Origin of the sequence: Clostridium simiarum, assembly GCF_018919175.1 — a bacterium.
Classification (GTDB): Bacteria; Bacillota; Clostridia; order Clostridiales; family Clostridiaceae; genus Clostridium_L; species Clostridium_L simiarum.
This window is the reverse complement of record NZ_JAHLQL010000004.1, coordinates 230,686-288,356: the sequence shown is the minus strand read 5'-3', so window position 1 is coordinate 288,356 and position 57,671 is coordinate 230,686. Positions and strand designations below refer to the sequence as shown.

The 57,671-nt window shown below is 33.3% G+C and carries 47 protein-coding genes and 4 pseudogenes (2 of these 51 only partly in view); 4 read left to right on the top strand and 47 right to left on the bottom strand.

The features are described 5' to 3' along the window. Nucleotides 1-703, bottom strand: partial view of a DUF7601 domain-containing protein gene (locus tag KQI89_RS12810; protein WP_216457395.1) — the beginning only. 4,958 nt of this gene lie to the left of the window's left edge; 703 of the gene's 5,661 nt are visible here — the first part of the coding sequence; it begins with the start codon at nt 701-703; its stop codon lies beyond the left edge, outside the window. Between the two features lie 342 nt (nt 704-1,045). Between KQI89_RS12810 and KQI89_RS12805 the strand changes: the two genes are divergently transcribed. Then, the gene (locus tag KQI89_RS12805; RefSeq protein ID WP_216457394.1) at nt 1,046-2,461 is read left to right on the top strand and encodes a hypothetical protein; all 1,416 of its coding nucleotides are present in this window, start codon (nt 1,046-1,048) and stop codon (nt 2,459-2,461) included. Between the two features lie 242 nt (nt 2,462-2,703). After that, the gene (gene catA / locus KQI89_RS12800; RefSeq protein ID WP_216457393.1) at nt 2,704-3,357 is read left to right on the top strand and encodes a type A chloramphenicol O-acetyltransferase; all 654 of its coding nucleotides are present in this window, start codon (nt 2,704-2,706) and stop codon (nt 3,355-3,357) included. Between the two features lie 513 nt (nt 3,358-3,870). Here catA and KQI89_RS12795 read toward each other — a convergent pair. The 7 genes from KQI89_RS12795 to KQI89_RS12765 all read right to left on the bottom strand — a co-directional run bounded on the left by KQI89_RS12795 (nt 3,871) and on the right by KQI89_RS12765 (nt 12,630). Beyond that, nucleotides 3,871-4,404, bottom strand: a complete 534-nt coding sequence (locus KQI89_RS12795) for an AAA family ATPase (protein WP_216457392.1) — start codon at nt 4,402-4,404, stop codon at nt 3,871-3,873. Nucleotides 4,405-5,241: 837 nt separating this feature from the next. Beyond that, a complete protein-coding gene (locus KQI89_RS12790; protein ID WP_216457391.1) occupies nt 5,242-6,987 on the bottom strand; it encodes an ABC transporter ATP-binding protein in 1,746 nt (581 codons plus the stop codon). Then, nucleotides 6,984-8,735 (bottom strand): ABC transporter ATP-binding protein, encoded by a 1,752-nt coding sequence (locus KQI89_RS12785; protein WP_216457390.1) that lies wholly within the window; start codon nt 8,733-8,735, stop codon nt 6,984-6,986. Before KQI89_RS12785 ends, KQI89_RS12790 begins: the two co-directional genes overlap by 4 nt. Before the next feature lie 14 nt (nt 8,736-8,749). After that, nucleotides 8,750-9,565 carry an ABC transporter ATP-binding protein gene (locus KQI89_RS12780; RefSeq protein ID WP_216457389.1) on the bottom strand — a complete coding sequence of 272 codons (816 nt, stop codon included), beginning with the start codon at nt 9,563-9,565 and terminating at the stop codon, nt 8,750-8,752. Nucleotides 9,566-9,579: 14 nt separating this feature from the next. After that, nucleotides 9,580-10,578, bottom strand: a complete 999-nt coding sequence (locus KQI89_RS12775) for a FecCD family ABC transporter permease (protein WP_216457388.1) — start codon at nt 10,576-10,578, stop codon at nt 9,580-9,582. Further along, the gene (locus KQI89_RS12770; RefSeq protein WP_425514087.1) at nt 10,575-11,624 is read right to left on the bottom strand and encodes a FecCD family ABC transporter permease; all 1,050 of its coding nucleotides are present in this window, start codon (nt 11,622-11,624) and stop codon (nt 10,575-10,577) included. Before KQI89_RS12770 ends, KQI89_RS12775 begins: the two co-directional genes overlap by 4 nt. 7 nt (nt 11,625-11,631) lie before the next feature. Continuing rightward, a complete protein-coding gene (locus KQI89_RS12765) occupies nt 11,632-12,630 on the bottom strand; it encodes an ABC transporter substrate-binding protein (protein WP_343216367.1) in 999 nt (332 codons plus the stop codon). A 315-nt stretch (nt 12,631-12,945) separates the two neighbouring features. Between KQI89_RS12765 and KQI89_RS12760 the strand changes: the two genes are divergently transcribed. Next, entirely contained in the window at nt 12,946-13,860 is a 915-nt protein-coding gene (locus KQI89_RS12760; protein WP_216457386.1) for a helix-turn-helix domain-containing protein, read from the top strand. A 980-nt stretch (nt 13,861-14,840) separates the two neighbouring features. Here the strand turns inward: KQI89_RS12760 and KQI89_RS12755 are convergent. The 11 genes and pseudogenes from KQI89_RS12755 to KQI89_RS12710 all read right to left on the bottom strand — a co-directional run bounded on the left by KQI89_RS12755 (nt 14,841) and on the right by KQI89_RS12710 (nt 24,910). Further along, a complete protein-coding gene (locus KQI89_RS12755; protein ID WP_216457385.1) occupies nt 14,841-16,097 on the bottom strand; it encodes a DUF5780 domain-containing protein in 1,257 nt (418 codons plus the stop codon). 280 nt (nt 16,098-16,377) lie between these two features. Continuing rightward, on the bottom strand, nt 16,378-16,569 hold the full coding sequence (locus tag KQI89_RS12750; RefSeq protein ID WP_216457384.1) for a YwbE family protein: 192 nt from the start codon (nt 16,567-16,569) through the stop codon (nt 16,378-16,380). A 47-nt stretch (nt 16,570-16,616) separates the two neighbouring features. Beyond that, a pseudogene (locus tag KQI89_RS12745) lies at nt 16,617-17,294 on the bottom strand (transposase); the annotation flags it as partial. A 127-nt stretch (nt 17,295-17,421) separates the two neighbouring features. Continuing rightward, nucleotides 17,422-18,057 carry a CatA-like O-acetyltransferase gene (locus KQI89_RS12740; RefSeq protein WP_216457383.1) on the bottom strand — a complete coding sequence of 212 codons (636 nt, stop codon included), beginning with the start codon at nt 18,055-18,057 and terminating at the stop codon, nt 17,422-17,424. A gap of 1,237 nt (nt 18,058-19,294) precedes the next feature. After that, entirely contained in the window at nt 19,295-19,606 is a 312-nt protein-coding gene (locus KQI89_RS12735) for a hypothetical protein (RefSeq protein WP_216457382.1), read from the bottom strand. A 1,064-nt stretch (nt 19,607-20,670) separates the two neighbouring features. Further along, complete coding sequence (locus KQI89_RS12730) at nt 20,671-20,895, bottom strand: hypothetical protein (protein ID WP_216457381.1); 225 nt, start codon at nt 20,893-20,895, stop codon at nt 20,671-20,673. Nucleotides 20,896-21,059: 164 nt separating this feature from the next. Beyond that, complete coding sequence (locus tag KQI89_RS18165) at nt 21,060-21,236, bottom strand: thioredoxin family protein (RefSeq protein ID WP_425514088.1); 177 nt, start codon at nt 21,234-21,236, stop codon at nt 21,060-21,062. Between the two features lie 335 nt (nt 21,237-21,571). After that, the gene (locus KQI89_RS12725) at nt 21,572-21,742 is read right to left on the bottom strand and encodes a DUF2000 family protein (RefSeq protein WP_216457380.1); all 171 of its coding nucleotides are present in this window, start codon (nt 21,740-21,742) and stop codon (nt 21,572-21,574) included. Nucleotides 21,743-21,813: 71 nt separating this feature from the next. Further along, nucleotides 21,814-22,773 (bottom strand): nucleoside hydrolase, encoded by a 960-nt coding sequence (locus tag KQI89_RS12720; protein WP_216457379.1) that lies wholly within the window; start codon nt 22,771-22,773, stop codon nt 21,814-21,816. A gap of 1 nt (nt 22,774) precedes the next feature. Further along, nucleotides 22,775-23,698, bottom strand: coding sequence for a ribokinase (gene rbsK, locus KQI89_RS12715; RefSeq protein WP_216457378.1), 924 nt, complete (start codon nt 23,696-23,698; stop codon nt 22,775-22,777). Nucleotides 23,699-23,716: 18 nt separating this feature from the next. Beyond that, nucleotides 23,717-24,910, bottom strand: a complete 1,194-nt coding sequence (locus KQI89_RS12710; RefSeq protein WP_216457377.1) for a NupC/NupG family nucleoside CNT transporter — start codon at nt 24,908-24,910, stop codon at nt 23,717-23,719. 205 nt (nt 24,911-25,115) lie between these two features. Here KQI89_RS12710 and KQI89_RS12705 point away from each other — a divergent pair, with 205 nt between their 5' ends. Continuing rightward, a complete protein-coding gene (locus KQI89_RS12705; protein ID WP_216457376.1) occupies nt 25,116-25,925 on the top strand; it encodes a MerR family transcriptional regulator in 810 nt (269 codons plus the stop codon). A gap of 469 nt (nt 25,926-26,394) precedes the next feature. On the opposite strand, the pseudogene KQI89_RS17715 reads toward KQI89_RS12705, so the two are convergent. The 28 genes and pseudogenes from KQI89_RS17715 to whiA form a co-directional block, all read right to left on the bottom strand. Next, nucleotides 26,395-26,991 (bottom strand): annotated as a pseudogene (locus KQI89_RS17715) (IS3 family transposase). Between the two features lie 126 nt (nt 26,992-27,117). Further along, nucleotides 27,118-27,246 (bottom strand): annotated as a pseudogene (locus tag KQI89_RS12690) (YwbE family protein); the annotation flags it as partial. 370 nt (nt 27,247-27,616) lie between these two features. Next, nucleotides 27,617-30,025 carry an ATP-binding protein gene (locus KQI89_RS12685; protein ID WP_216457373.1) on the bottom strand — a complete coding sequence of 803 codons (2,409 nt, stop codon included), beginning with the start codon at nt 30,023-30,025 and terminating at the stop codon, nt 27,617-27,619. Continuing rightward, nucleotides 30,025-30,828 (bottom strand): ABC-three component system middle component 1, encoded by an 804-nt coding sequence (locus tag KQI89_RS12680; protein ID WP_216457372.1) that lies wholly within the window; start codon nt 30,826-30,828, stop codon nt 30,025-30,027. The genes KQI89_RS12685 and KQI89_RS12680 overlap by 1 nt, the downstream gene beginning before the upstream one ends. Next, entirely contained in the window at nt 30,825-32,327 is a 1,503-nt protein-coding gene (locus KQI89_RS12675; RefSeq protein ID WP_216457371.1) for an ABC-three component system protein, read from the bottom strand. The genes KQI89_RS12680 and KQI89_RS12675 overlap by 4 nt, the downstream gene beginning before the upstream one ends. 1 nt (nt 32,328) lies before the next feature. After that, nucleotides 32,329-32,568, bottom strand: a complete 240-nt coding sequence (locus KQI89_RS12670; protein ID WP_216457370.1) for a single-stranded DNA-binding protein — start codon at nt 32,566-32,568, stop codon at nt 32,329-32,331. A 294-nt stretch (nt 32,569-32,862) separates the two neighbouring features. Next, nucleotides 32,863-33,231 (bottom strand): recombinase zinc ribbon domain-containing protein, encoded by a 369-nt coding sequence (locus KQI89_RS18050; protein ID WP_343216366.1) that lies wholly within the window; start codon nt 33,229-33,231, stop codon nt 32,863-32,865. Between the two features lie 6 nt (nt 33,232-33,237). Continuing rightward, nucleotides 33,238-33,585 carry a recombinase family protein gene (locus KQI89_RS18045; protein WP_343216365.1) on the bottom strand — a complete coding sequence of 116 codons (348 nt, stop codon included), beginning with the start codon at nt 33,583-33,585 and terminating at the stop codon, nt 33,238-33,240. Between the two features lie 54 nt (nt 33,586-33,639). Then, nucleotides 33,640-34,107: a recombinase family protein gene (locus KQI89_RS18040; RefSeq protein ID WP_343216364.1), complete on the bottom strand. Its 468-nt coding sequence runs from the start codon at nt 34,105-34,107 to the stop codon at nt 33,640-33,642. Nucleotides 34,108-34,405: 298 nt separating this feature from the next. Then, complete coding sequence (locus tag KQI89_RS12660) at nt 34,406-34,972, bottom strand: chloramphenicol phosphotransferase CPT family protein (RefSeq protein ID WP_216457369.1); 567 nt, start codon at nt 34,970-34,972, stop codon at nt 34,406-34,408. 282 nt (nt 34,973-35,254) lie between these two features. Further along, nucleotides 35,255-35,455 carry a hypothetical protein gene (locus KQI89_RS12655; protein WP_216457368.1) on the bottom strand — a complete coding sequence of 67 codons (201 nt, stop codon included), beginning with the start codon at nt 35,453-35,455 and terminating at the stop codon, nt 35,255-35,257. Nucleotides 35,456-35,464: 9 nt separating this feature from the next. Beyond that, the gene (gene rlmD, locus KQI89_RS12650) at nt 35,465-36,862 is read right to left on the bottom strand and encodes a 23S rRNA (uracil(1939)-C(5))-methyltransferase RlmD (protein ID WP_216457367.1); all 1,398 of its coding nucleotides are present in this window, start codon (nt 36,860-36,862) and stop codon (nt 35,465-35,467) included. Nucleotides 36,863-37,301: 439 nt separating this feature from the next. Continuing rightward, nucleotides 37,302-37,661, bottom strand: a complete 360-nt coding sequence (locus KQI89_RS12645; RefSeq protein ID WP_216457366.1) for a DUF1540 domain-containing protein — start codon at nt 37,659-37,661, stop codon at nt 37,302-37,304. A gap of 629 nt (nt 37,662-38,290) precedes the next feature. Then, a pseudogene (gene pyk, locus KQI89_RS12640) lies at nt 38,291-39,706 on the bottom strand (pyruvate kinase); the annotation flags it as partial. A gap of 104 nt (nt 39,707-39,810) precedes the next feature. Beyond that, complete coding sequence (gene pfkA / locus KQI89_RS12635; RefSeq protein ID WP_032122548.1) at nt 39,811-40,767, bottom strand: 6-phosphofructokinase; 957 nt, start codon at nt 40,765-40,767, stop codon at nt 39,811-39,813. Nucleotides 40,768-41,262: 495 nt separating this feature from the next. After that, nucleotides 41,263-44,904, bottom strand: a complete 3,642-nt coding sequence (locus tag KQI89_RS12630) for a DNA polymerase III subunit alpha (protein ID WP_216457455.1) — start codon at nt 44,902-44,904, stop codon at nt 41,263-41,265. 183 nt (nt 44,905-45,087) lie between these two features. Then, the gene (locus KQI89_RS12625) at nt 45,088-46,296 is read right to left on the bottom strand and encodes a phosphopentomutase (RefSeq protein WP_216457364.1); all 1,209 of its coding nucleotides are present in this window, start codon (nt 46,294-46,296) and stop codon (nt 45,088-45,090) included. A 54-nt stretch (nt 46,297-46,350) separates the two neighbouring features. Then, nucleotides 46,351-47,508, bottom strand: coding sequence for a YhfX family PLP-dependent enzyme (locus tag KQI89_RS12620; RefSeq protein WP_216457363.1), 1,158 nt, complete (start codon nt 47,506-47,508; stop codon nt 46,351-46,353). A 17-nt stretch (nt 47,509-47,525) separates the two neighbouring features. After that, nucleotides 47,526-48,629, bottom strand: coding sequence for an aminotransferase class V-fold PLP-dependent enzyme (locus tag KQI89_RS12615; RefSeq protein ID WP_216457362.1), 1,104 nt, complete (start codon nt 48,627-48,629; stop codon nt 47,526-47,528). A 32-nt stretch (nt 48,630-48,661) separates the two neighbouring features. Further along, nucleotides 48,662-49,537 carry a phosphotriesterase family protein gene (locus tag KQI89_RS12610; RefSeq protein WP_216457361.1) on the bottom strand — a complete coding sequence of 292 codons (876 nt, stop codon included), beginning with the start codon at nt 49,535-49,537 and terminating at the stop codon, nt 48,662-48,664. A gap of 125 nt (nt 49,538-49,662) precedes the next feature. Further along, nucleotides 49,663-50,949, bottom strand: coding sequence for a YhfT family protein (locus KQI89_RS12605; RefSeq protein ID WP_032122554.1), 1,287 nt, complete (start codon nt 50,947-50,949; stop codon nt 49,663-49,665). Nucleotides 50,950-50,980: 31 nt separating this feature from the next. After that, a complete protein-coding gene (locus tag KQI89_RS12600) occupies nt 50,981-51,340 on the bottom strand; it encodes a DUF2620 domain-containing protein (protein ID WP_216457360.1) in 360 nt (119 codons plus the stop codon). A gap of 17 nt (nt 51,341-51,357) precedes the next feature. Further along, nucleotides 51,358-51,714, bottom strand: coding sequence for a PRD domain-containing protein (locus KQI89_RS12595; RefSeq protein WP_032122556.1), 357 nt, complete (start codon nt 51,712-51,714; stop codon nt 51,358-51,360). Between the two features lie 62 nt (nt 51,715-51,776). After that, nucleotides 51,777-52,700, bottom strand: a complete 924-nt coding sequence (gene yhfZ, locus KQI89_RS12590) for a GntR family transcriptional regulator YhfZ (protein WP_216457359.1) — start codon at nt 52,698-52,700, stop codon at nt 51,777-51,779. 235 nt (nt 52,701-52,935) lie between these two features. After that, nucleotides 52,936-54,945, bottom strand: coding sequence for a methyl-accepting chemotaxis protein (locus tag KQI89_RS12585; protein ID WP_216457358.1), 2,010 nt, complete (start codon nt 54,943-54,945; stop codon nt 52,936-52,938). 379 nt (nt 54,946-55,324) lie between these two features. Then, the gene (locus KQI89_RS12580; RefSeq protein ID WP_216457357.1) at nt 55,325-55,609 is read right to left on the bottom strand and encodes a Dabb family protein; all 285 of its coding nucleotides are present in this window, start codon (nt 55,607-55,609) and stop codon (nt 55,325-55,327) included. A 13-nt stretch (nt 55,610-55,622) separates the two neighbouring features. After that, nucleotides 55,623-56,924, bottom strand: coding sequence for a DRTGG domain-containing protein (locus KQI89_RS12575; protein WP_216457356.1), 1,302 nt, complete (start codon nt 56,922-56,924; stop codon nt 55,623-55,625). 2 nt (nt 56,925-56,926) lie between these two features. Further along, nucleotides 56,927-57,671 carry the 3' portion of a DNA-binding protein WhiA gene (whiA, locus tag KQI89_RS12570; protein ID WP_032122560.1) on the bottom strand. It continues 209 nt past the right edge of the window, so only the last 745 of its 954 coding nucleotides appear in the window; its start codon lies beyond the right edge, outside the window; it ends in the stop codon at nt 56,927-56,929.

The following is a 57,671-nucleotide window of genomic DNA, read 5'->3' as shown; positions in this document are numbered from 1 at the left end:
GATTTATCCAGCCGTTTTCGGAAGCATTGCTGTTGGACTTGTTTGTGATACTGTATGCAGACTTAGTATTTGGGTTTTCCAGATAGTAGCTCCCCCCGAAAATACTGATCAGCTTTTTGTCGCCATAGCTTATGCCCGACACATCCCCCTTAGCGGTGGATTCAAAGCCAAAGGTGACTTTCTGTCCTTGGCCATTGAAAAAGCGGTCTTCGCCGTCAAACACAATCCTAATGCTCTCCGAGGAGAAATAGGCGGTTCCAATTTTGAGACCCGATTTTTCCGTCAGAATTTTGGTAGCCGTAGGCAGGATCACTTCCGGAAAGTAGGTGGCTTTGTCCAGCATTATCCAGTCACCCTTCAAAATGACGGTACTTTCATCCACTACGTTTGGATCAGCAGCGTCGCCTTTCACCGGCACCTTGATGCCAGTTGACTTAATTGAAAAAGGTTTTCTACCATGAATGGTACCGTTGGGTGCTAAAACATTCCCATCCTGCGTAACTTCCAGCGGAAATGACAGATTGTCACCCACGAGTACCGACGTTTTGTTGGAAGCCATGAAGGTGGCTGGTACAGCCAGCTGAGAATCCACTGATATACCCTGTGCGTATGCCACAGCATTGAACGGTGCGGCCTGTAAGGTAAGCAAAACCACTAGACAGAAAGACAGCACAGTCCTATAAACGTTTTTCTTTAGTTTCATTATTATATCTTCCTCCTTTTCATGAAATTTAGCAACAAACCAAGAGACTTCCTCCAATTTATCTTTTTCTTTACACTCATAACTTTACAGTTTTAAGTCTTTTGTGGAGTTGCAAATGTCATGCAAAAAACTATATAATGCGCCATTATATAGCCTTAAGCAAAACATTACTATTAACATTATAAAAGGTTAGCTTGAGCGGTGCTTGAAAAATCTGAACTGATATACTCTTGTAATGGTCAAAAAAAGAAAATATTATAGCACTAATTTCCTTTTTAGGACAGCAAGTACAAAAAAATCATGTATAATAAAAGAGAATTTAATTGAATTTGGAGGAGTAAAATGGGAATCGGCATACTATTAGAAGAACTTATTAATATAGCACAAATATCTAAAACTGATTTTGCCATCAGTATGAATATGACCCCAAGTGGATTAAGCAAAATCCTGACAGGGAAAAGGCTACCTCTTTTCAGAGAAAAAAGAGCATTCTGCAGGCAAGCTGCTAGTTATTTCGCTGAAGCTATATATTGCCTGGGTTGTTATTCAAAATTCAAAAATATTTTTCCGATCATATATGATTTTAATTCCAAATACGAACTGGAAATATTTTTGTCCAATGCAATAGAATATGCATTGGACAAAGGCTTCTCCAGAGAAAATAACATAAATCTGGACTATCCTGAAAGAGAAATAAGCTTTCTTGGGAAAAAAACTATTTTGAATATGCTTTGTGTGATTGTTTCGGACTCTATCATAAATGATAACAATATTCCCTTAGAGCTTTACAGCACCTTGCCTCTGTTCAGCTGCCTTTATTCCGATATTTTCCGTCGAATTAAAATAGTAACCCCCAAAAATCAAAAAAACGTATCCTTTAATCACTTTTTTGATTTATCTTCATTTGAGGCGTCCTATGACGAGTACAATATTGACGTTCTTTTATCTATTGTCAAAGCGCAGCAGTATGTTGATTTGAATTTATGGAAAATCACAAAAGAAATAGATTCTTCCTTTTTGTTAGTAAAAGGACAATTTCTCTTGCTTTTCAGCATTCAGATAGATGGGACACCTCTTATGGTACTAATCACTCATAAAGGTTATTTAACAGTATTTTTTAATTCCCTTATGAAAAGAAAGGATGCTAAAAAAATTAGCTATAACAGAAGTGAAGCTATTGCTGCCTTAGAAGCTGATCCATCACTCATTGACAAACTTACCAATAGACATATTGATGCGGTATATAATTTTATATCCATTGGATATTTAATTGGAAAGAAGGATTTAGAAAATATAGAAAGCAAAGAAACCATAAAAAAGAGTATTTTGAAACTTTTTAATGATGTTCTTACAAAAGAGACTACTTTTTTCGTAACGATAGATGCCATGATGAGTATTTACGCTACAGGCAAGGCTATTGTGCCTCTCATTGGCGCAATTGATATTGCACCCGATAAACGCATCCCATATCTTAAGCGGTTTGATTCTTATATAAATGACAAAAGCCATGATAAAATCAGAATTGTTAATAGCGAGCCGCCTAAAGTCGCGGTGCTCTGTTCACGCGGGTTAAGCCTGGTTTATCTGATTGATCATGAATATGAGTCCGAGAAAATTCATTGTTTTGAAACGGATATGATAAATAATATATTGGGCAGCGAGGTGGCAGAGAGCACCATGACAATACTGGATTTTAGTTCTGATTTATGGAAAACTTATATTGACGAGTTATCAAAGACCACAATTCATAAGGAGTAGCAAATCCCGATTTTAATTGCCTCGAATCCATGAAAATTAAAATCAGGGTTGTACAAGTATCCACTTTGCTCAGATTCAATTCCATGGTTTAAGTCTGTGTGGCTTCATGAATTAGAATACACTTTTATATTATTTCATGGTATAATGTTATATAAATTTTTCAAAAGTGGGTGAAAATATGAAACTGACAGTCAAGGTAGCTCCTAAATGTTAGATTTAATTTTACTTTTAGGAGGATAATCATGAAATTTAATAAAATAAACATGGAACAGTGGGATCGCAGAGAGCATTTTGAACATTATTTTAAACATGTAAAATGCGGATTTAGTATTACAAAAAATATTGATATCACAAAGCTTCTGACTATGAGCAAGGCAAAGGAATTGGATTTTTATCCCCTTGTTCTGTATATGTCCTCAGTTGGGGTAAATGCTCAAATGGAATTGAGAACTTATGTCAATGAAGCTGGAGAAGTTGGATACTGGGAACAAGTCCACCCATCCTATACGATTTTTCATAAGGATACACATACCTTTTCAGAGCTTTGGACGGAATATTCCAAAGAATTTAAGGTGTTCTATCAAAATTATAAGGCAGATATGCACTTGTACGGAAATGATCACAGCTTCTTTCCTAAAAAGGATTGTCCGCTCAATAGCTTTCCTGTATCTTGCATTCCGTGGAGTAGTTTTTCTGGATTCAATTTGAACTTATTCGGAGACAATCAATTTCTCTCGCCAATCATAACCTTTGGTAAATACTTTGAGGTGGGAGATACTGTACAACTACCAGTTTCCATACAAATCCATCATGCAGCTGCAGATGGTTACCATGTTTCTCAGTTTCTTGCTGAGCTGCAAAAACTCGCATTAACAGCAGAAGAATGGTTGTTATAAGCCATTTCTATTGTATTATATATTTTAAATAGTATTTCATAAAAAAGGAAGCATACTGCTTCCTTTTTTATTTTCTCTGCTTTACTGGTGTTTTCATCGTCTATAAGTGAAAGGTAGGGTTTTCCTGCAAGTTCCAAACGCAACAAAAGGTATTACCTTAGATGAAATATTCGGTATTGAATTTAATCTCCGATAATATAATCATATGGAGAAATTCTTGTATATGAACATCTTCTTGTTGTGATTATTGAGGCTTTGTTATTCTTATAAAAGATTCGTTTTTTCTAAAAATCAATACACAGAAGAATTTAGGAAGACGATTTTAGAGCTCTATAACTCTGGCAAGAGTTTTGTAGAGCTAAGTAGCGAGTATACATAGCAAAATCACCAATCACAGGATGATGAAGAAAGTTAAGCCAGTAACTGTGGATAAAGACGCAACTATTACAGCCGCAGACTATCTGCATAAAAAGTTCCATTGTGTTATACCTGAAATGTGGACTGCTTCCTGCCTCACAACATGCTTATAATTCTATATGCCCGCTCAATTACTTCCCCAGGTGAAATTTTTATACATGTGTATCCAAAGTATTTATACGTTTCTTCATGAATATATTCAAAACGTAAGGATTCCTCAAAGCTAATCTTTCTTGCCTCTGAAGGCTGACAAAAACCTAGATTTTCAATAAAGAATACCTTCTTCTGATAAATTTGCTCCTTCTCAACTCTGTTTATTTCTTCCATGATTTTTTTAGATGGTTGATATCCAAGATATTTGCTAAGTGCATATGTGCAAAAAACTGAGCGATCATAGATTTGAACTTCAGATGAAAGATCTGAAAGCTGTACTTGTCTTTGTTTTTGCAATGCCACAATTTTATTAATAAAGGACGCATCCTTCCATGGTTCAGCATTGCCCTGTACTTGCTCTAAAGCAATTATATCAGTTGCGGCTTCTTCCACTACCAAATAACCCATTATTTCTAGTAATCTAATAATTGAAGTTTTCCCGGATCCTGGTGTACCTGTTAAAATATATCGTTTCATTAAACACCTCTTAAAAATAGTAACTAGTCCCACTTTTGAGTAAAAATTGTACGACCTTTGATATTAATAGAAAAAACAGAATACATTTTGAGATTGTTTGTTAATTTATAGAGTGGTTTCGTCTGATTTGATGATAGAAGGGTTTTTAACACAAAAAGATTATAGCAAATATCATTTAGCAAGTCAAAGCATATTGTAAATTTCTACTTACGCTTTTCTATCTATCTATGAAAAATTGTAATTTTATGTTTCCATCCATCTAAATTCACTATGTTATCTATAAAATTGCTCAAAAAAAAGAGGCTAAAAATTGCATTTTTCCACCTCTTTTTCTGCTAATTTTCCACGCCGAAACCACTCCGTATTGTTTGGGCTTTATTGGGGTCAAGAATGAAAATTTTCTTAAGGTTAAAAAGATTTCAAAACCTTTAATAAAGTAATAGGAGAATCACTGATTATAACCGTTTAATTTGTATACATTTACCTTCATAATCAATTCTCCTTATAAATTTACAATCCTTCAGATATTCTTTTCCTCTGCTATTTTTAATATATAATCCGCAACAGCAAGATCTTAGAACTCAATCCCTGTGCTGTCAAATACCGTGATATTTTGACTAGATATCGACCTGTATATTGTTTTTGACCTCTAGTCATCATAACACTTCCTTCTCTTTTCTCTATTTTAAAGTGTTCGGCTTTCTGTGTCTACAATATTATACTAACACCAACCTTTATCAAAGCATTGTGAAATCTAATATCCCCAATGGATTTAATCATCCCGCAAAAACCGTAACATAGGACAAGGACTGGGTCTTTTGAGATCGGGATTGCCACTTACTCCTTTATGCTCCATCCCCGGCTGTTCTCTCGGATGGTCACGAAGTCCCGATAGATTCCTCCATCGTTCATCAACTCTTCATGCGTTCCTTGCTGAGCAATACATCCGTTCGCAATCACCAATATATTATCGGCATTGCGAATGGTATTGAGTCGGTGTGCAATCACAAGCAGGGTCTTTCCCTCACACAGCTCGCTGATGGCCTGCTGGATGAAGCTCTCGTTGTCTGCATCCACACTGGCAGTGGCTTCGTCTAGAATCACTATGGGAGCGTCCTTCAAAATGCAGCGCGCAATAGAAATTCGCTGTTTTTCGCCGCCGGAAAGCGTTGCTCCCCCCTCACCTACCATGGTGTTGAAGCCGTCAGGTAAAGCCATTATGAAGTCATAGCAACGAGCTTTTCTAGCAGCCTCATACACTTCTTCTTTGGTGGCCTCAGGCCTGCCCATACTGATATTGTTGTAAATGGTATCCTGGAATAGATACACCCGCTGGAACACTATGCTGATATGATCCATCAAATCCCTGAGCTTTACCTCACGTACATCCTTGCCGCGAATCAGCACCTGTCCAGACTTCACATCCCAGAAACGGGTAAGAAGGCTTGCAATCGTGGATTTTCCACCGCCGGATGGACCGACCAGTGCCAACATATTGTTCTTTTTCAGGTCAAAGGAAACGTTGTGCAACACCTCTTTATCCCCATAGGCAAAACTGACATTTTTAAACTGTATCTCGGGTGTGTGGCTACTGTTCGAAATGGAGTTCTCTCCGTCGTCCGGCAATTCAGACTCCGCAAACACCGCCTCAATGCGGTCCATGCAGCTGTTCATGACCGTTAACTGCGTGATCTGGCCATAAAGTGCCTTGATTGGACCGAACAGGTCAAGCACAAAGAGCATAATACCTACAAGTAAGGTCACATCCAGCATCCCGTAGAAATTCAGGAATACGGAAAGAGCAATCACTATAACCGAGCCGAAGCCATAGAGGATATTCAGCCAACGTTGCCACGGTGAGTGGTTTTCTTCAAATTCAATGCTAGTCCGGCAGCTCTCCCTGAAGTTGTCAGAAAGCGCCTTCGACTTCTCTCCCATCAGGTTATAAGTTTTGATGATTCCAATCCCTTCGGTGAAATCAAGGACGGAATCCGTTAGGCTTTCGCTCTGCTCCTGGCGGATAGCGGAATCCGTCAGACTCTCTTTTCTCATTCCATTTGATACCAGTAGAAGAAGAACCATAACAGCAATTGCCACAAGCCCCAGCCACACGTTGAATAGTAACATGAAGACAATCATGATGGCTTGCGAAAAGATATGGCTCATCATGTCTGCTAATGCCGTCATGCAGTTTTCCTCAATAAACACCATGTCGGTGGACAAAACGGAACTAATTTTGCCGATATTGCCCTCTGTAAAATACCCCATGGGCATTTTGCGTAGATGTGCACCTAGCTCCATACGTTTGTCGGCAAACAGCATAAATCCCGCCGCCGACTGAAGCCAGTCTGCAATGTACTGGAACAGCATTTGCAGCATCAGACTGCCTGCCATAGCAATTCCAATACGCAGACACATATTCACAGTGGCCGTGCCGTTATAAAAGGCAGTAAGAATAAAAAGGGCAAGACTGATTGGCACTTTTGACAGAAATGATTTCAAAAAGGAGAATACGAATGCCAGCTGTATTCTTACCTTATAGGTTCCGGAAACCGCAAGTATACGTTTCATTAATGAGATCATAAGGCATCTTCTCCTTTCATTGTGCTGACTTTCCACTGTTCACTGTCCTCTGCAGCCCGCCAAAGCTTTTGGTACTCAGGGCAGCTTTTCATCAGCTCTTTATGGGTACCGGCCGCAACCAGATTGCCGGAATTTAGAACACAGATCTGATCCGCATTCACAATAGAGTGCAGCCGATGCGCGATTACAATGACAGTTTTTCCACGGATTACCTCGGCAATAGCTTCATTCATTTTTTCCTCGTTCTCCGGATCCATAAATGCCGTGGCCTCATCGAGAACAATGATAGGCGCATTTTTCAAAATAGCACGAGCCAGTGAGATGCGCTGCCGTTCACCGCCAGAAAGCTGCTTTCCACCGTCACCAGCCATGGTATGAATGCCATTTTCAAGTCGTGCCAGAAATTCGCCACATTGCGCCTTTTCCGCTGCTGCCATAACCTCCTCATCAGTGGCGTCCAGTTTGCCAAGACGAATATTTTCAAGGAGGCTAATGTTGAATAGAAACTGCTCCTGCGCAACGTAAGAGATTTCGTGATTCAACGCCTCAAGGCTCATATTTCGGATATCCTGTCCACCTATTGCAACTGCACCCCCGGTAACGTCATAAAAGTGAACGAGCAGCTTAGCTAGTGTGGATTTGCCGCTGCCTGATTCTCCTATAAGCGCCGTCAGACTGCCTTCTGGAACCTCAAGTGATATTCCGTGGAGTACCTCGGTATCCTTGTAGGTAAAACGGACGTCCTTAAACCGCACCGAATGGTTCTTTCCGGCAAACGGTTTATTGGATTGCTGCAACGGAGGCGTACTCATCATCTGCTCAAGATTTTCGATTCTGTAGTTGATCTGTGCTATCATGGGCATAAAACCAACCGCTTTGAGAAGCGGTGCACCGATTCCGAAGGACATACATAAAACCAGAGCCAAATCCGGTAGTGTGGAATAACCCTGAATGACCAGATAAGCGCCTATGGGCAGGACAAACAGCGCCACAGAGGGCACGATACTCTTATAAATCGCCATCCAGAGCCAGCACGCTCGATACCATGCCAGTGTGAAGTCTCGGTATCTTTTTACGTCCCCTTCAAACCTATGGTAAGATTCGCCGTCACGGTTGAACACTTTGACGACCTCCATGCCGTTTATGTACTCTACAATGGTATTGTTCATATTCTGCGCCGCCCCGTAATAGTTGTGCATCTTCTTCATACCGATCCGATACATTACCGTCATGGCCATCAGCCCAAGCGGCAAAGAGCATAAGGCCAAAAGCCCCAGCTTCCAATCCACAAGGAACATTCCAGCAAATACCATAACCGGGATTGCGAGATTCGCGATCCCCTCCGGGAGCGCGTGGGCCAACATTAGTTCAATTGTCTCAATGTCGTCAATGAACATTTTTTTTATAGAGCCGATGCCCTTTTCCTGAATAATACCCAGTGGCTGTTTCTCCAGCTTGTCCTGAAGGGAGATGCGCAAATTTTTCAGAGTATTGTACGCCGAACGGTGGGACAGGGAAAGCCCCCATACATAAAACACAGCATACATCAGTACGCAAACTACAATGGCGATAATGCGCCAGATAATATATTCCGCCGTTATGCTCTCCCGCATCAATAGAGGACGGATAAGTTGATAGATGAACCAAAAAGGCAGTACGTTCATCACGATACCGATGAGCATTGCGGCGATGGCTGCATAAGTTGTTTTGCGATACTCGCCGGCATATTCCAATACCTTTTTAAACAAGATATTTACCTCCTTTATAAATTTTTTTCTTTTTTGAATATTTGTCCTCCCACACCGTAGGGAAGACACACTGGCACATCCAACACAGGATGCCGGATCACTTCCGCCTCCACGTCAAAAACCTTCCGAAGTGTTTCCGGTGTTATGACCTCTTCTGGTGTGCCAGCACAGTATTTGTTTCCATCCTTGATGGCTACAAGATAATCAGAGAACATAACAGCATGGTTTAGGTCATGCAGAACCATGACAACCGTTACGCTCTGCTCAACATTCAACTTCCTTAGAAGCTGGAGTATCTCTAGTTGATGGGAAATATCCAGATAGGTGGTTGGCTCATCCAGAAACAGAATGCCAGTCTTTTGCGCCAACGCCATGGCAATCCAAGCGCGTTGCCGTTGGCCTCCAGAAAGCTGATCCATCTCCCGGTTTGCCAGTTCTGTCATATTAGTACACGACAAGGCCCACTGAATCACTTCCATGTCTTTTTGTGTCATACCAGACATCTTAGAGCGATAGGGGAAGCGCCCGTATTCCACCAAATCCTCCACGGTTATTCCTGTGGGAGTCTGTGCACTTTGAGGCAGTAGCGCCAGCTTTTGTGCTACAAGCTTTGTTGGTATGCTATGAATGGATTCTCCCTCCAGATACACAGCACCGTCTGATGGAGCGATTAGCCTTGACATGGTTTTGAGAATCGTAGATTTACCTGAGCCATTTGAGCCAATCAGTGTTGTGATTTGTCCTGACGGGATTTCAAGATCGAAATTATGAAAAACAGGGTTGCCGTCATAACCCGCGGACAGTTTGTTTGCTGTTATACAAGCTTGCATAGTATTTCACCTCCTTAGGTCTGCTTGCGTAGCAGGTATAGAAAATAAGGCGCTGCCAGAACAGAAATCATGATACCCACAGGTATTTCAATGGACTGGAATAAGGAGCGTCCTATAGTATCAGCCAATAGCAGGAAAAGCCCTCCCATCAGCATAGAAGTCGGAAGAAGATAACGATGGCGAGCACCCACAAACCTTCTCGCCATGTGGGGCGCTACAAGGCCAACAAATCCAATACCTCCACTGACTGAAATACAGCTGGCCGCCAGTGCAACTGCGATAATCAGAAGGATTCTGCGTTCCCTTTCCACCCGGACACCCAGCGCCAAAGAGGCTTCTTCACCAAGGAGAAGCAGATCCAGAACATTCATCATGCCGAACAGCATGGGGATCAGTATCAATAGGTAGGGAATTAGCGCCTTGACCTGATGCCAACTGCTCCCCCAAATGTTTCCCGCCAGCCATCTTGCTACCAACTGATAGCTGCTATTATCCATATCAGCGCCCATAATTAGCATCAAAGCGAAAAAACCGGCGGAAAGACAAATCCCCCCTAATAACATGTAATCAGGTCTTACCTTACCATGTCTTTTGGAAAAACCGTATAACATCACTGCAACAAAAAGACCTCCTACCATGGCAAACAACGGTTGATAGATCATCGTTCTAACATGCAGGGATGGAAAGAGTGACAGAAACAGCATCACTGAAAATCCGGCACCGGCGTTGATGCCTAAAATGCCCGGATCCGCCAGCGGGTTTTCTGTTACTGCCTGCAGCGTACATCCAGACAGAGCCAAGCCCATCCCGCACAGGACGGCCAGAACGATGCGCGGCAGCCGAATTTGCAGCAGCACAACTGATGATTCGGGACTGTATGGGTTAACAAGACTTGCCAGTACTTCTGCATATGGTATTTTCAGATACCCGCAGTTTATAGAGAACAGAACTGCTACGCAAACTACTATCAGAAGTAGCCATGGCATCAGCCGTTGCTTGTTTCGCTTGTTCATATGACGGCTCCTTTCTTTCGGTAGGTCAGCGCTAGAAATATGGGAACGCCGATTGCCGATACCAGTGCGCCCACAGGAGTGTCAAAAGGAGCATGGATGGTACGGGCCGCCACATCGGCAATCACCAGCAATATGGCCCCTAAAAGTGCCGATACCGGCAAAATCCTGCGGTAATCCGTTCCCACCAGCAGACGAGCCGAGTGGGGCACAATCAGCCCCAAAAACGAAATCCCGCCCACCAGCGATACGCTTGCGCCTGCCAAAATTAGGACAACCGCCATTCCGGTGATACGAACCGCCCATAAATTCACTCCAAGTCCCGCAGCACTTTCTTCGCCCAGCGCCAATACGGACAATTTTTCTGAAAGAAGTAGTCCAACAATCCCCGCTGCCATAATCCAGGGAGTGGTTACAATCAGATATGGCCAAGCAATACCGGACAAGCTGCCTGCTGTCCAAAAGGAAAGGTCTTTGGAAATACCGAAAGTAAGTGAAATTCCCTGACTGAGAGCGGTTAATAGTGCCGAAACGGCAGAACCGGCTAAAATCAGCCGTATGGGTTTAGCCTTATGCTTGCCTATGCCTAAGCCATATACCATCAGAACAGCCAAGGCCGCACCGAGAAATGCCGAAAACATCGTACCAAAAACCGATATATATGGTAAAAAGACAGCGGTAAGCGCAACAAATAATCCAGCCCCTGCATTAATTCCCAAAAGCCCAGCGTCGGCCAAAGGATTTCCCGTAACACCCTGCATAATAGCCCCAGCAAGGGCAAAGGCCGCTCCGGTAAAGCAGGCTGCCAAAGCTCTTGGCATACGCATTTCCAGCATAATCCTTCCTATCTCAGAAGGGTTATTCGGATGGGCAAGCGTTTGAAGCAATGTTTTAAGGTTCCCTCCAGCAACGCCTATGCTTACGGAAATCAGAATGGACAATAGCAGGACAATGCTCATCAAAAGAATTGAAAACGCATACCCCGCTTTTGTGCGAAGCCGTTGCTGGAATCTAGATGGAATTTTAAAGGGAGCTCCCCCTTTAAACAATTTACTCTTAATCAACATTTGTGTGATTAATAATGGCCTCCGCCATTTTCTCCATATAAATCAATTTTCCTCTGGGCGTGTAGGCCATGTTGTATTGTGCGCTATTCAGTCCGTAGTAGACATTGCCGTTTTGTACAGCTTTCAGATTCTTCCAAGTGGGACTATTCGCTGTATCTCCAAGCTTTCCGTCGTCACTGAAGTAGAAAATATGATCTGCGTCGATCTTTGAGAAATACTCAGCATCCACAACCTGGCCCCAAACATCTTTAGGTACGCCGGCTGACGGGTTCAGCTTAAATTCGTTGAAGGCAAGATCGCCAGTGCCTGCTGTCCGATAAACATAATAGGAACCAAAGTGCACCGAGTTTGCCTCAATGACCGCAAAAGATTCATTACCAACAGCTTCCTTTATCTGTGCGGCAAGTGCGGCAGCCTTTGCATCGTAGTCCTCAAGCCACTTTGACACGATATCTTCCTTACCAAACCATTCACCTAGCTGTTGGAAACGTCCGCGCCAATTTACAAAGCTGATATCGTCGCTTAACATGACCGTAGGTGCAATGGTCTGAAGTTGCTCGTACACCTTTTCATGTCGGATGTTCATAATGATAAGATCAGGTTTTAATTCGGCAATCTTTTCAAGGCTTAAATCCATGATTCCGGCATAGTTCCCGACTACCTCAACCTTATTTTCAATAAAGTAGTCCTGTAGGTAATCAGGCACTGTCACACCATCAAACATGCTAGTGTTGGCCGATCCAATAAACGGAATCCCCATAATGATCAGCTCATCCACTGATCCGGAGACATCCACAACACGCTGAGGGTTGGCTGGAATTTCAACTATCCCCTTCATATCCTTAACCGTTATTGTATCACCATCCGATCTGACAACTCCGGTGGTCTGTCTTGTTTGCTGATCGTTTTTTTTCGAGCTACCGATTGAGCATGCAGACATGAGCACTGCCATTATAAAACAAATTGGAATAATAAGTTTTTTCTTCACGTTAATCCTCCTGTTCGTTACAAAATTTATGTTCAGTTAGTTAGGTTTGACTAACCGTAATAAGTATAATGAATAAAATACTTTTTTTCTCCCCCTAAACGGATTTTTTTTGCCCTAAGACGGAGGATGGCGGTGTTATCACAGTTTTTAGAAATGTAAAAAATTATTTCCATCAGGATGAAAGAAGCTTTATGTTGACAAGTTAGATTTAGCTAACTATGATAGATATATTACCTAACTATAAATGATATAAAAGATTATTAGGGTTTTCCTGCCCTTATGCCGGACAGAAACCATTAAGGAGTGATTGATAAAATGTCTTACTTACCATTAAAGTTTGAAGATTCAAATATTTTCTCCAAAAAAAGTATAGCTATTCGCCCTGATGTATATATCATGGTATCTGACGGTATACTGCAAAATAAAATTCAAAGAAAATCAGAGACGACCGCTCCTATATTTGAATTATCTTATAGCCGAAATAATGCCATGTACGGAGAAGTGGATCGGACACTGATTGAACTTCGACCAGGATATGCATCACTTGGCTTTTCGGAACAGGCCATCTGCCATTCAGAGTACAACAGAGGAGATGATATTAAGTTATATTCAATTTGGGTCAGCCCCTGCGCGTTTGATGGTTTTTGTAAAGCAGTTTATGGAAAAAGCAACGTAGGATTTCGTTCTTTCCAAAAGGGAGCTTATTATTCTTGTGACTTCAAAAACGACGCACAGGAAGAGAGCCTTATCAATAAATTAGATTCATGCTTTGAAAAGGGATCAGATAAACTAAATAGGCTTTTACTGGAAAGCTATATTTTAGAGCTGTTGTCCATGAATATCGAAAGACTGCTCTGTAAGGATTCTTTTGATAATCGCTTTAGTGAAATATCTAAATCCGATATAGAGCGACTGACTTATACCCGCGAGGTGCTGTTAAATCGATTAGAAACCCCTCCAACTCTACTTGAATTGTCACGCATAATCCAGATGAATGATTACAAATTAAAACGTTTATTTAAACTGTACTTCGGAAAAACTGTCTATGAATTTATTCGGGAGCAGCGGCTGGAAAAAGCTTTTTCTTTGCTTCAGGGAGGAAATTATAATGTGAGCCAAACTGCCTTTGCAGTGGGATACACGAATATAAGTCACTTTTCAAGCGCTTTTCAAAAAAGGTTTGGAATAACTCCGCGGGCTCTTATGAAAACGGGACGTTTCATTACATAAAAAAGCATAAATAAACTTGATACTTAACCGTCATGGACTTATCGACATTTGTATACATTATTTTGAATATGTTTCGTTACTTACTTTTCTCCTTTTGGAAAACTTAGAAGGTCAACACTAAAAGAAAAGTGCTGACCTTTCATATTCATGTTCATAAAATGATTTTAATTTTTCTACTGAACAGATTTGTAGCCTTTGAAGCGTAAATTTAGAGCTGTACTAATGGGTAAGGAAGTTGACTGAATACCTTTATTTTAATTTTTATATTTAATTTATATAAAATAAAAGCACCAAGATTTTACTTCTCAGTGCTATTGATATTTTAAATTTGTTTGCTGTAATATTTATCATCAATTTACTTTCTAATCTTTAACTACACCAATTCACTTAAGTCTTGCTCTAGCTGAGTTATTTAATTTGAAGTTTTTCAGCTATCTGTTCCAATGGTATCCTTATTAATAGTTTTTTCAACATTCTCCAAAAATACTTTTAAAAAGAGCCTTTATCAACAACCATATAATTCTATAGTTGGATAAAGGCTCTCTTTAATAATAAATCATCAACTACTTTTGCAGAGCAGTTCTTCTTTCCTTCAATATAACTATTGCACTGTCATACTATCTTTTAATAAATCTTATATTTTTTCTTTTCTATAAAAAAATTGCTTTGCATAGTTATAGCATTATCTCTATTACAAAATACTCTTTTAGTAATTTCTATGTTATAACCATCTTCAAAATCAATAGTTTTATAATAAGGCTAAAAATCTCCATACACAGTTTTTATAATAGAATTTATACCTGTACCACTTAAAATATCAATTTTTGTGTCATAAAACGTATATTTTTTTTGATAAAGAATTTTTATTAAGTTCATTTAGACATTGTAATATTAGATTTTCTGTTATTTGCAAAATACCACTTCCTTTTAAAAATATTCAAAGCCTGTATTTCTTAATAAATACAGGCTTTCAATTGTGATTATTTATATGGTTTTCCTAAATATTCATCTTTCCAGTAGTTATAATAGTCATTTGTCCATTTATCTCCATCATAATATTCAACATACATAACACAAGCATTTAATTTTGCAACAGTTCCATAATTCGTATATAAATTCCATGCACTGCTATCTCCAAATGTTTTCCCCGCTTGTATATTTACAGACTCAGCCTTGCCTTTAAATAATTCATTTTCTCCAGCTAGTGTTCCTGATTTTAGAGGGTATCCATTGCCATCATACATAAGAATCCCAATAGTAAACTTCTTTACAACTTTATTTGTATTATTTTTAACTATAACTTTAGCTTGATCGTTAATATTAAAATAATCTGAAACTACACTACTACTAACCACAACTAATTCCTGTTTATTTTTTGCTTCTTCAATTTTTTGTATTTTTTCGGTTTCTAGCTTTTCCTGTTGCAATTTTTCATAAATTTCATTTTTAGAAGTTAAATCAGCATCATTAGAAAAAACTACTATTGCCTCTGACAAGATTTCTACTGCTTCATCGTAATCTTTCTTATTTGCAAATTCTTCTGCACTTTTTAATACTTGTTCTTTATATTTTTTTTCATTATTATTAATCTGCTCTTTAGCTTTTTCATAGTTCTTATCATCAGAAATTACATTTTTATATTCCTTTATAGCATTTATTAAATTGTTGTTTTTCAAAAACTCATCTGCTTTTTTAAATGCAATTCTTGAATTGTTAAGGTTGTTAACGTTATCAATTGCATTATTAACATCGATAGATATTAATCCTGTACTCTTAATTGTATCAATCCTATCTTTTGCCTTATTAAAATCAATTTCTTCATTTTTAAATGAATTAACGATGTCCAATAATTCACTCTTTAAGAATGAGTTTATTTTATTTTCATTATCTGAATTACCTTTAATTTTATCATTATAAAGTCTAGCTGCTTCTGTTTGCTTATTATTTCTAATATCACTCTTGTATTTAGATATAGGATTATTAAAATAAATAATTCCAGAAACTACAAAAATTATTATTACTAAAACTGAACATGATAAAATAACATTTTTTTTATTTATATGAAACTTTATCTTGTCTTTAAATACTTTCTTATGATTCTTTTCATTATCAGCAATATCATTTTTCATTTCATTACTATCAATATTATCAACATTTGTAGTTTCTAATTTTGCACCACATTTATTACAAAATAGACTTTCATCAGAGTTTTCACTCCCACATTTTGGACATATCACTTCCAATCTCCCCCTTATCATCCCATATAATTCAATTATAATCTATATGTGTATAAATTCAATTGTTTTAATAAATTACTTAAAACAACAAACTCCTATCATAAAACCTTAAACTCTTAACCCCTTGAATGGATTTATATCAACATAATAGACACAGATAATCAAACTATATATTTTACAAGTATGTTATTTATACTTCATTTTGTATATTACTACTTTATTTAAGTATAATTAAAAGCACTCAACCTACAAGATTGAATGCCTTTATTATACCTAAATATTATTTTATTTCTTTTACTCTTCCTACAATTCCACACTCAAGCATAACTTTGATACCACGAGGATGAACCTCTGAGTTTGTAAGAAGTTTTTGCACTACGCCCTCAGTTAACTTTCCAGAACGCTGGTCTTGTTTTTGTACCACTAAGACCTTTGTTCCTACTTTTATATCTTTTCTTATTGTTCCATCCATAGTGTTACTCTTCTTTCTTATTTTTTATATAGCTTTACACAGGTCTCCACATGTGTGGCATAGGCAAATACTTGTTTATACTCTCCCTTATGAAACCAACCACTTTCATTATCTGTACTGCTTACTTTTTTCTTTTTTACCTTTAGATCACTTCTTATTCTTCTTTTTAAGGGCTTTTTTAACCTTTTTTCTCTATCTTTTTCAATCTCTTCTTGCAAGGTCTTTATGTAAAACAAGCTTTCTTATGTTACATCTTTACTCTCATATTTTTTATTATTCGCATGAACCTTGATGTGTGTTCCATCAATAAAAACTTCTGAAGTATCTACTAATAGGACTTCAATGCATTGTTCTAAAACTCCGTAAAAAATTTGTTCAAATATATCAGTGCCTCTAAATCTTCTTGAATAATTTTTACCAAAGGTAAAAAAACGGGGAATTAAATCTTTCATGTCCAATCCTAAAAACCAACGATAAGCCACATTAACTTCAATGTCTTTGATTGTTTGTCTCATACTTTTAATTCCATATAAATATTAAATTAATGGCAGTTTAATCAATAGAACAGGATCTAAGCTAGGTCGCCCATTATTTTCATCATATTTATCTTCAACTAATTCGTAAATAAAATTAAAATGAACATACTTATCAATATCTCTTAGTAAATGTTCCTGTGGAACTAAGTCATTTAAAGAATAAAAACCAATTTGATCTCGTTTACTCATGTCTTGTTTAAATCAGCTCCTTTTCTTTATTTTACCAAGAAAAAAAGACAAAGTATCGAATAATTCAATACTTTATCTACAGTCTGACCAAAGAAAATTTCTTTTGTTTTTAGTTTATTTCTTATCTTTAAAAATGATCAAAATTTTGTTGTAACTTTTCAATAAACATTCCCACATGATAACCATCACAAATTGCATGATGAACTTGAAAAGCTAGTGGTAACAACAGCTTATCATTTTCTTTAATTATTTTTCCACCTGTAACAATTGGGGCTAAAAAATAATCATTTTTATTAATATTTAGATTAAAGCCATCGAAAGAAACCAAAGGTAACATTGAAACTACTAGAATATTCGTTGGTAAATCCTTTTGTGGTGTCATTTGTTTTGATTGTTCATAAGTTTTAACTGTTTCTAAATACCTTTGCTGAAACTTATGAACATCAGCTTGCCAAGGTGTCCATACACTAACAAAATTTTCACTCACTTGGCTATTAATTGTATAGTTTGGTTCTAACCTATCCCATACAACAAGTTCTTGTTTTTCATTATGACCTACTCTAAAACATTCAAATTCGTTAATAGTTTTAGTCACTTGATGAATAACAGCTGCGTAAAACTTAATTTCTTGTTGTTTTATTCTTTGATAAAACTGAGTCACATCTAATTTAGTTGTTAAACTAAAACTAGTTCCCGTTGCCATAAATCCTTCAAAATGATCTTTTCTTTCCCATGTATTTAAATCTATTTTTTTATAATTCATTTTCTTTCTCCTCTCAATAATTAAATTTTAATTTATTAAGAGGATAATTTAACTGTCTTAATCATTGGTTGTCACCCCTTTACTTTAATAAAGAGTTTAACATAAAAAAAAAGACTTGTCTAAAAAAATTGAATCGTGAATATGGTATCTCTAGCATTACAATTTATTCTCGGATTAAAAAATTTAAACCTATCAATGATGAAAGAATGACCTCAGAACATATCGCTGAACTGTTCAAACAATACCAACAGCTATAAGAAAAAATGATATTCTAAAAAAGGCTATAACCTTTTTCGTGAAAAAGTAACACAAAATAAAGTGATTCTTTTTATTTTGACAACAAAGAATGGGTTCTCTGTTAGTTTAAAAAGAATCTAGCGTTTAATGAAAGATGCTGATATAAGTTCAATTATTGTTAAAAAATTTCAGATAACCTCTTCTAATCATAAGGTGATGAAAGAAAAAACATCTAAAAAAATTAAATTGCATAGAAAGTAATCATCTGACATCACTTATATCTAAACACGAAAAAATGGTTGGTATTACCTAGCTCTGTAATGGATTTGCATTCTAAGAAAATAATTGGGTTTCAATATTCAAGTCAATGATTTCTCAATTAGTTATCAGTACCTTAACAAATACCACTTTAAACAACAATCCTAATGGTGTTATTTTGCGTATAGACTTAGAAAAACAGTATCCAAGTGATAATGTAATGTACTGGTTTGAAATAATACATTCTTTTAATCATATGGGATCCCCTTATGACAATGCATGAATGAAGTCATTTCATGCCAGTTTGAAAAAGGTGAGGTTCACCATCAACTATTTTATATTTCTAAATAACACATCGTGCTGTTTATTCAATATATTGAATCTTAATACAATCGACAATATATTCCCAGTAGCATCAACTATTTAACCTCTAAGGCTTTTCAACTACAAGAACTTCAACATTAAAGTAAAAAGTTAAGGTAAAGGTGTCCAAGATATTGACTTAGGTTAAACAACCAATATCATGATTGAATGTAAATTTGTGATACAGTTTTAAATATTTTTAATATAAATATTTACTAATTTTATAATGTCAGAAATTATATATGAATTCTTAATAAAATTTAAAAATCACCTCTATTTTCTTCTAAAAACTCTTTAATATTCTTTAAGGCTCTTGTCTTGTGGTAGTGAACTGTACTCTTTGATAATCTTAAACATTCAGAAATTTCATTAATTTACATTACTTGAAAAAATTATAATATAATAATTTTTTTTCAGTTTCTGAGAATATATCTATTGCATTTCCTATTATTTCATTATCAACCTTATAATTAAGGCTTCCCAAGGATATGTGAATATTATCTACATCATAGTTTTCTGTAAATGTAAACTTATTCATATCATTATAGTTAAGTAAATCTATAGAAATTAAACCTCGATATTTTCTGGATTTTTCTAAATATATATCCCTAGCATAATTTCTCAAAACTTTTTTACAAAAACTATCAAATTGTTTTTCAATCTTCTCCTCATGTTTCCTACTTGCTTTCAAAAAATTCACCTCCTGCTTTTTAGTACTTAAATTTAATTATTGTTAGTCATAACTAACACGATACAAAAGGTAAATTCGTTTGATTATATCAAAATTAATAATGAAAAAAATATTTTCTGGCTAAACTTGGTTTGATTTACTAGTGTATTTTTGAAACTTTGTTAATTTTTTATCGTTCTTTCCCTTTTACATGACTTAAAAATAATTAACTATAATTGAATATAAATAATACAAACAAAAAAACTTTATTTCAAAGGCTCTTTATTCATTAATAGAAAAATGTTAGAGACTGTTTTTTTAAATCTTGCTGCTTTACCATGTAAATAGTACTATTTATATAAAATGAAATTAATTATTAGAAAATAATTTTGTCAACTTTGACATGAATTCTGAAATAAATTTATCAACATAGACCCCAATTACCATTGAAACATTTGGATTAGGGTCGTTTATTTTTTCGTTGTTTCCGATTGTCGTACTCTACCTGAACTTTCTGTTTCAACCTTTATATGAAATTTAGTAGTTTTAAATAATCTAGGATCAATAGAGACAGAAACATCCAAAGGTTCATGCAATCAACATCCTCCTAAATATGGTCATAGGCTTTAAAATTGTAATTAACTATATGATAAATTTTTCTAGTACCAGTACTTTCCTCCATGAAGGCTGCTACGTTATAATTTATAACTTTTTTATCTTTGATGATTTGTTCTAAATATTCTTTTTTAATACTATTTAATATATTTAGTTACACTATTTCTTTTTGTCATATTACACAAGATTTTATCTCTATTTTTTTAAACTGAAAATCTATATCTCAGCAAAAAATGACATACTTAATTACTCTATATAACTTATATCACCAATTTTATCTAAATTATATTTTCCAACTTTGTATTTGAATATAGTATTTTTATTTCTTCACCATTATATTCACCTGGTGTTACGATATCCAAAAGAATCGGTATTGTCCCTCCAGACGAAATTATTAAGACATTGACATTTCCACTGTACGTATTATTAAACCACCTTTACCTAGTAATTCTGTAGAAAAAACTTTATCACTACCTTCTGTTAATTGTTTTACAGAACCTTTCATTGATAAAACGACAGATAATTTTTTTACTTATAGATATTACCTCTTCACTTTCTAATTCTGATTCAAGTTCAGAATCATCTTCCCAGAAAAAATAAGTTAATAAAAAACCTGTTCCAATCGACGCTACAATTGATAAACTAGCTTCTAAAAGACCCCTAATATCTCCTGTTTCATGATTAATAAAATGCAAAATACCAAAAATCTCCAAACTCCCAAATAGGGAACTAACCTAAATTTTCTTAAATCGAATTTGACTCAGAAAAGTAAAACAAAAAATTCCAAGGACATCTCGTGACCTTGGAATTACAATTTACTATGTATCAAAATTAATTTTTGTCATTAAAATAATTAATCTTACATATGCTTATTTAGAATAACCTGTACTTGTTCTTTTTGATGATAGCCGATAAAGTGACTTATTATTTTACCATCTCTTAAAATTAACATATTTGAAGTACTCATAATCTGAGACTCTTCACCTAAGATTAGGTTTTCATCTAAATTAATTTTAACAAATTTTATTTTACCAATATATTTTTTTTAAAGGATTTATAAAACAGGACTTTGCATTTTACATGATCCACACCAAAGTGTCTAAAATTGAACCAGTGGTACATTTAAGGTAGTTAGGACGGGCAGCCAAACTACCTATCCAAGCTGTTTTATTCCATAAAACACTTTATCTTCGTATAAAATAACCCCTTTAGTCACACCGTTTTCAAAGGTAACAAAATAATGTTAATGAATTGAATCGAGTTCTACATGTTCAACATTCATATCTTTTGAAAGAAAATTAACTAAAATAGTCTTACCACTTCCAGTTGCTCCAATTATTCTAATTTTCATTTTTATACTTCCTTGCGATGCTATCTAAGTAAACCAAAGCTACCATTTAGTTTCTTTACTAATTTTTTATCACCTTTTATTCCTATGCCAAAATACGTTAAATCTTCTTCATTGAGAACCTTCATTTTTTCAGTATATAAATCATAAGTTTTTGAAGTTTGAGCTTCTTCTATAAAATCAACTATTGTCAAACTTTATTTATGTAATTATTTTTCTATGTAATGTTACAATACTTATAAGTAGTAGATATATCTAAAAAATTCTAGTTTTTAGAGAACAATGTTGTTAATCGATTCATAAATTCAGAAATAAATTTGTCTACATCAACTCCAATTGCTACAGAAATATTTGGGTTTGGTTCGTTAATTTTTTCGTTATTTCCAATGGTTCTACCTCTACTCGGACCTTCTGTTTCAACTTTCATATGAAGTTTAGTTGTTGTAACAAGACTTGGATCAACTGCAACGGCAACAGCTAAAGGATCATGTAAACCGCATCCCCCTAGATATGGAGATAGTGTATCATAGGCTTTAATATAGTAATTAACCATATGAGAAAATACTTTTCCTGATGTTGTGTTTAAATCACTCCAAATTTGAGATTGTTTTTTTGTTAGTAAAGTTTGAAGTGTCACATCTAAACCAATCATTGTAATTGGTAAACCGCTTTTGAATAATTTGTCTGCACTAACTGGATCTTGACTAATATTAGCTTCAGTGAATTGGTTAGCATTTCCACAAACTGTTAAAGCACCACCCATAATGACAATATTTCCAGCTAATTTTAATGTTTCTAAATCTCTATCAACAGCAGTTGCCAAGTTAGTACAAGGACCTGTGGCAACGATTGTTAGCTCTTCTCCGTATTTTTTACATGATTCTAGAATAAAATCAATACCATCTTGTTGTTGCTTAGCAATAGGACTCTTTGCTATATGAGTATTACCAACCCCATCTTCTCCATGAATAAACATACTTCCGTCAGTCGTTTTGAAGTGCTCTTTATCAACTGCGTGGTGTTGTCCAGAAAAAACAGGTATATTAGAGTTACCAAGCATATTTAAAATATTTAAACTATTTTGAACGCCTTGCTCTGTTAAAACATTTCCGTAAGTACCAGTAATACCAATTAGTTCTACTTCAGGAGAGCCTAAAGCATAAGCAATAGCTAGTGCATCATCAATTCCAGTATCTATATCTAAAATCATCTTAATCTTTTTCATTTTATTCCACCTCATAATTTTTTATTAGTTTATTAACTTCTTCATAAGTAGGCATTCCAGTCTGAGCACCAAATTTTTGAACAGAAAGGGATGCACCAGCATTCGCCCAAGTAATAGCTTCATCTAATGTTGTATTTTGAGAAATTTTAGCAGCAAGAATTCCATTGAATGTATCACCTGCGCCGGTAGTATCAACAACTGTAGCTTTAAAAGCTTTTACTGTGACAATCGTATTATTTCTTACAAAGGAAACACCTTGACTTCCTCTAGTCACAATTAATTGAGTGTTAGGATGTTTACTTTGCCAATCTAACATCTGTGTCTCAATTTCAGAGTAATCAAAATGACTACCACATAAATCAGAAAATTCTGAGTCGTTAGGTGTGATAAAATCAACGTTGTTTATGATTTCATCAGATAAGTCATGATAAGGAGCAGGATTAAGAATCACAGTTGTTTTATATTTTTTAGCAATTTTAATAATGTGAAGAACACTACTTATTGGTATTTCAAGTTGCAAAAGTAAGACTTTAGCATTTTTTATTTGTTCTTCATATTTATCGATAAAAGTCTCGCTAACCCAATCATTGGCACCAGGAATTACAACGATGGCATTATCAAATTCTGTTTTAAAAATTGAAGCCATACCTGTAAAAGTATATGAGACAGTTTCGATATTATTGATGTTAAGGTTTTCATTTTTTAAATGTTTTTTTATTTTTTCCCCAAAAGTATCATTCCCAAGACAACCAATTAATGAAACATCATTAATAATTCTAGAAGCAGCAACAGCTTGATTTGCTCCTTTTCCACCGATAAAATAGTCAATACTTCTTCCGTGAATAGTTTCTCCTATTTTTGGGAGACGATTTACTTGCATTGATAAATCAAAATTTAAACTTCCAATAACTAATACATTACTCATTTAATCTCTCCATCTTCTTTAAATAAACAAACCGATAATTGTGGCGTTCATCATACTAATTAATGTAGATGCTAACATTATTCTTAAACTAAATTTAGCAACAACGGCACCCTTAGCTTTGTCAAAACTACCTACTAGTCCAACAGTAATTCCCATCCCTGCAAAATTAGCAAAAGATAAGCAGAAAATAGAGACAATAGCAACACTTCTTTCAGAAAATGTTTTTGCTATTTGAGTGAAAGATTGAATCGCAACAAACTCGTTAGATAATAATTTAGTTGCCATAATCTCCCCTGCTTGCACAATATGGTCTCCAGGAATACCCATTAAGAATGCAAATGGAGCAAATAGATATCCAAGCATTTGTTGGAAAGTAATGCCAATTATCCCTTGAAAAATAGTGTTAATAAGTGTGATTAAACCAATGAATCCCATAGCCATAATTGCAATACTGATTGCTATATTAAAACCTAATGTCATATAGTCTCCAAGGACTGTGAAGAATGGTTTTTTATTTTCTTCATCGTCAGCTACTTCAAAAACATCTTCCTTAGGATCAACATCAAAAGGGGAAACTATATGGGACATGATAAAGATTCCAATCATATTCATGATTAAAGCAATAACAACGTATTTGGGACTAAGCATCTGCATATAGGCTGCGACAACGGTTACACCAAAGTTTGAAATGGTTCCTAGACAAATTGAAAACAGACGCGCATTTGACATCGTCGCAAATTTATCCTTAAAAGAGATAAATGCTCCTGAAGAGATGAAAGGATAAGCAACAACGTTATACGACTCAAGGCGTCCAAGTCCATTTACTTTACTAAGTAGAGAACCAATCAAATTAATAAAAAATGGTAAAACTTTAATATGATTTAAAATTCCAACTAAACCAGAAATAAAAATCATAGGCATTATCACGTTTAAAAAGAACTGATTAGGGACACCCTCATTTTTTAAACCACCAAATACAAAATCAACTCCGACACTAGCTGAGTCGAATAAAACTTGAACACCAGCAGCAACTTTTAGAATAATAACTTCTCCAAAAGTTGTATTAAGAAAAACGAATGCGAGTAGAAATTGTACGACTAGTAAAAATAAAATCGGTTTCATTTTTGATTTTATTTTTTTGCGATCTAAACTAATAGACCACCCAATTAAAAACCAAACCCCCATAGCAATGGCTGCTATTATAAATTTCATAGTTACACCTCTACTTTCTTTGACAGATTATTTAGTATAGATTAAAATGTTGTTGTTGATTAAAAAATAAATTTTTATTAGTGAGTCACCCTCTTTTTAATATTTTTGAGTAATCCAAGCTTGAAATCTCATTTGTAAAATCAATTATAATGTCTCACGTGGGTGGAGAGTCAACACCTGTTGAGAAGAGAAGGGTGAGTTATTTATGAAGTTAATCAGTATTGGAGAATTATCAAAGATTTCAGGAAGCACAATTAGAGCATTGAGGTATTATGATGACAAAGGTTTTTTAAAACCTGAGTATATTGATCATGAAACTAATTATCGTTACTATTCTGCTGACCAGTTAGGGAAATTAACGGTGCTTCAAATGTGTTCTGAATTTGGAATTCCCCTTAAAAAACTTGAGCTTTTTCAAGATACTGGTAGTAATTTTGATTTGTCTAGTATGATTTCTGAAGGGGAAGAGCTGCTACGAAATAAATTAGAAGAGTTAAAAGTATTAGAAGCAAGAATGGATTCTTTAAAGAGAAGTATTAGCAATCTTCAAGAAAAGAAATCCATTAATAGTGTATATAAAAATGAGTATCCTGAAAGAATCGTGATAACGATTACTTATGATTATGTGGATCCTTATAGTCATAGTTTTTCTAAAATGATAACGGACTTGTATAAAAAAGTCCGAAAATATAATCTTACAGCTTTGTATAATCAGGGAGTTATTAAAGTAAAGGATGATAGAAAAGATAAAATGGTTGGATTTATCGAAGTAAAAAAAATGACTTTTACCAAAGAGCAAAATAAACATTTAGTAAAGTTACCTGCTGGAAATTATCAATGTGAGTTATTTGAATTTGAAGATTTTAGAAGTAATTTTAATTTGATATGGAATCAAAAAGTTGAAGAAGATGAATTAGTGATATGTTCAGACATCTTTGATTCTAATTTTTCGAAGGCGGTTCCTTACATTGAAATCCAAAAATTGCCATTGATAGAGCCTCTAATCATAAAATAAGTTGGTTAACTAAGAAGCATTAGGGTTTGTCAAGAAAACTGTGTAAGTTTTCTTGACAAACCCTAAATTATATAAACAATTAACATATTTTTCTATACAAATAAAAAGCAGCTAAACTCTATATATCTGTTTAGTTGCTTTTTAAATCTAATCATGTATATCTACCTATCGGCTATAATAGAAATAGAAGTATTTATACTCTATTCTTCATAAAAAATTCCAATTCATCATCAATTTTAACCACAAGCAAAATTAAAATTACAAGAGCAATTTCATAATCAGCTTCGTATTGTTTAGCATTATCATAAAGAGGGGCTCCATGTTGATACTTGTTTCGTATTCCCCAGCTATTATCAAAACACTTATTGTTTAGTAAAAAATTTAAGTAATTTGCCCTTTCCCCAATAAACTATACACCTTAAACTCGTTATTTCTAGCTTTTTCGTAGATTATCATATTATTTCATTTTTTATGCTACCTTCACTTTTTTATTTGTGTTATTGTAATATTCTTCTGGTGTTAAATAACCGTTAGAAGCATGTATCCTTTTCCTGTTATAAAATATCTCAATATATTCAAACACTACTGCACGAGCTTCTTGGCGTGTTTTAAAGTGTTTATCATAAAGCCATTCACATTTCATCTTCCCCTAAAAGGATTCCATAGGAGCATTGTCCCAACAGTTTCCTTTAGGAGACATACTACATACAAACTGATACTTTTTTATTAAATCTTGGTAGTCATTAGAGCAATACTGCGACCCTCTATCTGAGTGTAAAATGACTCCTGTTGGTTTTCCTGCTTGCTGATACGCGTCCTTTAATGCGTTGATAACTAACTCCTTTGCCATTCTTTCACTCATGGATAAACCAACAATTTTTTGTCCACATAAATCCATAACACAAGCATTTAATTTTGCAATAGTTCCATAATTCGTATATAAATTCCATGCCCTGCTATCTCCAAATGTTTGCCCCGCTTGTGTATTTGCAGACTCAGCCTTGCCTTTGAATAATTCATATTCTCCAGCTAGTGTTCCTGATTTTAGAGGGTATCCATTGTGGATTTATATCAATATAATAGACACAGATAATCAAACTATATATTCTACAAGTATGTTATTTATACTTTATTTAAGTATAATAAAAAGCACTCAACCTACAAGATTGAATGCCTTTATTATACCTAATTATTATTTTATTTTTTTTACTCTTCCTACAATTCCATCCTCAAGCATAACTTTGATACCACGAGGATGAACCTCTGAGTTTGTAAGAAGTTTTTGCACTATGCCCTCAGTTAACTTTCCAGAACGCAGGTCTCCACATGCCTTGAGGTGACAAAAATAATGCCACTTGGACCTGGTGGTGCCTTGGCGGAGGATATTTTTTCAAGTTTTAACCTCTACAATTAAGAGCAGAGGAGAAATTTTTTCTGCTCTTGTGGTGTTATTACAACTTTATCAGTTAGTAAAAACTGTACGCAATAAAACTTTTAAACAATTGCGCCTACTTGAAAACTTTATTTAGCACTAATTGCACTCCATATTATTCCAAATCCGTAATTAACCTTGCTTCTTGGCTTAATGCTACATTATAGTCTTTATCGTTCAGAATACACTCTTTAAGTTTTAATAAAAACTATCATAACAGTATAACCTTTATTTTATTTTCCAAGGTATTTAAGATAAATCAATACATATTGTCCTTAACATTAAACGATTGGCCTTTTAGATTGTATTTTAAAAATTTGTATAATATATAATTTTCCTTGTCAGTCTCATGTGTAGATAAAATAATCTGCTTGTTTGGAAAATCGTTCCTTAGCACTTCTATAAATGATGCTATATTAATATCATCCATAGTTTGTACTGGGTCATCAATTAGAATAAATCCTATATCATCTGTTTGTTCTGAAATGTATCGCTTATTCATTGCAAACAAAAAAGATAGAACAAACCCAGCTAATTGCCCTGAGCTGAATGTATTGAGTATGTCATGTTTTGCATCACCATTTGAAACAAATCTCATTTCGTCTTTATTAATAAATACACCTAGACCATTTTGATAGTCCTGCAATATTTTCCCTGTGTATATTAGTAGAGGCACTCGCAATTTCTTTAGAACTAAATTTTTATATTCGTCTATTGCAGTATTATACAAGTTTTTTAGATTATCAAAGTTATTTCTGATTTTTTCAAGTTTCTTCAATTTGATGATTAATGTCTTAACATCATTTTTGATTTGATCGATCTCATTATTTTTCAGAAGACTATTTTGGTATCTTACAAACATAATTTTATTATCTGTAGCAGTTTTGTCTTTTAAATTTGATTGCTCAATCGATAATAGACCAGCATTTTCCTTGAATATATTGTCATAATTATAAAGTTTTAAATTCTCTAAAAAATTCTTATTTTCATAGTCAGAAATATTCGACTCAATAATTCTTTTCAGTTCAACAATTTTGCTTGTCTCATTTAGTTCTCTCCACGAATTAACTTCTCCAACCAATCCATGAATTTTTGAAATATCACCGATTTTCTTTTCCGACTTAAGAAGCATGGAATATTCACTAGCAACTGTACGAATTTGTTCAATTTCGTTGTCATCTTTTCGCGCGAACAAAGCTTCTATTGAATCAGCTATTGATTTAGCATAATTAGATAGTTTCGCCTTCTTACCTTTTATTTCTACAGAATTATTATCTTGTGAGCTTTTCAGCTGAGTACTTAAAGAGCTATATGCTGCTTCCAATAACTCAGGATTGTCATAAGGGCTATTGCAATAAGGACAACAATTTAAATTTGCATTATTTTCTCTAACTGAATGTAGCTTTTCTCTCGCTTGTATCAGTTCATTTGTCTTCTTTTGGTTCTCTCCAAGTTTGGAATTTAGTACTTTTATTTCGTCAACAAGATTATCTATGTCACCAATTACTAACGTATCAGGAATTATTCCTATTTCTTGTAAAGAAATCATATCTTCTTTCTTATATTTTGAAATATCCAATTCACTGCGGAAGAAAGCACTGTATTTAAAAACATCCAGCAATCTGTTTAATTTTGTAATTTCATCTTCAACCTGTTTAAGATTAAACTTATTACCGTTCATAAATTCACTGAATTTTATGTAGCTTAAGATTGCTTCATTGTTATTTGAAAACATCAATGTTTCATTATTTTTCAGGAACTTCCTATAGTCAGGTAAATCTTGATATAAATTATAGATGCCATTTATTTCATCAATATATGCTGATAGTTGTTTCTCTGAAATATCCTTTAACTCTAAATTCTCAAGATCCCATTTTTTCATTTCACAATCTTGCGGATACATTAACAATGGTGTATAACTGATTTCTTTATATTCTCCACCAGTAGCATCCAATTTCATCTTCAAATTTGATATTTTAATATCTAACTCACTTTTTGTTGTTTTTATTTCATCATTAATCAAAACTCCTGTTTTTGCCCTTGTAGCTCCAATTAAATTATTCTCTATCTTATCGATTTTCTCTTGTATACTTTCTGTTTGAAGAAGTTTAGTCATGCTGTCTTTTCTACTGGAAATACTATTTTTTAGAAAGTGAACAGATTCCGCTTGAGAAACGTAATAGTAGATATTAAAATGCTCTTTTATGTAATTTAAATTCTCAAATTCTGAAATATCGTCCTTCCAATTTATATTGCCACTCAAAAATTCATCAAAATTATTTGTATCAATTGTTCCTTCAATACAAGTAAATTTAATAGCTGTATCGATAATTAGCTTTGTAAGACGATTATCTATCTCTGCAACAATAGTTATCTTTTCATGTCTTATATTTATCAATGTTAATATCAAATATCCGCATTCAACTGATGTATTTAACAGAATATTTTTTCCAAGATTGGTTCTTCCATCTTCAATCTCTGAATTTAACCGTGTTATTCTTTTTGTAAAGATCAGCTCAATGGCATCAAAAAATGTTGTTTTACCAAATCCATTAGGTCCTGATAAAATAGTAGGATTTGCATCCTGTATAAAATAGAATTCATAGAATTTTTTAGAATCAAAACACTTAAAATTGCGAACTTTTAGACTTTCAATTTTATAACTCACTATTTGACCCCTTTCATCCTTTTTTTGATTTCTTTATTTATCTCATATTCATCAATGGCAAGACTGTCTTCTAATAGAAGTATCTCCTCGATATTAATTTCATCATTATTCAAAATTCGATGATAATTGATTTGCTCTTCTTTTAAATTACGTTCAACCTGTTTTTCTATAGGTTCAGGTGCTAATTCAGTCTTAAATTTATACTGCAAAAATGGAAGCTTAGAAAACATCCGAATTACAAGTCCATAAGTACTTTCCAAATCTTTTCCTTCAACTAATCTAAAATAATTCTCTTCATTATCTACAATTTGGCATAATGCCTCATCTAATGATCTGTCTGGAAATTGAGATAATGCATCATTCAATTGATTCAACTGATTCAGTGTATAGGGCAAAACGTATCTTTTGAAATAATTAGGTGATTCTTCTATAGAATAGACTTCATTTCTATAGTTGTTCAACTGTTCAATATTGTTAAATAGTAGAAGATATATCGCAGAAGTATTTTTATCTATCTGACTAGCCTCTTGTGTGCTTTTAAATTGTTCCAGTATTTTGTTTCTTAAAGTAGAGTTATCTTTTGACTTTGTGGCATATAATTTTTCAAGTTCATCTAAAGCAAGTTTTACTTTCCGTTCATCATCTTCGAACTCTCTACAATCTATTTCATATACCAAAAAATAATTTGCAACTAAATTATCTTGATGCTTGTAAAATAAAATGTTATTTTGATTTTGTATATCATAAATATTTATTTTTAGATATTTATAATAGTCAAATATATTATCTAAAATATTTATCATTTATTATTCAACTCCTTTTCAGCCTCTGTACGATTAATTAGTCTCATGATTTTAGGTTTGCTAATGTTCATTTTTTTCTTTTCAATAGTATCAGAACTAATTAGAGCAATATCTTTTAACTCTTTTTCACCTATAATGTTAAACTTGTTTCCATCATGTGAAAAGGTTTCTTCATTCAATTGATCGGTTATAAGTACATCTGTTTCGTACATTAGTAATTTATCGCCATCTGGTTTATGTATTTCTTGGTTTAATTGTTCGCATAGTTCGTAGCTTTCTCCACTTGAATCTAATGTTAACCTGAAAAATTTACCTTCACTTTGCATTAAAATCGCTTTTGACGCTTCAAGTTTTAAGCCATCAATTTTACGCAATAGAGTGATGATTAATCTATTTATAAGTGGCTCATTTGGCAAATCATGATTAGGTGTTTTTAGTAGTAATTTATATAAAAAATCTTTTTGTTCTTCAGATGTAAGTTGAAATATTTTTTCTATTTGTTCATACAGATTACATTTTTCGCATTCCTCACATTTATCAAAATCACAATTATTGTTAGTTCTAGTCGGATATTTATTGAACACCTCCTCTATACGCTCCAACAACTTATAGTACTGGAAGTCTACTGTATAACTGTCTGTCTTATAGTCAAATACAACTTTATCGTATATATCTTTAAAGTTAATTTTACAGTTATTTTTTCTTTCTTTTGTATTAGAGTCCTGAACGTTTTCTTTTATAAATAAAAATACTTGATCACAAATCAGCTTTACTTCGCAATTGTCTAAGTACATTTTTCTGTCTTGATACTGAATTTCTAATATGTTCTCAATTAATTTATGTGATGCACTTTTGACATCCCTTGTTGTTTCAAAAATCTCCTCATTCACAGTCCATAAATCTTTATCCCCTTTAGTAGAAAGGTCTTTTTTATAACAAAGTAATTCTTTTACTATAGCAGTTTTCGCTTCTAGTAAATGGGTTTTATCAATTGGCTGCTTACTCACAAATTTAAGTATGCTGTAGACAGAACCTTTTGTCGTATCTGCAGTAATATCTTCTATCAGCAAATATTTGTCATAATCATTTTTAGGTATCTCATTTTTAGCCTTAATTTCTTTTTTCAGTTCTTCTAATAGTTCATCAATTAAATTTTGAGTAGTTGCAATGAAATCTAATGATAATGTCTTTGGCTTACTAATGTGGAAATAGCCATACTTAGCCTTATATTGTAAAATTGATAATATAAAACAAAGCTTATCTTTATTTTTTAAAGAGAAGCTGCCATACTTTACTTGGTGCAAACTAAGATACTCATCATTTTGTATAATAGAAAAATCATCTTCACCCTCTAAACCTAGTTTAAAGTTATTGATATTTTCTGCTTTGTTTTTTTGAATTAAATCATAAATTTGCTTTAAAGCAAAATATAGAGCACAATAGCCTTGATATTCGAATCCTTCCCAAGATGGAATAGCACTAAAAGGCGGTATTAACATTTTATATATCCTCCTTTTTATATATCTGCTGCCCAGATGAAGTCTTTTCAATCGGGATAACCTCTAAATCATCACTTTTGATATAATTGAGAAATAAGGTACCAAGGAGGAGTCTGTCACTTCGTGATATTCTATTCCACTCGTATCCTTTAAAAAGATCACGAACTAAGAAAATTTCACCTGATTTAAGGTTAGTCAATTCTCTTTTTGCCATATCTAATAATTCATTTACTGTTGACAAAATGATACCTCCTAATCGAGATAATGATATAAACAACATTGTTATTACAATTGTATACCTTTTCCTAATATTTTACAACAACAAAACGTCATATTAGACACAATTTTACAGAATATTTAGAATTAAAATAGCAAAACCACCAACAATAAAGTCCTTGGACTTTATTGTTAGCAGTTTAAATTCAACAGGCGGAGGGAAGACACCCTACTCCTATTTTAATGTTTATTCATAGTAATCCACATCTTGTTTAATCACTATTCCTGAGTGGAACTGTATCTCCAGTTTCTTGTTTCACTATAAACAAACTTTTATATTTGACCCGTCGTATCTTTTAATTAAAATATGTCCATCATACACTTCAATTCTATCCACCTTACTCTTCACTACACTTTCATCGTACATACCATGACAAATCAGTTCTGAGAACCCTTCCTTTAACCACTCTTCGTTTAGCGTAGGGGATAGTTCACATTCCTGTTTTCCCTTTCCAATTCTAGTGGCACATCTCCATAAAACTTTGCCACGTTCCGTTCTTCTACGATAGGATGCACCACAGTCCCCACATACTAATAAATTGCCAAGAATGTACTTGCTATTGAATTTGTTCTTTGACGCTTCTATACTTCCATCATCATTACGCACAATTCTTTCACGTCGCTTCATTTCTTCTTACACTCTATCAAATATATCTTTTGATACAACAGCAGGGTGAGTATCTTCTACATAATACTTTGTGCGTTCCCCATGATTCACTTTTCTTTTTCCAGTAATGTAATCCTCGGTAAAAGTTTTCTGAAACATGGTACAGCCTTTGTACTTTTCATTTTTAAGCATCTTTTGTATAACATACGTTGCCCAAACATCTTTACCTGTAGCAGTTTTAATTTCCATGCCCTCTAAATAGTCTTTTATCTGCTGTAATGTCATGCCATCTAAATATAGATTAAATATCATTTTCACTATTTCTGCTTGCTCAGGTATAATAGCTAAGCTGTCGTTTTCACATTTATAACCCATAAAGTTTTTATACTTGGTAAATATATCTCCGTTTTCAAACTTCCTTTGATAGCCTCATTGGATATTCTCACTTAGATTTCTGCTTTCTTCCTGAGCTAAAATACCACTAAGAGTGATTGCAAATTCTGCTTCATCTTCAATCGAGTTTAGGTTTTCATTTTCAAAATACATATTAATGCCCCTTTCTTTTAATTTTCTTATGATTATTAATGTATCTAAAACATTCCTAGATAATCTACTGAGAGATTTAGTAAGAATGTAATCAATCTCACCAGCACAAGCCTTATTTATCATTTTCTCTAAGTTGGAACGACCTTTTTGCCTAAGTCCACTACCATAATCAAAATAAACTCCAGCGTATTCCCACTGAAGATTGCTTTGTATGACGGTTTCATAATTAGAAATTTGCAAATCAATGCTACTTTGTTGGCTTTCGAATTTTGTACTAACCCTGCAATACGCAGCAACCTTCAACTTTTTCTTTTTTTCTATAACTGGATCTATTCTTCTAAGCTTTTTCATCACAATCTCTTTTCTCAATTTAGGGTACAAGAAAGCCGTGAGGATCTTTACTCACGGCTTTCGCTAATTTTTTTCTATTCTATTTCTAAGCTCGTTGCAACAGGCATACAACTTCACAATGCCTTGAGGATACAAAAAAGATTTCGTGTCAATCTAATATCCCCTTGGTGGCGGAATATGTCTTATGAACATCCATCTGTGCAGTTACCTTGATAACATAGGTACTGTTCAAGATCTACCCTAATGTAGTAAATACATGGGGTCGGACAGGGTAGGTTTTTGTGATGAGGGTAGCCTTTTATGTATTAGCTATATTTTGTTTCCTAAGTTTTTTGAACGCTTGGAAATTATCCGGATTATCTAGTAGAGCGATAATTTTTTCTGCACATTCTTCGGTAGTATTAGCGTGAGTATCAACAATAATATCATACGTCTTGTCTATAGGGTATAAATCGGGTAATTGACTTTCTGCTAGTCCAATATCACGGTCGCCACGTTCTTTTTCTCGTCGCTGTAGTTCTTCTAGTGGACATGTCACTTGAACAAAAAGTGCTGGATAATCATGAAGTATTTCAAGCATTTTTGATGGCAAATAATCGTCATCAAAAACATCATCAACAATAGTATTATAGCCCATGTCAGAGTACATTTTGATGGTGTGGTACATATTAATGATGGATTGTAGCCAAATTCCTTCATTTTCATCACTATCGTTGTTGATAAATTTTTTAGGTGTCATGTACATAAAAGTATCCATAGACATCCAGTAATAGGGTTCTGTCAAGCGTTCTTGCAAGGTTTTTGATAAAGTTGTTTTTCCTGCACTGGATACGCCATTTAGGTAAATAATTTTCCCTTTCTTCATTTAGAAATCCTCCTTCTATAATTCAAATCTTGCAAGCATTTCGCCGTCTTCTATATCCCCTGTTTCCATGAATCCAACGGAAGTATACAAACCTTTAGCCTCTTCGTTTGTGGTCACATAAGATAAATAAATAGACGACGCTTCTCCTTATTGGAACGTCCGCAATAATCCCCATTGCTTGCTTACCACCCCCCTTACCGTGGCGCTTCTCGTCAATCATAAAGCGAAAAAGTTGGTAAGTTTGCTTATCGCCATACTCTTTATACAAAAACTCATCTTCTCCTAGCTCATGTCATACTCCATCCTTGTAAACCCTACAACTTCTTCATTGTTGTATATAGCAAAGGGTATACATGGTTTTTCTAGGCTAACTAAATCTCCATAGGCTTGGGCTAGACTATACATATGAGATGCCACATAGGCATCTTGTCCCTCTGCTAATTTCAAATTTAATATTGCTTCTAAATTATCATTTTTATTCAATTTTCCTGTTTATAAAGACGGTGGAGATGTTTGTGGGGTTTTGTGGGACAAAAGTACGCAGGTCTCAACATGTCCTGTCTCTGGAAACATGTCTACTGGCTGTACTTCTTTGGTTTTATATCCTAACTCTTCTAATATAGCTAAGTCTCTTGCAAGGGTAGAAGGATCACAGGATACATATACTATTTTTTCAGGTGACATGTGAGCTATGGCTTCTAAGAGTTCTTTTGCACAGCCTTTTCTCGGTGGATCAACTACTACCACATCAGCTTTTATTCCCTTTTCTATAAGTTCTGGAATTACCTTTTCTGATTGTCCCACAATGAACTCTACATTATTAATTCCATTAATCGTTGCATTTTCCTTTGCATTTTCTATGGCCTCTTTTACTATTTCTACCCCATAAACTTTTTTCGCCTTTTGTGATAGGAATAAGGATATGGTTCCTGTTCCACAATAGGCATCAAACACTATTTCTTCTCCCTTTAAATCTGCATAGTCTAAAGCTTTTCTATAAAGCACTTCTGTCTGCATTGGATTCACTTGAAAGAATGATAGGGGTGATATATTAAACTTAAATTCTCCAATGTAATCACTTATATGGTCTTCTCCCCATAAAACTATGTTTTCTTCTCCTAGTACCACATTAGTTACTTTTGAGTTTATGTTTTGAATGATGGATTTTACTCCTTTGATGTTATCTCTTATTAATTGAATAAACTCTTCTTTATATGGAAGCTGTTTTTTGGTGGTTACTAAAACTACCATAACTTCATCAGTTTTAAAACCTCTTCTCACCATTATATGTCTAATGAGCCCTTTTAAATTTGGAGATTTACTTTCTATTTCATTATAGGGTTCTATGTTATATTTATTCATCCATTGTCTTGTAATTTCTACTGCTTTATCTCCGCTTTCATCTTGAATATGGCATTTATTCATATCGATTATATTATGGCTTCTTGGAGCATAAAATCCTATGGTTACATCGCCTTTGACTCCACCTACTGGTAATTGAACTTTGTTTCTATACCTATAAGGGCTAGCTGCTCCTATGGCTCTATGAATTATTGTATCTTTAATTTTTCCTATTCTTTCAATACAGTCTTTAACCCTATTAGTTTTAAAATCTAGCTGACATTCATAGTCCATATGTTGAAGATTGCAACCTCCACATCTATTATATATAGAACATATAGGATCTACTCTTCCATTAGAGGGGTTTATTATTTCTATAAGCTTTCCGAAAGCATAATTTTTATTTACTTTTATTACTTTTATTTTAACTTTTTCTCCTATTAAAGCTCCTTGTACAAATATAGGAAATCCTTCTATTTTAGCTATTCCTTCTCCTTCATATCCTAAAGATAATATATCTACAACGTAATCTTTATTCTTTTCTACCAATTAAACCCACCCTTTTATATTTAATCTATATTATGTAAAAATCATAATATTTCCCCTCTACATATGGAGGGGTATTTCTTATATTATTACTACTATTTATAATATTTTTATAAAACTTATCTTTTAAACTTCTGTTAAAGAATTGCTTTTTTATCCCATGACTACCCGCTCTAATACTCCCATCTTCCTCAAAGTGGCAATAAAGAGCGGCTACGTCCCTGAATAACAATTTCTAAGCTTTATAGGGAGTAAAGACTCTCTCTAAAGGTAAGAACTCTTTTTATGAAACTCCATCTGAACCTTAAAGATTCCTGCTTTACTATTACTTATAGATTTTCCCTTATAACTTTTATATTGTCAAATTATATTTTTATAAAATAAAAAGTTAAGAGGAAAAAATTTTATCTAAATAAAAACTTTCCATATTATTAGTTTTATTTTATCTATCTTTGAAACTTTCACATCTTGTATAGGAATTACTCAATGAAGCTGGACCATATATTTGAACATACTCAGCTGTGCATCTTCTATCAGCATTATAGATGCATTTTTTAGCTTCGCAAGTTATATCTGGACTTACTACCACCTTTTCATTTTCAAAGGCCTGCCTTAATTGACCACCTATATTAATATTAGTCATCCCTCTAATAGCAGCTGTTATATCTGTATCTTCAAAGGTATCACATTCTGTTCCCCTACTAGTGTCTGCCTCTTTACCTATTATGTGTATAACTCGCGCACCACATAAACCTCCACCATTGTGAATGCAATTAGTAACGTTACAACTTAGCTTTGCCATGTTTATTCCTCCTTAAAAGATAGATTTAATATAAAATCAATTTTACATCTACATATAGTATTATCTTTTAAGTATAAAGATAAACAAATTTCTTAGTTTTAGAGGGAGTTTCTAATTACTGTGAAGCTTAGAAATTTTTATCTAAAAACATAGTCTCTTAGCCAAGTAACCAATCTATGATTTGAAAGTATTCTATTAAGTAGATACCAAAACCTATGACTTTAATAATCCATTACTCTTTGAGTACCATCTGAATATACTAATCTGAATATACGAAAATGAGTTTCCTACTTAGTACCATCTGTAGCTATAAAGATAATCTCTAGGTAAATCCTATTAAAGCAGATAGTCTTTAGATAAATGGGCAAAAAAAGAGCACCTATAAAGGTGCTGAGCATAGAATCAGTTGCCATAATTCCATGTTAATGAGTAATCATTATATCATCATATTATTACCTTACATATATAAAATATACCATTTATTAACTATTAATTTGTTAACTTTTTGTAAATTCTTATATTTTTATGTTTTTTTCGTGATTTTCGGCCTATTTTTATTAGTTTTTACAAAAAGTTTTCAATTTGTTAACAAATATTTCACTAACAGTAATGGGTTTTATATTTTATTCAACTATATGAACTTTCATCATATTAGTTGATCCTATATCATTTATAGGTATTCCAGCTGCTATTACAACTAAATCTCCCTTTTTAACAAATCCTGATTCTTTTACCATACTTACTGATTTTTCTATAAGTTCATCTGTGCTATTTACCATCTCAGCCACTATTGGGAATACTCCCCAACTTAAACATAGCTTTCTTGCAATTTTTTCAAAAGGTGTAACTGCTATTATTGGGCATTGTGGTCTGTATTTAGATACTATCCTTGCAGTGCTTCCACTTTGTGTAGCTGTAATAACTACTTTGGCGTTTAATTCCATAGCTGTTGTTGTGGTTGCAAGACTTATAGCTGTTGGAACTCCTGGTCTATGTTCTATTTTCTTTTTCATAAGTAATGTTTGGAAATCTAATTGTTTTTCTGCCTCTCCAGCTATTCTAGCCATAGTTGATACTGCTTCTACTGGATACTTTCCATTTGCGGTTTCACCACTAAGCATTATAGCATCAGTACCATCAAAAATAGCGTTAGCAACATCTGATGCTTCGGCTCTTGTTGGTCTTGGATTTCTTATCATGGAATCCAACATTTGAGTAGCTGTAATAACTGGCTTTCCAGCTTTATTACATTTTTCAATGATCATCTTTTGTACTACTGGAACTTTTTCTATTGGTATCTCTACCCCTAGATCTCCTCTTGCCACCATTATTCCATCAGAGGCTTCAATGATTTCATCTATATTGTCTACACCCTCTTGGTTCTCAATCTTTGAGAATATAAATATATCTTCTCCACCTATTTCCTTTAACACATCTCTTATTTCTAAAACATCTGCAGCTTTTCTTATGAACGAAGCAGCTATAAGATCCACTTCCATCTCTACTCCAAACTTTAAGTCTTCAATGTCCTTTTTAGTAACTGCTGGAAGCTTTGTTGATACTCCTGGAACATTTACTCCCTTATGATTAGAAACAGCTCCACTGTTTACAACTAAGCAGTTAATTTTGTTTCCTTCTACAGATTTAACTTTAAGCCCTACTAAACCATCATCAATAAGTATTGAGTCTCCTTCTTTTACATCGTCACAAAGTCCATCATAGGTTACAGAACACTTTGTGTTATCTCCAAGAATTTCTTCTCTACAGTATATTGAAAATTCATCGCCTTCCTTAAGTTGAACTGAACTTTCACTAAAGTTTCCTGTTCTTATTTCTGGTCCTTTTGTATCAAGCATTATAGCTATAGGCTTGTTGTATTTCTTACTAAGTGACTTTACTAGATCTATTCTAATCTTATGTTCTTCATGATTACCATGAGAAAAGTTATGTCTAGAAACACTCATTCCTGACTCTATTAATTTAGAAAGCACCTTTTCATTTTCACTTCCTGGGCCTATAGTACAAATAATCTTCGTCTTCCTCATAAAATACACTCCCTTAAAATAATTAAGACCTTTATATATTTTTAATATATCCAAAAAGTTTAAAATAAACTTTTCTTATTAATCATTTATTAAAATTCACACCACTATGATAATATTTGAGCTATTTCAAAAAGATCTTCATTAAAAGTTCTAGGCATAGATAAAGCTTCGTCAATATCTAGATCAACTACTTTTCCATCTCTTATACCTACTACTCTTGAAGATTTTCCTTCCATTAGCACGTCTACAGCCTTGTATCCTAATTTAGAAGCTAAAACTCTATCAAAAGCTGTTGGACTTCCACCTCTTTGTATATGTCCAAGTATTGTAGCTCTAGTTTCAATTCCTGTTATCTCTTCTACACGTTTAGCTAGCTTATCTGCACCACCTACACCCTCTGCTAACAATATTAGGTTGTGCATCTTTCCTTTTAATCTTCCTGATAATATATTCTTGCATAGTTCATCTGCATCAAACTCTTTTTCTGGAACTATTATGCTTTCTGCTCCTCCTGCAATCCCTGCATGTAGAGCTATGTCTCCACAATTTCTTCCCATTACTTCAACAATTGAAACTCTTTCATGAGAGGTTGATGTATCTCTTAGCTTATTTATAGCATCTAACACTGTATTTAAAGCTGTGTCAAATCCTATAGTATACTCTGTGTATGTTAAATCATTGTCTATGGTTCCTGGTATTCCTACAGTGGAAACCCCAAGCTTTGAAAGAAGTCTTGCTCCAGTAAAGGAACCATCTCCACCTATAACAACAAGCCCGTCAATGCCAAAAACACTTAGTACATTTGCAGCCTTTTTTCTTCCCTCTTCAGTTTTAAACTCTTCACATCTGGCAGTTCTAAGTATAGTTCCACCTCTTTGAATTATGTCAGATACGGAGTGCCTATCCATTGGAAATATTTCTCCATTGATAAGTCCACTATAGCCTCTTCTAACTCCCATTACCTCTATACCTTTTTCTATAGCTGTTCTAACTATTGCCCTTATGGCAGCGTTCATTCCTGGTGCATCCCCACCACTTGTAAGTATAGCAATTTTTTTCATACTTATTCCTCCTGTACCACTGGGACAAGCTTAGTCCCACCTAAGACAAACTTGTTCCACATATAATTATTTTCTATCTTTTCTTAGTAAACTTTCCCCACAGGCAATGCTATGGAGTTTTATGTAGCAATAACCTGTTAAGGATTATTAATCCTACTATTCACTATTACAAAAGCCAATAGCAAAGACTTAAAACTTTTTCATAGAATTAATTTATAGTTTTCACCTTATTGATCTACATAGTTATGTCCCTAATCTTATCCCAAAGTTAATAATAATTTTGTCAAAAAACATATTATTTAAGAATATTTTAATATTCCCCCACTTTAATTTTACTTAATTACTTTATATTTTTCAACTATTTCAAATAAAATATTCAAATATAAATAAAACCTTGTAGATTGGGTTAATGTTACAGCTTCTCAAAACATAGTTTTGAGAAGCTATAATCATCCTCCATGTTTAATTATTAAAATCTTTTTTCTAGCTTTTACATTAAGTAACCTTTACCCTATCTTCTCCAAATTTACTTTTCAAAAGTTCTACTATGCCACTATCTAAGTCTACCCACCCATCTCTTGAAAGCCTAAATGGAATTCTTTCCTTAGCAGCAAACAAATATACTGGAGTATTTCCTTTATACTTTGAAAATATTATCTTTAATTCTTTTATTATATTTCTTGCTGTTTTTTCGTCTTCTACCATTATATACAGTTTTGAACTATCTACTTTTTCTAAAGGAATTATATCTTCACAAATCACTTTAGGATCTTCATCTTCATTCATAGATAGCCTTCCCTTTATTACTATTAAACTATCTTCTTCTATTAGAGGGGCAAGTCTTTCATAAGATTTCGGAAAAACTATAGACTCTATACTTCCCGTTAAGTCTTCTAGTCTTATAAAAGCCATCATAGAATTATTTCTTGTTATTTTTCTATTAAAATCTGAAATAATTCCTCCAATAGCTACCTTTTCTCCATCCTTTAAAGTACCTATTACCCTACCTACTTGAACCTTATCCATAGACTCTATGTCTGTATTTTTTAATAAAGCCTCTTCGCCATAAAGTTCATCATAATCACTGAATATCTTAGATATAGTAGTGGAAGTCTGAAGACTTAAGGTCTTTTCATATTCATCTAAAGGGTGTCCTGTAAGATACAATCCTGTCATCTCTTTTTCCATAGCTAGCATATACTTTTTATCAAATTCCTTTATATTAGGATACTTGATTTGGAATTGCTCCTCTGTATTACTAATAGCTGAAAAAAGACTTACCTGACCTTCTATATTTTTCTTTTTCTGATTAGATACTCCCTCTAACATTTTTTCATGTACCGCTAACATTTGAGATCTAAAAATATTAAGATTATCAAAGGCTCCTGCCTTTATTAAACTTTCTACTGCTCTTTTATTAATGGCTGAAGGATCTATCTTATTGCTAAAATCAAAGAGTGAAATAAACTTCCCTTTTTTCTCTCTAGCATAAACTATATTTTCTACCACGTTTAACCCTACATTTTTTACAGAACCTAATCCAAATCTTATAGTATCATCTTTTACTGTAAATTTACCATAACTCTCATTTATATCTGGTGGAAGTACTTGTATCCCAAGACTTTCAGCAAATCTAATGTAGGAAGCTACCTTTTCATTTATTCCCATAACGCTATTTAACATAGCTGCAATATATTCTACAGGATAATATTTCATCAAATAAGCAGTTTGATATCCGATAACGGCATAAGCCGCCGCATGGGATTTATTGAAAGCATAGGAAGCAAAATCCATCATTTGATCAAATATCTTATTTGCTATTTCTTCTGAAATACCACCTCTTACACATCCCGGTACTTCTACATTGCCATTTTCATCTACTACACCATATATAAAGTTACGTCTCTCTTCTTCCATAACTTTGTGCTTTTTCTTTGACATAGCTCTTCTAACTAAGTCACTTCTACCCATGGAGTATCCTGCAAGTTTTCTAACAATTTCCATAACTTGTTCCTGATAAACCATTACTCCATAAGTCACATCTAATATACTTTCTAGTTCTGGTGTTTCGTATGATAACTTTTCTGGTGTTTTCTTACTTTCTATATATCTAGGTATTTCTGCCATTGGGCCTGGTCTGTATAAACTTATCCCAGCTATTATGTCTTCTAAGGAGTCTGGCTTTAACTCCTTCATAAAGTTTGTCATTCCTGCTGACTCTAGCTGGAATACCCCTACAGTCTTACCTTCCCCTATCATCTTGTATACGTGTCTATCTTCAAAGTCTAATTTATCTAAATCTATCTGGATACCCCTGTTCACCTTAATCATGTCTACAGCATCTCTCATAACTGTAAGCGTACGAAGGCCTAAGAAATCCATTTTTAGAAGACCTAGTTCTTCTAGGGTTCCCATGGTAAATTGTGTTACTACCATACCTTCATTTCTTTGAAGTGGAACGTAGTTTACTAAAGGCTTTGATGCTATAACTACACCTGCCGCATGGGTAGAGGAGTGCCTTGGAAGCCCCTCAAGGCTTCTACTTACGTCTATTAGCTCTTTTACCCTTATCTCTTCGTCGTAAGCCTTCTGAAGCTCTGGGTTTATGTCTAAAGCTCTATCTATAGTTATATTAAGCATGGTAGGTATCATTTTAGCTATTCTATCTACCTCTTGATAGGAATAGTTCATAGCTCTTCCTACATCTCTTATACAAGCCCTAGCAGCCATGGTTCCAAAAGTTATTATTTGTGATACATTATCTTTTCCGTACTTTTCAACTACATAGTCAATTATATCTTGACGTCTTTCATAGCAAAAATCGGAATCTATATCTGGCATGGATACCCTCTCTGGATTCAAAAATCTTTCAAAGATAAGTCCATATTTTATTGGGTCTATTTTTGTTATACCTAAGGTATAGGCTACAAGGGAACCTGCTGCTGACCCTCTTCCAGGTCCTGTTGGTATTCCATTTTCTACAGCAAATCGTATAAAGTCCCAAACTATTAGGAAGTAGTCTACATACCCCATTTGGTTTATTACTCCAAGTTCATAATCAAGCCTTTCCACATATTCTTTGGCTTCTTTACATCCATTTGCAATTTCATAAACCTTAGGTAAATTAAAGCTATCTCCTTTAACTTCATTAAATACCTCATATCTTTCCACCAAGCCCTTATAACAGGTTTCCTTTAGATACTCAAAGGGATCCCAGCCTTCTGGTAATGGAAATTTAGGTAACTTTGATTTATGGAACTCATAGTCAAAATTGCATTGTTCTGCAATCTTAATAGTATTGTCTAAGGCTTCTTTAATATAGGAAAACTGCCTCCACATCTCCTCTGGAGATTTTAAATAAAACTGATCTGAAGGATATCTCATTCTATTTTCTTCTTCTACAGTTTTTGCTGTCTGTATACAGAGCAGTATGTCATGAGACTTAGAATCTTCTTTATTTATATAATGCACATCATTAGTGGCCACTAAAGGAATTTCTAATTCTTTAGACATTTCGATTAGCTCTTCATTAACCTTTCTTTGCTCCTCTAAACCATGATATTGGAGTTCAAGGTAAAAGCCATCTTTAAAGGTTTCTTTATAAAATAAAGCTGCTTCTTTAGCCTTATTTTTATTACCTTTTAATAGACTTGATTGTACCTCTCCTCCTAAGCAGGCACTTAAAGCTATAAGTCCCTCACTATGTGACTTTAAGTAATCATGATCTGTTCTCGGTTTATAATAAAAACCTTCTATAGAAGCTTTAGAAACTATCTTCATTAGATTCTCATAACCTTTTTCATTTTTTACAAGTAATACTAAGTGATGAGTTTCATTTTCTTCATCATTTTGCTTTATATGTAGTGATTTTGGAACCACATATACTTCAGAGCCTAAGATAGGTTTAATACCTGCATCTTTAGCTGCTTTATAAAAATCTACGCAACCATACATAGTACCATGATCAGTTATGGCTATACTTTCCATACCTAGTTCTTTGGCCTTACTTATGATTTTTGGTATTTTGCCAGAGCCATCTAAAAGGCTATATTCTGTATGCAAATGAAGATGGCAAAACTTTTTCTTATTGAAATCTTCTAGATTTTTCACATCATATTCTCTCGATGTTTCTTGAATATTTTCTTCTTTTAATAGTGAATATTCCAAAAATCAAACCCTCCTTCCAGAGAGATTTCTTATTAATAATTATAACCTTAATCATATTTAAAGTATATGTAATAAAATGTTAGCACCTTCGATATGATACCACTTAGTGTAACCAAATCGAAGGTGCTTTTATTTTTATTCCTTCTAGGAATTTTATTTTATTAAGCTTAAAAAGGACTCTCCATTTTCAGGCCTTTTTATATTAAAATATTCCGCCACAGTAGCCCCTACATCAGATAAGGTTTTTCTTGTTCCTATATTTACATTCTTTATATTTTTTCCATGAATCAATAAAGGAACGCATTCTCTAGTATGTCTACTATGACCAATAGTAGGATCATTCCCATGATCTGCCATAATTACTAGTATATCCTCTTCTTTTAAATTATCTATAATTTCACCTATATATTTATCTGCTATAGATAGCTTTTCAGCATATCTTTCTGCATTTTCAGCATGGCCACTTAAATCTGTTTCTTGTACATTAGTACATATAAAACCTGTATCCATTTTCTTCATTTCATCTAAGGTTAATTGTAACACTTCTGCTGTGTCTACCCATGGTATGCTTTTACCATATTGGTTACTTACTATATCGGCAACTTTACCAATTAAGGTAACTTTAATTCCCTCTTCACCTAATATAGTTGGAACTTGAACCTTTTGATCTATTCCATAACCTAAATGTATGCATTGATATCCTTTATTGTAAACTCCAGATTTAGGTGCATTAACACCTATAAACCCATTTCCCTTTTCTTCAATGGCCTCTAATATATTTTCTTTTGTGACTTCTTTACCACCAAAGGTAATAACTCTTGGTACTCTTACTTTACTTCTAACTAACTTACCTATTTTTAAGACCTCTTCAAAAGAAATTAAATCTAAGGAAGCTGTAACATTAATAGCTTGTCCTAAATCCGTTTCTATGTTATCCGCTACAGTAACAGCCCCATTTACCATAAGTAAACTTGCTTCTTTTCCATTTATATATTCTACATCATAATCCTTACTTTTAAGTAACTCATATACTTCATTAATAGACTTAGAAAAGGCTTCTCTTAGGGGTTTCATAGGCTTTGTTCCCATTATTTCCTGATGTCCAAAGAAAGTATCTGCCCCATAATGCATAAGTTCTGACTTACCAAAGGTTGCACTATTTGAAAACTTCATATTTAAAGATTCTTCCCCTAGAGCATTCATAAGGCCTAATCTTTCTAGATTTTTAAGCTTTAACTCTGGCATTTTTCCTAATATATGTTTTAAGGTGTTAGATCCCACATCTTGAGGTCTTACAACTTTAGTATCTTCCATATAACCTATTCCAAAACCATCTAAAACTATAACTATAAATCTATCCAACAGTATCACCTCACTATCTTTTATTTGAAAACTTTTTAATATATATCTAAAATATTACTTTATCTTAACTCCTTGAGAATCATATATTCCAATTATCTCTGGATTTCCTGTGCTTATGCCTTTAACTATAGCCACATCGCTACGTGTTACAAATATCTGTGTTCTAAAAGCCATTATTACAGTGTCTGAAACCTTTGTGTTTTCTTCTAAGGTAAAATAATAGTCTATACTTTCTAAGCTTGGCTCTTGTACATTTACTAATTTAGAATCCTCTAAACTATTTCCTACTAAAGCTTTTTTTAGATTAGATCTTCTGTAATACCCGCCTCCATAGCAATAACTTTCTGAATTTAAGTTGTGAGAAACCTCACTTACGTAAACCATGGCAGGTTTTTCAAAGCTATCATAATCGCTATGATAAGGAGTTGTTCCTGTAATCCCATGTCCTGGCTCAGCATGGGTTCCCCCAAAACTTTTTATAAGCTTTATACTTTCAGTACAACTAGCTGAAGGTAGGTTTAATTGTTCTATATTGATATCTATATTCTTTAAGATTTCTTTAGCCTTTAATACAGTTTCAACATTATGTGTTTCCTTTATTCTTTTATCTTTATCATCATATAAAAAACAAGGGAAGGAAGTTAAACCATATATATTTATATTAGGTAGGTTTTTTATAGAATTTACTGCATCTTCTAACTCTTCTAGGTAAAACCCTCCATACTGGGCTGGATAAAGCATATCTCCCTTAGCAATAACTCTTAAAGTAATATTTTGAATAATACCAAGCTTTACTGCTACCTCTGATATTTCTTTAGCTTTTTCAATAGAATAGATGGATATAGTCTCTGGTCTAGAAGATAATATAATCTCCATATCAGCTCTAGGAATTTGCACTAAATGTCCCACATGTCCTAACTTAATTCCATTTTCTATATGCCTTTTAGCATCTTTATAATCAACGGCTACAGCTCCTTCAAATCCCATATCAATTAAAGCTTTAGAAATTAAAGGATTCCTTCCAATTTGTTTTCCCATAAAGTACAGTTTTACACCATATTTATCTGCTTCTTTTTTCATCATTAATGCATTTTCTAGAATCATATCATAATCTAATACATAAGTATCAGGAGATATAAGCCCCTTTTTATGAAGATGAAATGCAGTTTTTATTAAATTAGGGTTTCTCTCAATAGTCTTTTCTAAAAACATATTCTCATTCCTCTTCTCTACAATCTTTCAAAAGCCTTACTAACGCTTTCTTTAAGTATTCTAATTACAGTATCAGCACCGCTTCTCATAGGATTAATTCTTACCATTCTTTTTTCAAGGGTAGGATCTGCCTTTCTAAAGGTTCCAGATACCCTATATATCATTGGAACTATCTCATATTTTGATTCAGCTCCCACTGGATTTGGAGCTGCTCCTAATTTTTCTGCTTCTTCTAGCACAATATTAGCTATGTCTTCTTCAAATTCTACTAATAGAACCTTTGATTGAGCATTAGCTAAAAATGCATTCTTTACCCCTTGAACTTCCCCAGATCTTAATCTTTTAACTAACTCTTCGTTAACTTCAGCTTGTATAGCTAAAGCTACTGGGGCATATACAAGTCCCCGTAAAACTTCCATAGCTTCAAAACCTTGTACTTGACTTCCTCCTGAATAATTTAACTGTATAACTTTATTTATTAATTCAGAGTTACCAACTAATATTCCTATACCCTCTGGTCCTAAAAGCTTAAAGGAAGAAAAACCAGACAGATCAGCACCTAATTCAGCACCTATCTTATCTACCTTCATTACTGCATAATTATCATCGGTTATAATAGTTATATCTTCACTGTGATCTTTTATAAGGCGAATTATCTCTCCCATATCATAGCTATCTTCTAATTTTTGTCTTGTATATTGTAACAATGCTCCATTTACACTATGGTTGCATAAAGCTTTTTTTACTTCTTCTTTATTATTAAAGTCAGCTTTTATAGTGTCTATTCCCATGGTATCTAATGTAACCTCTGTAGTAGGATATATAGGTGCATCATGAACAAGGATTTTATCTCCAGGCTTTAAAAAGCTTATAAGTCCCCATCTTAAGGCACCTGTTCCTGCTCCTCTTACTAAAACTGCTGCTTCTGTATTAAAAAAATCTGCTAAGACCTGTTCAACCTTTTTTGTATAACTAGGTTTGTTTAAGCCCTTAACTACACCTAAATCTCCTAGTTTTAATACTTCTTCTCCTGAAAAGTATTTAGTCATTGTATCTACCATTTTAAATTGCAATTTTTTTGCTTCTTCTATTCCTATAGATTTTAAAGGATAAGTAATCATATAAAGTCTCTCCTTTAGTTCTTACATAATTTTTAATTTAATATTGTTACTATGTTTTTTTCTGTAATAGTTTTTATATCTTCTGCTGAAACTCCGTTTTCTATAAGTCTAGGTATAAAATTATCTAATAAATAAGAGTAACCTATACCACCTCTACCCTTCAGATGAGATTTTCTTGTAATATCCATAGACATAAGTACTTTATCACTAAGACCTCTTTTGCATATCTCTTTAAGCATATCTATTCTAACACCATCAGGTTGATAATTTTCTTTCCCAATTGTATCAAAGGCAACATTTGCTCCTTTGTCTATAAGCCTTAATATATAATCTAAATCTCCTGTTAAATCCACATGACTTATTATTAGTTTTTCAATATTCATACCATGAGATTTCAGTAAATCAATTTGCTCTAACCCTAATTTTCCTAGAGTAGTATGAGTTATAATAGCCTTGCCTGTTTCCACATGAGCTAAAGCTCCTGCTATAAAAACCTTTTTTTCTTCTTCCTCTATGCTGTTTTGACTGGTTCCTATCTCACCAATAACTTCTGCTCTTACACCACTATCTTCAATTCCATTTATAATTTCATCTATCATTATTTTTGCTAACTGCTTTGAAGATAAATCATAAACTTCCTTTGGGAAAAATGGTGATTTATAATATCCTGTAGAACATAAAATATTCAAATCTGTTTCCTTAGCTACAGCTTTTATATATTCAACATCTCTGCCTATACCTCTATTAGTAACTTCAATTATGTTTCTAACACCTTTTGTATAAAGTTCTTTAAACTCCTCTACAGTTTCATCAAAAACATTAAGATTACAATCTTCATTGTTTTTTACTCCAGACAAATCAATTTTTACATGTTCATGAGAGTATGTGATTCCTTCAACTAATTTCATAAAATTCACTCCCTTCTTAAATTAATGTCTCAATACCTTAAAGATATTGAGACATCTAAAATTTTAATCTTTATCTTTAATGTTAATTTATAGTTAATAAATTATATTTAAATTTAAAACTGTTTTTATGCTGGTGGAAGGTATAATCCAACTATATATAATATGTTAATTAATACACCTACCAAAATTGCTCCCATAGGACCTACCGCCATATCTACAATAGGTTTCTTTGATGTTTTATTAAGCACATAAAGTCCTATAACAACGAATAGTCCAAGACCTGGAGCCATAGCATTTGCTGCCATTAAACCTCCTATTAGTAAAGCTACTTCAAGTACCTTACTCATAGCAGTTCTTATATTGTCTCCACACTTTTTAACTCCTGGGAACTTATCTAAGAATCTAGCCATAACATCTAAGAATAATATTTCTAGAGCCATTACTGCTGCACCTATTACAAAAGATAATATAGGATTTTTTATAAGTAATCCAATTACAAATACAAAGGTCATTCCTGCCGGTGCATATACACCTGTAGTAATAGCAGTAGTTGCCACTAATGGAATAAATCCAATTCCTCTTGCAAAAGCAGTCATAGCTGCTTCTACATTTTTACCAGCCTTAAGTAAATTAAGTGAGATTGGGTCTCCAGCAACCATACTAAGACTAGTAGCTGCTGCAATTAATCCGCCCATAACAGCTAATACTGGTAAATTCTTTTTAATCTTTTTAACTCTTTCTGCAAATATAGATACAAGATCCACCTTAGGAGCATTAGGATCTGGTTTTTCTTTCATAGCAAATACAATCATTATAATCATACCTGCAAGTAAAGCCATTCCTTCTTGATCTATTTTAATATTAGCTCCATTCCATTGGAATTTTCCATAATATAATGTTATTTGTCTAACTAAAAATGAAATGATTAATGTAATAATACCTTTTTTATATCCAAATTGATAAGCTACAACTAGAGCTGGGAATACCGCAAAAGCTGCTACAACAGGAGCCCCTACTTGACCTAGTTGTGGCAAGAAGTTTACTGGTAACTTAGCAAATAAATCCACTATAACTTGAAGTCCGCTAACAAGTCCTAATCCATATAAAGCACCTATAATTCCTGATATTACAATACCTTTTTTACCTGCTGGACACCATGTTCCGATTATATCTGTTCCTAATAATATACTATGTATTAAAATAATAGAAGCAGCGATAGAAACCGGAATTCCAAACCCAATAACCAAACCAAAGCTCAAAGCAAAAGATGTTGCGGCTAATGATTTTTTATCTAATCTTCCTTCTAGATACTCTGGCACAATAGGTCTTAGTCCATCATTAAATACTGCAACACCCATATTTGATAATATGGCTGCAAGAGCCCCTAAAAGGGCTATAACTACATAATTCATAAAATCTTCCCCCAATCTTATTATTTTTTGATTAGTCTAATATTTTCTTTAGTATAATTGGTAGAACTACATCAGCATGTTGTGGAGTAAATCCAAATGCTTTTTTTCCTGCTTCAATTTCCTTAATAATTGCCTCTTCACTTCTTATATTTCCTGGCATTGAAACAGTAGCACACAATCCCATGCCTAGTAATGCTATTGCCATTGCTAGTGCACCACCTCCCCCTGTGTTACAAGCGCCTAAATAATAATCCGCTTGTCCAGTTTTAATTGCCATAGCAGCTTCAATGTCTGATTTTATTTCAACTGTAGCTTTGTCTCCTGCTATGTTTTTAGTTATCTCTGCTACTCTATCCTTATCGATTTGTCCACCTATAACTATTCTTATCATTTTAATTGCCTCCTATATTATTTATTATTTAATAGTGCACATAAGTGCATCATTATAAAAACCTTTTCTTCCTCTGGAATACTAGATTCTATAACCTTTTCTATGTCCTTAAAAATCTCTTCTGATTTATCATAATTTTCATTACATCTTACTTCTTCATAAATCATCTCTTCTATACTATTAACAATTTCTCCATCCTTTATCCTTTTAAAAGAGATAGCTAAATGAGTTATCAGCATTGAAGCGTTTTCTTCTGTAAGGCTAATATTATGCTTTTCTTTAAACATATTTATTATATTTATTATATCCTTATAAATACCCTCATCTATTTGACCTGCCTCTTTTAAAATATTTAATCTAATTGTTAAATCCATTTTTTCTCCTCCTGCAATAACGAATGTACATAATTTTGTATATTGGCTTTAAAAAATATCTCTTAATAATTTGGTATGATTTTTTCTTCTATAACTTGGTTTTGATATTTTAAAACCTCTTCTTTTTTTAGAAATTTAGAAATTAACTTTCCCATCTCTTCTCTCTCTTTATTTATAACAAGCACAGCCTCTGTATTTTTATCAGAATACTCACCAGAAGTTATTTTATACTTAACATCTAGATGCTTATCCTTTACCTCATCTATAGTACATATAGCTGCATCGATTTTTCCTTTTATTAGGTTGCTTATTATTTGGCTATAAAGTAAGTGTACTAATTCTACTTTTTTTCCTTCACACTCTTTTACAGTCATTATCTCATGGTCTAGAGATGAAGTATCTACACCAACTCTCATTCCATCTTTTATTTCACACTGACAAAAGTTATTAAAAGCCATTATATGATTATCTACAAAAGAGTTACTACCAAAATTCATAGCAATTATTATAGGTTCTCCCTGTTTAATATAGTGCTCAGCTGCCAAACAAGACATAACTGCAAAATCATATCTTCCTTCCTCTAAAGCCTCTAATCTATTTTTAGCCCCTCTCATATAAGCAAGATTCAAAGGGAACCTTTCCGCAAAAGAACTATTGTGTATTCCTGTGGCTAGTCCTTCGTACCTTTTAGAATAAGGCAAGGGCATAACTCCTAATATAGTCCTAGTATCTGCAACCTCTAAAAGCTTTCCATAGTCTATATAAGTTATAAAAGTACCAAGATGACCTCTAGATTCTAAACATATAGCTTTATATTCTTGCAAAAATTTCAGAGCAGATTGTATGGTTCCTCTAGCTGTATTATGTTTCTCTGCTAAGTTGGCTATAGTCTCTATTCTGTCTTCTACATCTTTTGCAATAAATTCTTTAGCTAAAGTCATAGCCATATAACCATTTTTTTGCATTAATTTTGCTTTTAAATCCATCTTCTCTCCTTATATCAATATACAATATTTTGTACTTTCTATCTTCATATTATCATATTGTCAAAACCTTTTCAAGAGTTATATTAATATTAATAGGCTTTTTTAAAAGAAAACTAGTATGTAATTTCTTCTTATATTCTCATTTTTCTCCTGTTAAGAAATAGAGAACTCTAAACTTTGATATTTAGAGTTCTTTATACCTTATCTCTTTAGCTTTAATATGTAATAAATGCTTTTATTGAGTTTTAAACCTTTCAATTTCTCTCATCATATCACTAGTTTTATTGCTTAATATATCTGCCGCACTATAAATGTCTTTGCTTGAATTAGCCATTTGTTCACTGGATGCTGCTATTTCTTCAGAGGATGCTGAAATTTCTTCTGATATAGATGAAATTCCTTCTGTTTTAAATAATATATCTTTTTTCTTTTCATTTAAGGTTATAAAACCTTCGCTAATTTCGTTTACCCTTGGGGTTACATTACCTATAGCGTTAGATATAGTTTTAAAAGAATCCATACTACTTTCTATGCTTACCTTTTGTTCTTGTAACTCTGAATTCATTTCATTAGTACCCGTTACCATTAACTTTGCCTCTTCTAAAACATTACCTACAAGATCGTAAATTGTTTCAGATGACTCTTTACTTCTTTCTGCTAGATTTCTTATTTCATCAGCTACTACAGCAAAGCCTCTTCCCGCTTCTCCTGCTCTAGCCGCTTCAATAGCTGCATTAAGAGCTAAAAGATTTGTTTGTTCTGCAATACTATTAATTAAATAAGTTATTTCATTTACTTTTTCTACACTCTCGCTCATACTTCCTATCTTTTGAGAAAAATAATTAAAGTTTTCTACTAATTTATCTAAAGATAAGGTTACCTTTTGCATATCCTCATTGCTTATATCTGCTTTTTTGCTTATTTCACTGGTCATGGTATTAATTTCTTCTATATTGCCATTCATACCATCTAAATCCTTACTAAAATTCTCTAACATATTTACTATATCAACAAGGTCTTGAGCTTGCTGAGTAGCCCCTTCTGCAACCTGATCAATAGCTGAATATATGTTTTGGGCATTGCTTGAAAAATCCTCAGATATTTTTACTAGTTCTTTAGAACTAAGATCTATGTCTGTAGAGTTTGTCCTTATATTTGATATCATTTTGCCTACAGAACTTTTGCTTAACTCTAAAGCATTTGCCATTACTCCTATTTCATCACTTTTATTTAATTCTTTATCATTAATTCTTTGACTAAAGTCTCCCTCTGCCATTACAACTATATGGTTTCTTATGTTATTTAATCCTTTAGATATGTAATCTGCTAAAATCCAAACTACTATTACAGCTACAGCTATAAATAAACAGGATACAATAATTACATTTCTTCTTAAATCATATAGACTCTTTAAAACGTCTCTTTCTTCAATAAATACTCCCACTGACCATCCTGTAGAAGTAATAGGTGTGTATCCTAAGTATTTAACTACCCCTTTGTAACTATATTCTCCTACATCTGATTTTCCATTAATCATATCTTGCTCAATAATTGCTAATTCACTTAGTTCAGGATCTTTACCTTCTACAACATTTTCTTGTTTAATAACTAACTCTCTATCCTTATGAGCTATAACATTTCCAGTTTGTCCTATAACATAAGCTTGTCCTGTGCTTCCAAATTCAATTCCTTCATTTAATTTACCTATGTCATTTCCATCCCTTAAAGCAATTAAAGCACCTTTTATATTGCCATTATCTTTAATAGGAACTGCATAGGCCATAAATAAATTCTTATTATCTATTTTACTAACAAAAGGCTCTGAAACAGCATTTTCACCTTTTATAGCCTTCTTAAAATAGTCTCTTTCTTTTATATTATTTGATAGACCATCTGTATAAAACACATTACCTTCTAAATCAGCTATACCTAACACTAAGTGTCCATGACTTTTAACTTCTTCATCTAAAATAGTTTTCTTCTCTTCCCAGGTAAAATCATCATTTTTAATTGTATTATTGTTTGCCACGGATTCTAATACAAAGTATTTATTATTTACAATTTCCTCTACATTAACAGCTACCTGTTGACTTATGGTTTTCATTAAACTTTTGCTAGAAATCTTAAGTGCATTTTTATTCATAAAAAATGATAGAACACCTAAAGAAATACAAGTTAGGCATATTAACAATATAAGTACTATTAGCATTTTAGTTTTTAGACTTTTACTTTTTTTGTTTTCCAAACTTATCTCTCCTTTAATTTTGTTTTTAATTATATTAGGCATCATTAAATAATGGCTAATATAATTAAATTTTATTTAAATGCTTAACAACGTCCTACCATAGTATATTACAAAACACCCACTTTGTACATATTTTAACATCTTTTGATTTTAATTTTGTTTTTAATTTCTCTATATTAAATATAAAAAACTTTTCATGAATTATATATTATTGTAATAATAACAAGAAAAAACACCTATTATTTTTTTATTAATAGGTGTTTCCTTATTTTTTTGTCTTTACTTTAATATTAACTCTTTTTAAATCAAAGTTTCATTTCAAACAAAAACAGCCTGTGTATCATTATCTACAGGCCATTTTTAGTAATTTAATAAATTTTTAGTAATCTAATGCTACAGATCCTTCTAACATAGGTTTTAGATTCTTTATTACATGATTAACATGATATTCACTTACTTGGTATCTATCCATGTCTTCTCTACTATCAAATCTAGTTATAAGAGCTATATCGTAAGATCTATCGCTTCTTATTATATCTACACCTACTTCTAAATATTTAAGTTCAGGAATTTTCCCATCCATAGAAGAAAGTATTTCCTTTGCTCTCTCCATATTTTCTTTTCTAGAATCTTTTAATTTAAATAAAACTATATGAGTAAACATTTATATATCCTCCTTAATTACCTAACATTTTTGCAGATAATATACTTTTTCCTACTAATTCCTTTTTAGCATTTATCATATTAACTTCCACCTTGCAATAATTTCTTCCCATATCAATGATGTCTGCTTCTAACATAACTTTAGTATCTAATTGCAATGGTTTCATAAAATAAGTACTTATGTTATCTACTGAAATATTTATGTTTCTATCCTTAAGGGCATATACTGCCACTGCAGATAGGAGCATGTTAAGTGAACTCCAAGAGGCAGTACCAATAGAATCTATCATCTCTGATATTATATTCCCTGAGAATATACTCTTATCTCCCATAACTTCATATTCAAAATTAGCTAGAATAAGTTCTTCTAAATTCCCTGATCTTTGTGGCTGTCTTGACATATATTGAAAAGTATCTGTTACATCCTGTCTTGTAATTATTCCAATAAGTTTTTTTCCATCTATTACAGGACATATCTCTATTCCTTCAAGGCCCATTATGTAAGCAGCATAAGCTACTGTAGTCCTAGGGTTTACTGTTATAGGATATTTTGACATTAACTTTCCTATAGGCTCATTTCCATCTAAATCCATAGATAAATCCTTCGAAGTTATCATTCCCACTACCTTCATATTCTCATCTACCACTGGATACCTTATGTGATTTGTCTTTTTTACAAGTTCTCTCCAGTCCATAATAGTGTCATCAGCTTTAAGATAATAGGGATCTTTTTTCATTATATCTTCTACTAGGATAATATCTTTTTTCATCATATTTTCTGACATAGCTTTATTAATCATAGTGGCTATGGTAAAACTATCATATTTAGAAGAAATAACAGGTAGACCTTTTTCATCTGCTAATTTTTTTACTTTTTCATTGCAGTGAAATCCTCCAGTAATAAGTACTGCGGCTTCATTATTAAGAGCTAATTCATGGGCTTCTTCTCTATTTCCAACTATAAGTAAGCAACCTGGAGTTATATATCTAGACATAGCATCTATGGTCATGGCTCCTATTAAAAATTTTCTAAGGGATTTATGTATTCCATCTCTCCCGCCAATTATGCTTCCTCCAACTATATTAACTACATCTGCAAAGGTTAGAGATTCCTCATTTTTTCTCTGCAATTTATCAACTCTTATAGTCCCTACTCTAGGTATAGTGGATACCAACCCTTTAGCATCACATTCTTTTATAGCTTTATATGCAGTACCTTCACTAACTCCTAAGTCACTAGCTATACTTCTTACTGATATTTTATGGCCTGGTTCTAATGAAAGTATGTAGTCTACGGTTTTTTGATGCTTTGACATTTTTACATTCCTTCTTTTCTAAGCTCTTCTGCTATTTTTTCTATTTTTCTTAATCTATGGTTTACACCAGACTTTCCTACTGGAGGACTTAGCATCTCTCCAAGTTCCTTTAAAGACTCATCAGGAAATTTAAGCCTCAGCTCCGCAACTTCTCTTAAATTTTTAGGAAGCCTTCCAAGTCCAATTTCACTTTCAATAAAATTGATACTTTCTACCTGGCGAACAGCTGCATTTACAGTTTTGCTAAGATTAGCTGTTTCACAATTAACAAGTCTATTTACGTTATTTCTCATTTCCTTCATTATTCTAATATTTTCAACCTCTAATAAGGATGTATGGGCTCCTATTATATTTAATAGATCCACTATTTGTTCTCCTTCTTTTATATAAACAATATAGCTACTTTTTCTTTGTATAAACTTAGAGCTTAATCCATAGGTATTTATAAGATTACTTAAATCCTCAGCATAATCAACGCTATGTGTTACAAATTCTAAGTGGTAAGTTTTTTCTGGATTACTTATACTTCCTCCACCTAAAAAAGCACCTCTTATATATGCTTTTTTTCTATCATCTGTAGTAACCAATTCTTTATTTATACCATAATCCAGAGATATTACTCCCTCTTCTTCTTTCAATATTCCTGCTAATTTTAAAAATTCTCTTACTCCCATTTCCTCAGTTATCATAACAATATATAGATTATTCTTTTTTAAAGAATTACTCTTTTTAACCATCAGCCTTGCA

Bases quoted from the DNA above. Each gene is read 5' to 3' on its own strand.
- KQI89_RS12805 (WP_216457394.1), top strand. From the start codon at position 1,046: ATGGGAATCGGCATACTATTAGAAGAACTTATTAATATAGCACAAATA.
- catA (WP_216457393.1), top strand. From the start codon at position 2,704: ATGAAATTTAATAAAATAAACATGGAACAGTGGGATCGCAGAGAGCAT.
- KQI89_RS12795 (WP_216457392.1), bottom strand. From the start codon at position 4,404: ATGAAACGATATATTTTAACAGGTACACCAGGATCCGGGAAAACTTCA.
- KQI89_RS12790 (WP_216457391.1), bottom strand. From the start codon at position 6,987: ATGATCTCATTAATGAAACGTATACTTGCGGTTTCCGGAACCTATAAG.
- KQI89_RS12780 (WP_216457389.1), bottom strand. From the start codon at position 9,565: ATGCAAGCTTGTATAACAGCAAACAAACTGTCCGCGGGTTATGACGGC.
- KQI89_RS12775 (WP_216457388.1), bottom strand. From the start codon at position 10,578: ATGAACAAGCGAAACAAGCAACGGCTGATGCCATGGCTACTTCTGATA.
- KQI89_RS12760 (WP_216457386.1), top strand. From the start codon at position 12,946: ATGTCTTACTTACCATTAAAGTTTGAAGATTCAAATATTTTCTCCAAA.
- KQI89_RS12750 (WP_216457384.1), bottom strand. From the start codon at position 16,569: ATGGATGGAACAATAAGAAAAGATATAAAAGTAGGAACAAAGGTCTTA.
- KQI89_RS12740 (WP_216457383.1), bottom strand. From the start codon at position 18,057: ATGAATTATAAAAAAATAGATTTAAATACATGGGAAAGAAAAGATCAT.
- KQI89_RS12720 (WP_216457379.1), bottom strand. From the start codon at position 22,773: ATGAAAAAGATTAAGATGATTTTAGATATAGATACTGGAATTGATGAT.
- rbsK (WP_216457378.1), bottom strand. From the start codon at position 23,698: ATGAGTAATGTATTAGTTATTGGAAGTTTAAATTTTGATTTATCAATG.
- KQI89_RS12710 (WP_216457377.1), bottom strand. From the start codon at position 24,910: ATGAAATTTATAATAGCAGCCATTGCTATGGGGGTTTGGTTTTTAATT.
- KQI89_RS12705 (WP_216457376.1), top strand. From the start codon at position 25,116: ATGAAGTTAATCAGTATTGGAGAATTATCAAAGATTTCAGGAAGCACA.
- KQI89_RS12680 (WP_216457372.1), bottom strand. From the start codon at position 30,828: ATGATAAATATTTTAGATAATATATTTGACTATTATAAATATCTAAAA.
- KQI89_RS12675 (WP_216457371.1), bottom strand. From the start codon at position 32,327: ATGTTAATACCGCCTTTTAGTGCTATTCCATCTTGGGAAGGATTCGAA.
- KQI89_RS18050 (WP_343216366.1), bottom strand. From the start codon at position 33,231: ATGAAGCGACGTGAAAGAATTGTGCGTAATGATGATGGAAGTATAGAA.
- KQI89_RS18045 (WP_343216365.1), bottom strand. From the start codon at position 33,585: ATGGGTTATAAATGTGAAAACGACAGCTTAGCTATTATACCTGAGCAA.
- KQI89_RS18040 (WP_343216364.1), bottom strand. From the start codon at position 34,107: ATGAAAAAGCTTAGAAGAATAGATCCAGTTATAGAAAAAAAGAAAAAG.
- KQI89_RS12660 (WP_216457369.1), bottom strand. From the start codon at position 34,972: ATGAAGAAAGGGAAAATTATTTACCTAAATGGCGTATCCAGTGCAGGA.
- KQI89_RS12645 (WP_216457366.1), bottom strand. From the start codon at position 37,661: ATGGCAAAGCTAAGTTGTAACGTTACTAATTGCATTCACAATGGTGGA.
- pfkA (WP_032122548.1), bottom strand. From the start codon at position 40,767: ATGAAAAAAATTGCTATACTTACAAGTGGTGGGGATGCACCAGGAATG.
- KQI89_RS12620 (WP_216457363.1), bottom strand. From the start codon at position 47,508: ATGTTTTTAGAAAAGACTATTGAGAGAAACCCTAATTTAATAAAAACT.
- KQI89_RS12615 (WP_216457362.1), bottom strand. From the start codon at position 48,629: ATGATTACTTATCCTTTAAAATCTATAGGAATAGAAGAAGCAAAAAAA.
- KQI89_RS12610 (WP_216457361.1), bottom strand. From the start codon at position 49,537: ATGAAATTAGTTGAAGGAATCACATACTCTCATGAACATGTAAAAATT.
- KQI89_RS12605 (WP_032122554.1), bottom strand. From the start codon at position 50,949: ATGAATTATGTAGTTATAGCCCTTTTAGGGGCTCTTGCAGCCATATTA.
- KQI89_RS12600 (WP_216457360.1), bottom strand. From the start codon at position 51,340: ATGATAAGAATAGTTATAGGTGGACAAATCGATAAGGATAGAGTAGCA.
- KQI89_RS12595 (WP_032122556.1), bottom strand. From the start codon at position 51,714: ATGGATTTAACAATTAGATTAAATATTTTAAAAGAGGCAGGTCAAATA.
- yhfZ (WP_216457359.1), bottom strand. From the start codon at position 52,700: ATGGATTTAAAAGCAAAATTAATGCAAAAAAATGGTTATATGGCTATG.
- KQI89_RS12580 (WP_216457357.1), bottom strand. From the start codon at position 55,609: ATGTTTACTCATATAGTTTTATTTAAATTAAAAGATTCTAGAAAAGAA.
- KQI89_RS12575 (WP_216457356.1), bottom strand. From the start codon at position 56,924: ATGTCAAAGCATCAAAAAACCGTAGACTACATACTTTCATTAGAACCA.